Source organism: Peptococcaceae bacterium 1198_IL3148, from assembly GCA_036763105.1.
Lineage (GTDB): Bacteria > Bacillota > Desulfotomaculia > Desulfotomaculales > Desulfohalotomaculaceae > JBAIYS01.
In genome coordinates, this window is the sequence record JBAIYS010000007.1 from 57,672 (window position 1) to 115,342 (window position 57,671).

General features: G+C 43.1%; 57 protein-coding genes and 1 other annotated feature (2 of these 58 cut by a window edge). Of the genes, 52 read left to right on the forward strand and 5 right to left on the reverse strand.

The genetic code is table 11. The annotated features are described in order from the left end of the window. A protein-coding gene (gene larA / locus V6C27_08270) for a nickel-dependent lactate racemase (GenBank protein MEG6616409.1) crosses the window boundary here: on the forward strand, nucleotides 1–306 show its final stretch. 957 nt of this gene lie to the left of the window's left edge; only the last 306 of its 1,263 coding nucleotides appear in the window; the start codon falls outside the window, past its left edge; the stop codon is at nucleotides 304–306. Here the strand turns inward: larA and V6C27_08275 are convergent. After that, on the reverse strand, nucleotides 246–1,580 hold the full coding sequence (locus V6C27_08275) for a polysaccharide deacetylase family protein (GenBank protein MEG6616410.1): 1,335 nt from the start codon (nucleotides 1,578–1,580) through the stop codon (nucleotides 246–248). The two genes, larA and V6C27_08275, sit on opposite strands and share 61 nt — an antisense overlap. 12 nt (nucleotides 1,581–1,592) lie before the next feature. Beyond that, nucleotides 1,593–2,768 carry an MFS transporter gene (locus V6C27_08280; GenBank protein MEG6616411.1) on the reverse strand — a complete coding sequence of 392 codons (1,176 nt, stop codon included), beginning with the start codon at nucleotides 2,766–2,768 and terminating at the stop codon, nucleotides 1,593–1,595. Nucleotides 2,769–2,924: 156 nt separating this feature from the next. Here V6C27_08280 and V6C27_08285 point away from each other — a divergent pair, with 156 nt between their 5' ends. The 34 genes from V6C27_08285 to V6C27_08450 all read left to right on the forward strand — a co-directional run bounded on the left by V6C27_08285 (nucleotide 2,925) and on the right by V6C27_08450 (nucleotide 39,074). Continuing rightward, entirely contained in the window at nucleotides 2,925–4,211 is a 1,287-nt protein-coding gene (locus V6C27_08285; GenBank protein ID MEG6616412.1) for a glycosyl hydrolase family 18 protein, read from the forward strand. 165 nt (nucleotides 4,212–4,376) lie between these two features. Next, on the forward strand, nucleotides 4,377–6,284 hold the full coding sequence (feoB, locus tag V6C27_08290) for a ferrous iron transport protein B (GenBank protein ID MEG6616413.1): 1,908 nt from the start codon (nucleotides 4,377–4,379) through the stop codon (nucleotides 6,282–6,284). 27 nt (nucleotides 6,285–6,311) lie between these two features. After that, the gene (locus V6C27_08295; protein ID MEG6616414.1) at nucleotides 6,312–7,538 is read left to right on the forward strand and encodes a D-alanyl-D-alanine carboxypeptidase family protein; all 1,227 of its coding nucleotides are present in this window, start codon (nucleotides 6,312–6,314) and stop codon (nucleotides 7,536–7,538) included. A 60-nt stretch (nucleotides 7,539–7,598) separates the two neighbouring features. Continuing rightward, the gene (locus tag V6C27_08300) at nucleotides 7,599–8,036 is read left to right on the forward strand and encodes a Fur family transcriptional regulator (GenBank protein ID MEG6616415.1); all 438 of its coding nucleotides are present in this window, start codon (nucleotides 7,599–7,601) and stop codon (nucleotides 8,034–8,036) included. 93 nt (nucleotides 8,037–8,129) lie between these two features. Next, nucleotides 8,130–9,731: a sigma 54-interacting transcriptional regulator gene (locus V6C27_08305; GenBank protein MEG6616416.1), complete on the forward strand. Its 1,602-nt coding sequence runs from the start codon at nucleotides 8,130–8,132 to the stop codon at nucleotides 9,729–9,731. A 167-nt stretch (nucleotides 9,732–9,898) separates the two neighbouring features. Further along, entirely contained in the window at nucleotides 9,899–10,801 is a 903-nt protein-coding gene (locus V6C27_08310) for a patatin-like phospholipase family protein (GenBank protein ID MEG6616417.1), read from the forward strand. Nucleotides 10,802–10,863: 62 nt separating this feature from the next. Further along, entirely contained in the window at nucleotides 10,864–11,763 is a 900-nt protein-coding gene (locus V6C27_08315; GenBank protein MEG6616418.1) for a quinate 5-dehydrogenase, read from the forward strand. Between the two features lie 477 nt (nucleotides 11,764–12,240). Continuing rightward, the gene (locus tag V6C27_08320; GenBank protein MEG6616419.1) at nucleotides 12,241–13,044 is read left to right on the forward strand and encodes a histidinol-phosphatase HisJ family protein; all 804 of its coding nucleotides are present in this window, start codon (nucleotides 12,241–12,243) and stop codon (nucleotides 13,042–13,044) included. Nucleotides 13,045–13,193: 149 nt separating this feature from the next. Further along, the gene (gene mraZ, locus V6C27_08325; GenBank protein MEG6616420.1) at nucleotides 13,194–13,622 is read left to right on the forward strand and encodes a division/cell wall cluster transcriptional repressor MraZ; all 429 of its coding nucleotides are present in this window, start codon (nucleotides 13,194–13,196) and stop codon (nucleotides 13,620–13,622) included. Nucleotides 13,623–13,774: 152 nt separating this feature from the next. After that, nucleotides 13,775–14,713, forward strand: a complete 939-nt coding sequence (gene rsmH, locus V6C27_08330) for a 16S rRNA (cytosine(1402)-N(4))-methyltransferase RsmH (GenBank protein MEG6616421.1) — start codon at nucleotides 13,775–13,777, stop codon at nucleotides 14,711–14,713. Nucleotides 14,714–14,743: 30 nt separating this feature from the next. After that, nucleotides 14,744–15,271, forward strand: coding sequence for a septum formation initiator family protein (locus V6C27_08335; protein MEG6616422.1), 528 nt, complete (start codon nucleotides 14,744–14,746; stop codon nucleotides 15,269–15,271). 39 nt (nucleotides 15,272–15,310) lie between these two features. After that, the gene (locus V6C27_08340) at nucleotides 15,311–17,470 is read left to right on the forward strand and encodes a stage V sporulation protein D (protein MEG6616423.1); all 2,160 of its coding nucleotides are present in this window, start codon (nucleotides 15,311–15,313) and stop codon (nucleotides 17,468–17,470) included. Nucleotides 17,471–17,680: 210 nt separating this feature from the next. Further along, a complete protein-coding gene (locus V6C27_08345; GenBank protein ID MEG6616424.1) occupies nucleotides 17,681–19,141 on the forward strand; it encodes a UDP-N-acetylmuramoyl-L-alanyl-D-glutamate--2,6-diaminopimelate ligase in 1,461 nt (486 codons plus the stop codon). Nucleotides 19,142–19,155: 14 nt separating this feature from the next. After that, a complete protein-coding gene (gene murF / locus V6C27_08350; GenBank protein MEG6616425.1) occupies nucleotides 19,156–20,517 on the forward strand; it encodes a UDP-N-acetylmuramoyl-tripeptide--D-alanyl-D-alanine ligase in 1,362 nt (453 codons plus the stop codon). A 24-nt stretch (nucleotides 20,518–20,541) separates the two neighbouring features. Further along, the gene (gene mraY, locus V6C27_08355; protein MEG6616426.1) at nucleotides 20,542–21,555 is read left to right on the forward strand and encodes a phospho-N-acetylmuramoyl-pentapeptide-transferase; all 1,014 of its coding nucleotides are present in this window, start codon (nucleotides 20,542–20,544) and stop codon (nucleotides 21,553–21,555) included. 372 nt (nucleotides 21,556–21,927) lie between these two features. Next, nucleotides 21,928–23,289: a UDP-N-acetylmuramoyl-L-alanine--D-glutamate ligase gene (gene murD, locus V6C27_08360; GenBank protein MEG6616427.1), complete on the forward strand. Its 1,362-nt coding sequence runs from the start codon at nucleotides 21,928–21,930 to the stop codon at nucleotides 23,287–23,289. 5 nt (nucleotides 23,290–23,294) lie between these two features. After that, entirely contained in the window at nucleotides 23,295–24,398 is a 1,104-nt protein-coding gene (gene spoVE, locus V6C27_08365) for a stage V sporulation protein E (protein MEG6616428.1), read from the forward strand. Between the two features lie 85 nt (nucleotides 24,399–24,483). Further along, nucleotides 24,484–25,596, forward strand: a complete 1,113-nt coding sequence (murG, locus tag V6C27_08370) for an undecaprenyldiphospho-muramoylpentapeptide beta-N-acetylglucosaminyltransferase (protein ID MEG6616429.1) — start codon at nucleotides 24,484–24,486, stop codon at nucleotides 25,594–25,596. A 72-nt stretch (nucleotides 25,597–25,668) separates the two neighbouring features. Continuing rightward, a complete protein-coding gene (gene murC / locus V6C27_08375) occupies nucleotides 25,669–27,045 on the forward strand; it encodes a UDP-N-acetylmuramate--L-alanine ligase (GenBank protein ID MEG6616430.1) in 1,377 nt (458 codons plus the stop codon). Continuing rightward, nucleotides 27,045–27,950 (forward strand): UDP-N-acetylmuramate dehydrogenase, encoded by a 906-nt coding sequence (murB, locus tag V6C27_08380; protein MEG6616431.1) that lies wholly within the window; start codon nucleotides 27,045–27,047, stop codon nucleotides 27,948–27,950. The genes murC and murB overlap by 1 nt, the downstream gene beginning before the upstream one ends. A gap of 26 nt (nucleotides 27,951–27,976) precedes the next feature. Then, nucleotides 27,977–29,245: a UDP-N-acetylglucosamine 1-carboxyvinyltransferase gene (murA, locus tag V6C27_08385; protein ID MEG6616432.1), complete on the forward strand. Its 1,269-nt coding sequence runs from the start codon at nucleotides 27,977–27,979 to the stop codon at nucleotides 29,243–29,245. Between the two features lie 173 nt (nucleotides 29,246–29,418). Continuing rightward, on the forward strand, nucleotides 29,419–30,174 hold the full coding sequence (locus V6C27_08390) for an FtsQ-type POTRA domain-containing protein (GenBank protein ID MEG6616433.1): 756 nt from the start codon (nucleotides 29,419–29,421) through the stop codon (nucleotides 30,172–30,174). Further along, nucleotides 30,171–30,881, forward strand: a complete 711-nt coding sequence (locus V6C27_08395; GenBank protein MEG6616434.1) for a DUF881 domain-containing protein — start codon at nucleotides 30,171–30,173, stop codon at nucleotides 30,879–30,881. Before V6C27_08390 ends, V6C27_08395 begins: the two co-directional genes overlap by 4 nt. Next, complete coding sequence (locus V6C27_08400; GenBank protein MEG6616435.1) at nucleotides 30,878–31,576, forward strand: DUF881 domain-containing protein; 699 nt, start codon at nucleotides 30,878–30,880, stop codon at nucleotides 31,574–31,576. The genes V6C27_08395 and V6C27_08400 overlap by 4 nt, the downstream gene beginning before the upstream one ends. A gap of 2 nt (nucleotides 31,577–31,578) precedes the next feature. Then, the gene (locus V6C27_08405; GenBank protein ID MEG6616436.1) at nucleotides 31,579–31,920 is read left to right on the forward strand and encodes a small basic family protein; all 342 of its coding nucleotides are present in this window, start codon (nucleotides 31,579–31,581) and stop codon (nucleotides 31,918–31,920) included. A gap of 82 nt (nucleotides 31,921–32,002) precedes the next feature. Next, nucleotides 32,003–33,175 (forward strand): cell division protein FtsA, encoded by a 1,173-nt coding sequence (gene ftsA, locus V6C27_08410; GenBank protein ID MEG6616437.1) that lies wholly within the window; start codon nucleotides 32,003–32,005, stop codon nucleotides 33,173–33,175. Between the two features lie 44 nt (nucleotides 33,176–33,219). Next, nucleotides 33,220–34,272 carry a cell division protein FtsZ gene (gene ftsZ / locus V6C27_08415; protein MEG6616438.1) on the forward strand — a complete coding sequence of 351 codons (1,053 nt, stop codon included), beginning with the start codon at nucleotides 33,220–33,222 and terminating at the stop codon, nucleotides 34,270–34,272. 105 nt (nucleotides 34,273–34,377) lie between these two features. Then, nucleotides 34,378–35,046: a hypothetical protein gene (locus tag V6C27_08420; protein MEG6616439.1), complete on the forward strand. Its 669-nt coding sequence runs from the start codon at nucleotides 34,378–34,380 to the stop codon at nucleotides 35,044–35,046. Nucleotides 35,047–35,102: 56 nt separating this feature from the next. Further along, a complete protein-coding gene (locus V6C27_08425) occupies nucleotides 35,103–35,240 on the forward strand; it encodes a hypothetical protein (GenBank protein MEG6616440.1) in 138 nt (45 codons plus the stop codon). 479 nt (nucleotides 35,241–35,719) lie between these two features. Beyond that, nucleotides 35,720–36,637, forward strand: coding sequence for a sigma-E processing peptidase SpoIIGA (spoIIGA, locus tag V6C27_08430; protein MEG6616441.1), 918 nt, complete (start codon nucleotides 35,720–35,722; stop codon nucleotides 36,635–36,637). A gap of 53 nt (nucleotides 36,638–36,690) precedes the next feature. Then, nucleotides 36,691–37,416: an RNA polymerase sporulation sigma factor SigE gene (gene sigE / locus V6C27_08435; GenBank protein ID MEG6616442.1), complete on the forward strand. Its 726-nt coding sequence runs from the start codon at nucleotides 36,691–36,693 to the stop codon at nucleotides 37,414–37,416. Between the two features lie 80 nt (nucleotides 37,417–37,496). Next, nucleotides 37,497–38,270, forward strand: a complete 774-nt coding sequence (gene sigG, locus V6C27_08440; protein ID MEG6616443.1) for an RNA polymerase sporulation sigma factor SigG — start codon at nucleotides 37,497–37,499, stop codon at nucleotides 38,268–38,270. Between the two features lie 15 nt (nucleotides 38,271–38,285). Further along, complete coding sequence (locus V6C27_08445) at nucleotides 38,286–38,483, forward strand: hypothetical protein (protein MEG6616444.1); 198 nt, start codon at nucleotides 38,286–38,288, stop codon at nucleotides 38,481–38,483. Nucleotides 38,484–38,810: 327 nt separating this feature from the next. Continuing rightward, on the forward strand, nucleotides 38,811–39,074 hold the full coding sequence (locus tag V6C27_08450) for a YlmC/YmxH family sporulation protein (protein ID MEG6616445.1): 264 nt from the start codon (nucleotides 38,811–38,813) through the stop codon (nucleotides 39,072–39,074). Between the two features lie 6 nt (nucleotides 39,075–39,080). On the opposite strand, the gene splB is transcribed toward V6C27_08450, so the two are convergent. Beyond that, nucleotides 39,081–40,103 (reverse strand): spore photoproduct lyase, encoded by a 1,023-nt coding sequence (splB, locus tag V6C27_08455; GenBank protein ID MEG6616446.1) that lies wholly within the window; start codon nucleotides 40,101–40,103, stop codon nucleotides 39,081–39,083. 297 nt (nucleotides 40,104–40,400) lie between these two features. On the opposite strand from splB, the gene nrdR reads away from it, so the two are divergent. Genes nrdR through nrdG form a run of 3 tightly spaced genes read left to right on the forward strand, consistent with a single transcriptional unit; the run spans nucleotide 40,401 to nucleotide 43,416 of the window. Further along, a complete protein-coding gene (gene nrdR, locus V6C27_08460; protein MEG6616447.1) occupies nucleotides 40,401–40,853 on the forward strand; it encodes a transcriptional regulator NrdR in 453 nt (150 codons plus the stop codon). Between the two features lie 28 nt (nucleotides 40,854–40,881). After that, on the forward strand, nucleotides 40,882–42,900 hold the full coding sequence (gene nrdD / locus V6C27_08465) for an anaerobic ribonucleoside-triphosphate reductase (GenBank protein ID MEG6616448.1): 2,019 nt from the start codon (nucleotides 40,882–40,884) through the stop codon (nucleotides 42,898–42,900). Nucleotides 42,901–42,912: 12 nt separating this feature from the next. Further along, nucleotides 42,913–43,416: an anaerobic ribonucleoside-triphosphate reductase activating protein gene (gene nrdG, locus V6C27_08470; protein ID MEG6616449.1), complete on the forward strand. Its 504-nt coding sequence runs from the start codon at nucleotides 42,913–42,915 to the stop codon at nucleotides 43,414–43,416. An 83-nt stretch (nucleotides 43,417–43,499) separates the two neighbouring features. On the opposite strand, the gene V6C27_08475 is transcribed toward nrdG, so the two are convergent. Continuing rightward, nucleotides 43,500–43,721 (reverse strand): zinc ribbon domain-containing protein, encoded by a 222-nt coding sequence (locus tag V6C27_08475; GenBank protein MEG6616450.1) that lies wholly within the window; start codon nucleotides 43,719–43,721, stop codon nucleotides 43,500–43,502. Nucleotides 43,722–43,971: 250 nt separating this feature from the next. Between V6C27_08475 and V6C27_08480 the strand changes: the two genes are divergently transcribed. The 14 genes from V6C27_08480 (at nucleotide 43,972) to ileS (ending at nucleotide 57,361) form a co-directional block, all read left to right on the forward strand. Then, nucleotides 43,972–45,522, forward strand: coding sequence for an MBL fold metallo-hydrolase (locus V6C27_08480; protein ID MEG6616451.1), 1,551 nt, complete (start codon nucleotides 43,972–43,974; stop codon nucleotides 45,520–45,522). Nucleotides 45,523–45,583: 61 nt separating this feature from the next. After that, entirely contained in the window at nucleotides 45,584–46,420 is an 837-nt protein-coding gene (gene pgeF, locus V6C27_08485; protein ID MEG6616452.1) for a peptidoglycan editing factor PgeF, read from the forward strand. A gap of 11 nt (nucleotides 46,421–46,431) precedes the next feature. Next, entirely contained in the window at nucleotides 46,432–47,139 is a 708-nt protein-coding gene (locus V6C27_08490) for a response regulator transcription factor (protein ID MEG6616453.1), read from the forward strand. Nucleotides 47,140–47,143: 4 nt separating this feature from the next. Continuing rightward, nucleotides 47,144–48,505, forward strand: coding sequence for an ATP-binding protein (locus V6C27_08495; GenBank protein ID MEG6616454.1), 1,362 nt, complete (start codon nucleotides 47,144–47,146; stop codon nucleotides 48,503–48,505). Nucleotides 48,506–48,581: 76 nt separating this feature from the next. Further along, nucleotides 48,582–49,340 carry a phosphate ABC transporter ATP-binding protein PstB gene (gene pstB / locus V6C27_08500; GenBank protein MEG6616455.1) on the forward strand — a complete coding sequence of 253 codons (759 nt, stop codon included), beginning with the start codon at nucleotides 48,582–48,584 and terminating at the stop codon, nucleotides 49,338–49,340. A gap of 21 nt (nucleotides 49,341–49,361) precedes the next feature. Further along, complete coding sequence (gene phoU / locus V6C27_08505) at nucleotides 49,362–50,018, forward strand: phosphate signaling complex protein PhoU (GenBank protein ID MEG6616456.1); 657 nt, start codon at nucleotides 49,362–49,364, stop codon at nucleotides 50,016–50,018. 106 nt (nucleotides 50,019–50,124) lie between these two features. Beyond that, complete coding sequence (locus V6C27_08510) at nucleotides 50,125–51,090, forward strand: HlyD family efflux transporter periplasmic adaptor subunit (GenBank protein MEG6616457.1); 966 nt, start codon at nucleotides 50,125–50,127, stop codon at nucleotides 51,088–51,090. Nucleotides 51,091–51,112: 22 nt separating this feature from the next. Next, entirely contained in the window at nucleotides 51,113–51,790 is a 678-nt protein-coding gene (locus V6C27_08515; GenBank protein ID MEG6616458.1) for a YggS family pyridoxal phosphate-dependent enzyme, read from the forward strand. 17 nt (nucleotides 51,791–51,807) lie between these two features. Further along, nucleotides 51,808–52,233 (forward strand): cell division protein SepF, encoded by a 426-nt coding sequence (locus tag V6C27_08520; protein MEG6616459.1) that lies wholly within the window; start codon nucleotides 51,808–51,810, stop codon nucleotides 52,231–52,233. A gap of 37 nt (nucleotides 52,234–52,270) precedes the next feature. Beyond that, on the forward strand, nucleotides 52,271–52,537 hold the full coding sequence (locus V6C27_08525; protein MEG6616460.1) for a YggT family protein: 267 nt from the start codon (nucleotides 52,271–52,273) through the stop codon (nucleotides 52,535–52,537). Continuing rightward, nucleotides 52,538–53,332, forward strand: a complete 795-nt coding sequence (locus V6C27_08530) for a photosystem II S4 domain protein (GenBank protein ID MEG6616461.1) — start codon at nucleotides 52,538–52,540, stop codon at nucleotides 53,330–53,332. It abuts the gene before it with no gap. Between the two features lie 71 nt (nucleotides 53,333–53,403). Then, nucleotides 53,404–53,910, forward strand: coding sequence for a DivIVA domain-containing protein (locus V6C27_08535; GenBank protein MEG6616462.1), 507 nt, complete (start codon nucleotides 53,404–53,406; stop codon nucleotides 53,908–53,910). After that, nucleotides 53,911–54,201, forward strand: a complete 291-nt coding sequence (locus tag V6C27_08540; GenBank protein ID MEG6616463.1) for a DUF167 domain-containing protein — start codon at nucleotides 53,911–53,913, stop codon at nucleotides 54,199–54,201. A 68-nt stretch (nucleotides 54,202–54,269) separates the two neighbouring features. Further along, nucleotides 54,270–54,502: a binding site (T-box leader), on the forward strand. Between the two features lie 78 nt (nucleotides 54,503–54,580). Next, the gene (gene ileS / locus V6C27_08545; protein ID MEG6616464.1) at nucleotides 54,581–57,361 is read left to right on the forward strand and encodes an isoleucine--tRNA ligase; all 2,781 of its coding nucleotides are present in this window, start codon (nucleotides 54,581–54,583) and stop codon (nucleotides 57,359–57,361) included. Nucleotides 57,362–57,532: 171 nt separating this feature from the next. Here ileS and V6C27_08550 read toward each other — a convergent pair whose 3' ends face one another. Further along, nucleotides 57,533–57,671: the end of a cation-translocating P-type ATPase gene (locus tag V6C27_08550; protein MEG6616465.1), read on the reverse strand. Its footprint extends 1,760 nt past the window's final position; the window shows 139 of its 1,899 coding nt (coding positions 1,761–1,899); the start codon falls outside the window, past its right edge — the gene reads right to left on this strand; it ends in the stop codon at nucleotides 57,533–57,535.

Sequence of the window (57,671 nt, forward strand, 5' to 3'; positions counted from 1 at the left end):
TATGGAGATGAAGTATTTGCCCAATGGGTAACGGAAGCCCGCACCCCGGAGGACATTATTAAACGTTTTAAAGGGGGCTATGCTCTGGGAGGTCATAAAGCATATGTGTTGGCCAAGCTTTTAACCACCAATGAGGTTGTGTTGGTTTCAGATCTCAGCGCTCAGCATACCGAAAATCTTTTTATAAATTATCAGCCGGACATCGCAGCGGCCCTAACCTATGTTGAAAAAAAACACGGCCCGGATTACCGGGCCTGGGTGGTGCCATATGCGGGGTTAATACTACCTGATGTTAAAGCAGATTGATTTTGGTAGCGCCGCAACAACTCCGCTTTACTAATGGCAATCATTTTTGGTACCATTTTAGACCGATGCTTTAGTAAGTGAGAGACGCCCTGGGGGTGAAAAACCACCAACAACCAACGTTGATACCAGGTGGTGGCAAGGCGAAAAATTTTGGGATAGATATCATAGGTGCCAAAGCCAAAAAACCTAGCGCCCCGGTTAATCATGGTAATGCCGGCAACGGCTTTAATGTTGCGATAACGGGGATCGGTGGTCAAAGCCTCCGCCACCAATGGCAACGAATCTTTAACATGGCGCAGCAGTTTAATACCCACTTGCTCAAGGTGGGGTGATTGTGATGTCAGCTTCAGTAACAGGTTGTTGTCAAAGTGCAATTCACCCATTAGGTCACCGGGGTTTAGCATGGTGCCATCGGGTAACGTGATTGGTTGACCGTGGTGTTTACGCACCGCCAGTTTAAAGGTGGCATCCACCGCGCCGTTAATCGGCTTAACACCAGCCAGCCAGGCAAAACACCGTTCCCACAGCTCCCACCAAAAGATGGTGGTGCGTTTTCCGTAACCGAGGTGAGACCAGGCATGTAAAGTTTCTGCGGAGCCAATGCGATACCCTTGCTGTTTAATTTCCTCAATAATCATCGGCAATGCCTTTACCAATACCTGGGGTGCCCGGGCACTGGAACCCACCGGGCCAGCGCTGTCGTGCAACACTAAAATAGCGCCACTTTTTAACCGTCCACTGACCAGTTTAGTTATCCCCTCAGCGGTGCAGTTTTTTGTCCAATCCCAACCCATAAAAGTCCATAATACCGATCGGTGACCGGTTATTAAAAATGTAAAGAAATTGACAATATTAAATACCCCCCAGGGCGGTCGATAAAGCACCGGTGCCTGTGCCGTTACATTTTTCACCAGGGTGGTGGCAATGTCGATGTCCTTAATGGTGGCCCAAGGAGTCATTAGCCAAGCTAAACGATGTTGGCAGCTGTGAATACCAATTTTGTGTCCGGCGGCAATAATTTGTTTAATAACCTCTGGGTGCTGTTGGGCATTGTGGCCGGTGACAAAAAAGGTGGCGGTAATGCGATGGCGTTTCAACACTGCCAGCACTTGGGGGGTATGGATTGGGTCCGGCCCATCATCAAAGGTAAAGAAAATTTCTTTATGCCCCCTTGGCCCCCGTTGAACTGCCCCCAGACTAAAAAGGCGGGTTAGTATTGTGGGCAATAGCGTATAGATGAATAAAATTATTAGGCTAACCTTAATGACGAACAATGAATTTTCCTCCTAGCGAATCATTCTATCCACCGGGTAAAGTAGATAAAATATGGCCATAGCCACCAATATGCAGGCGCTTAAGTAGATGGTAGCCATTGTGCCAATGGCGTTGGTCACAATGCCGCCTAAACCTGGGCCAACGGCCACTCCTAAGCCCTCAATGGTGCCAAATATTCCCCACCCGGTGGCTTGCAGTTCTGGGGAAATTACCTTTGACAATAGCGTATTCCAGGCCGGCAGAATAATGGCATAAGATATGCCCACTAAAGTGGCCAACAAAAACACTGTGGTAATATTTTTAACCAAAGTGATGGTAAATAAAAAGGTGGCACTAAGACCAAAGCCCAGTGTAAGTAGCACCTTCAGCGGCAAGCGATCCACTAACTTACCCATTGGCACCAGAAAAAACAATGCCCCAGCACCGCCGCAAATCAGTAGAAACGCATACTGGTTGTGGTTTAATCCTAACACATTGTTGGCGTAGATGGGAAGCATTGGCAATAGTAAGCTGGCCGCCAGTGTTTGTAAAAACATCCCCGGCAGTAAAATGCGGGTAAAGGAAGATAGACCAGCCATGCGCTTTAACTCGTACCAAAAACCCAACCCTTTGGCACGATGGTTGGGTTTGGCGTTGGGAAAAGTAAAATAAGCTAATACAGTGGCAAATATAAACAATGACACCAGCAGAACCAGAGTGTATTGGTAACTGTGGGCCATGGCAAAATTGATTATCACTGGGCCACTGCCCATGCCAGTTAACCAAACAGCGAAGACTGCCCCCACGCGACCAGCCCGCCCGGGCAGGTTGACCGGAGCCACTAAAGCCATCACCGCTACCCAAACCGGCGACACTCCTAAGCCAAAAATTGCTGCAGCAATCATTAATTTCCAAGGTTCAGTTAAATAGACTAAGCCAACTAACCCCAACAGAGCCGTTAACATACCCAGCCTGACAATGGCACGGCCATGGCGGTCAAAAAATAAACCAGCGGCACCTTTAAAGATAGTTTCAAACAGGTAATGGGCGGACACAACAAAGCCAGCACTGACCACAGAGATACCCAAATGTTTCACTGCATACATGGGTAAGAAGGTAAGGAAAAAAGCTCCCCGGGTGAATTCTGTTAAAAAGACGACCAATAATAAACTGTAATCTCTAAAAGTAAAGTTCAAATTACTACGCACTGTTACCTCCCTAAAAAAAGACTAACAGCTTTATATTCGCTATTATAGAATAAATACCTGCGTTATCCAAAATTGGCAAAAATAAATATCTATTATGATAATTGGATAATTGTTAATATTATATTGCAACTGACTATTTAATTAGCGGAGGAAAAAATGAGAAAACTAAAATCACTAACCCTGGTGCTGTGTGTTTTACTGGCTTTGTTACTACCTGCCACCGTCTGGGCGGCACCGGGGGACAATTTGCAATTGGGTGACCATGGTGATGATGTGAAGTTTTTGCAACAAAAACTTCAGCAAGCTGGCTTTTATCCAGCGGGAGAATTGTCTGGCCATTTTGGTTTAAATACATTGCTGGCAGTGAATGAGTTTGAAGCAGAACACAAATTAAATGATGATGGCATAGTGACTAAGGAAGACTGGCTGGTGTTGGCCCCAGAAGTTTATAACACCGGTGGACAAGCTAAACACTCTGATAAAGTAGTACTTACATATGTGCAAGGAAATATCGGTATGCATTCTTTAGAGGAGAACAGTCAATCTATTGACTATTCGGCCCAATTTAACGCCTTTGTTGCTCCAGATGGCAGAGTAAAATTTGAATATGGTGTCTACCCCAAAGATGGAATGAAGATAGCAAAGGATAATAATATTAAGCCGCTGTTGGTGGTGCACAACATGGCCAATTACCCGGACAACGGTTATGTTTCGGTAACCAGTAAAGAGGTAATTCATCAAGTATTAAATTCTCCAGCAAAACGTCAAAGGGCCATTAAAGATACACTGCAGTTGGTTGAAAAATATGGTTTTGCCGGCGTAAATATCGACTTTGAGGCTATGCCGCCATCGGATCGCAATCAATTTACTTTGTTTTTAACGGAAATGCGGCAGACAATGGCGTCTAGGGGTTATTTAGTAACGGCGGCTTTACAAGCTAAAACAGAAGACAACCCCAGTGGTTATTTTGGGGCCTTTGATTATGCCAAAATTGGTTCGGTGTTGGATTATGCAGTGGTGATGACCTATGATTATAATGGTCCCTGGGGACAAGCCGGTCCGGTGGCAGCTTTGCCCTGGGTTAACGATGTGCTGAAGTATGCCACCAGTGTGATGCCCAGCCAAAAGATATTGATGGGTGTGCCGGCCTACGGTTATAGGTGGTCAATGGCCAATCAAAAAGTGGTGGATACCGGCGTAATACAGTGGCAAAAAGCTAAGGAGCTTACCAAGTATGGGCCAATAAAATGGGACAACCAATCCAGTTCCCCGTATATCAAATATAATAGTAGCAATCTCTATCATGAAGCTTGGTTTGAAAATAAGTACAGTTTGGAAATTAAACTTCAATTGATTAACCAATACAAATTGGGTGGCATTGCATTATGGAAACTGGGTTTTGAAGATGATAGCTTTTGGAAAACAGTAAATGACCACTTATAACTGATCACTTAGTTATTGCAATTGCATTGTATTCTGAATATAATGTAATTGAAATTGAAAATAATTCTCGAATGAGTGGCCATCTTCGCTGGTTGGCCATACCCTGGCGAGAAATATAGAAATTACTACAGTAGGCAATTTAATGGTTAGAGGGTGTAGTTAAAGGTGGTTAAGACAACAGACCATATTAATGATGTAAAAAATATAGTTATAACCGGCAATCCCAATGTAGGAAAGTCGGTTATTTTTAATTATCTCACCGGTGTGTATACCGATGTATCTAATTTTCCCGGCACCACTATGGACATAGTTTGTAGTCGCCGGGGAAATTATGTGTTTATTGATACGCCGGGTATTTATGGTCTGTCCGGGTTTAATAACGAAGAACGGTTAGCTCGGGATATTATACTGAGAGCTGACGTGGTGATTAATGTTGTTGACGCAGTCCACTTGGAACGGGATTTGTTTTTAACCCAGCAATTGATAGATGCCCACATTCCAATTATATTGGTGCTAAATATGATGGATGAGGCTAAAGCCCAGGGGCTTTATATTAAAACAGATGTATTGGCAAAGGAACTGGGGGTTCCGATAATATCTGCGATAGCCGTTAATAATAGTGGTTTGGATGAAATTAAAGACCAATTGCCAATGGTTGAACCGGGACATGCTCTGCCACAATTACAGTCCTTTGTAAAGGGTTTTGATGAAGGGGTACCTTGGCGAGAAGCGCTGTTAACGGCCGAAGAGCACCAGCAGGTTCGGGATGAGATCTACCGTCAGCGTCGGCAGCGGGTTAATGCCATTGTGGCCCAAGTGGTGCGGCAAATTAAAGTACAGGATTCCTTGAGCAAAAAGATTAGTAGACTAATGCTACGGCCGGTTACTGGTGTGCCAATACTGCTGGTAACTCTTTATCTGGTTTATAAGCTAATCGGCGTGTTGGTGGCTCAAACACTGGTTGAATTCACCGAGGGAGTGGTGATGGGGCAGTACTACGAACCCTTTATCCGCCATCTGTTAAGTGTGGTCACTGATGAAAATGGTGCGCTGTGGGCTGTATTGGCAGGAAAGTATGGGCTTTTAACCATGGCGGTGACCTACCTCTTTGGCTTACTATTACCGCTAATTGCTGGTTTTCAATTGGTAATGTCGATGCTAGAGGACAGTGGCTACCTACCAAGAATTGCCACCATGCTGGATCGCTTGTTAATTGGCATGGGGATGAACGGGCAGGCAGTAATACCACTGGTATTGGGATTTGGTTGTGTTACCATGGCCACGATGAGCACCCGAATGTTGGGTTCAGATCGGGAGCGGTTTATTGCCATATTTTTACTGGCCTTTACCATACCATGCTCGGCACAGATGGCCATTATTACCAGCATGCTTGCCGGTTTGGGCTTTTTTTATGCCCTGGCCTATGGTTTAATCCTATTTACTGCGCTGGTGGCCGCCGGTACACTGTTGTCAAAATTTATGCCCGGCAATTCCACTGCTTTGTGGATTGATTTACCACCGTTGCGTTTGCCGCGGCTAACCAATGTGCTTAAAAAGACCTGGTATAAGTCTAGCGAATTTATTACAGAAGCCATTCCTCTATTTGCTGGCAGTGCGTTGGTGCTAAGTATATTGGACATTACCGGTGGTTTGACAGCGATAGAAAACATGCTGGTGCCACTGACCGTTCAGTGGTTAGGGCTGCCAAAGGAGGTGGCCGGTGGCTTTATCATGGGATTCATTCGTCGAGAATTTGGTACAGCCGGATTGTTTATGGTGGAAATGGATGCTTTACAAAAATTCATTGCTTTAACAACAATTACTTTTTTTGTGCCGTGTATCGCCACCGCTATGATAATATTTAAAGAGCGCGGTTGGAAACAGGGAGCAGCCATTTGGTTATCTATCTTTGTGTTGGCCTTTGTAGTTGGAGGTGTAGTGGCTAAGTTAATTGCTATTTTAAAACTGATGCCTGGGGTTGCTGTTATGCCAATGTTGGCTGGGATTACCCTGTTGTTTTTAGTTGCAGTATTGTGGATAAGCTGGAGGAATGAAGAAAAATTATCTCTATAAACCATTGAAAGGTGTTTTCAGGTCAATATGAATCTATCAAAACAAATTATAGCAATTATATTACTGCTGTTTTTGGTAGCTTTTACCGGAGTGGCCTTTGCTGAGGAACCACAGGTGGTAGGGGAAGCGGCAGTTTTGATGGATGCCCGCACCGGGCAGGTGTTATATCAAAAAAATGCCTATAAGCAAATGTATCCAGCCAGTACCACAAAAATGCTGACGGCAATAGTGGCGTTAGAACGTGGTGAGTTGGACGATGTGATTACAGTGAGCGAAAAGGCTAGCTTAGTGGAGGGTTCCGCCATCTGGCTAAAAAAAGATGAGCAGATGGTGTTGGAGGATCTGTTGTATGCGTTGATGTTAAACTCAGCCAATGACGCAGCCATCGCCATTGCCCAACATATAGCTGGTACTGTCGAGCAGTTTAATTTTATACTCAATGAGACCGCGGCCGGATTGGGGGCTAAAAATACCCATTTTACCAATCCCAATGGCCTACCCGATGAAGATCATTATACCACTGCCTATGATTTGGCCGTTATTGCCAAAAACGCCTTAAAAAATGAAAAGTTTATGGAGATTGTTGGTACTAAAACCAAGACTATAGAACGTCAGGATCCAGAGGATTTTAAATACTTAATTAACCATAATCGGTTACTGTGGTTATATGAAGACGCCACAGGCATAAAAACCGGTTACACCACCGCAGCCCAGCAATGTATTGTGGCATCTGCCCACCGGGATGGTCGAGAACTGATTGCGGTGGTGCTAAAAACCGAAGGGGTAAATATTTGGCACGATTCAATGGCACTGTTTGACTATGGCTTTGATAACTTTCAACTGCAGCAGTTGATAACCAAAGGGCAGATTGTTGATAAAACCAAAGTCAAATATAGCCAAGATGAAGTACCTTTAGTTACTACGGCAGATGCCTATTATAATTTTTCAGTGGATCATCAGCTGGATATTAAACAAAAAGTTAAGTTGAATCAAGGTTTAAGTGCACCAATTGAAAAGGGTGACATTTTAGGTGAGTTAATTATCTATGATGGGGAAAAACAAATTAAGACTATCAAGTTACAGGCCGGAGCGACAATAGAACGCCCACTGAAGACCTTTTGGTGGTTTTGGCCATTGGCAATCATTGGTGGGCTGTTGGTGTTACTGGCGATACTAATTTTAATATTTATATTAACCTATTATATTCGACTAAGGGCAAAGAGAATAGTAATTAAACGCAGGCGTAGGAAATAAGGTTATTGACAATCGCACCATTTTGAACATATACTAAATTAAATAAATGGGGGTGGTCGTTTGAAAAAAGTTATAAATGAGATTGAAGAGGTTCTTAAGGCCAAAGAATATAAGCTTACCCCCCAAAGGGAAAAAATTCTCCAAGTGATGCTAGAGAACCAAGAACAACATTTAAGTGCCGAGGATGTTTACAATCTAGTAAAAAAGAAGTCACCTGATGTAGGATTGGCCACTGTATATCGGACAATGGAGTTGTTTCTGGAAAATGATATCATCCATAGCGTGGATTTTGGTGATGGTCGCAAACGTTATGAATATGGCAATAAAGAAGAAAAACATCATCATCATCACGCCATTTGTGCGCAGTGTGGTAAAATAATTGAAATTAATGACGACCTATTGGAGGAACTGGAAAATCAGGTGAGCAAAGAACACGGGTTTAAAGTAACCAATCACGAATTAAAAATTTTGGGTTATTGTAAAGAATGTGCTAAATAAAGCATGTTCTTTTTTTTTTGAAATTCCTCCTTTCACTTTGAACCTTGAAACATGCAGGAAAAGACATCCTGCAGGCAGAATCTATAATCAACAATGCTGAAAGGACTGGGCTGCATGAAAACAGTTCGTTATCGAATTCAGTTTAAGGACAGGGTAGGGATGGTACATGACGTATCCAACATGTTGTCGCTAAAAAATATTAACATTGCCTCACTGCAAGTGTTGCCAAACAATATGTATCTTGAGATTGAAGCAGTTAGCAGTGCCGAATGTGAACAACTGAAAAAAGAGCTGTCCCAAATAGCAGCGGTGGAAATGGTGGAGTATATTAACCTAATGCCGCACGAAGAACGAGAACGTAAAGTGAAGGCCGTTTTAGATTCAGTAAGTGAGGGCATTATCGCCATAGATAAGAATGGTTATATAAATATATTCAACCCCGCCTGCGAAAAAATTTTAAAATACAAAGCTCACGAAGTGATGGGCCGCCCCGTTAGTGAGGTGCTATCAAAAGATTTGCCGATGTTGCAGTCGTTAATCAGTGGTAGATCCTATGATAACAAAGAAATGATTATTGAGACACCCAAGGGGCGTAATCATTACCTCACCACCGGTAGGCCGATTTTAGATCAAGAAAATCGTATTTTGGGGGTGGTGGCTACCCTCAAAGATATGTCACAGGTCAGAGATTTAGTGTACTCCATTACCCAACCATCAATGATAACCTTTGATGATATTATCTATGGCAGCCAAGAAATGTCCCAAATAATTAAATTGGCTCGCAAAGTAGCCCAAAGCGATACCACGGTAATGATTAGGGGGGAAAGTGGTACCGGTAAGGAATTGTTTGCCCGGGCTATCCATATGGCCAGCCCTAGGTATAAAAAACCCTTTGTGCCATTAAACTGTGCTGCCCTGCCCGAGTCGTTATTGGAGAGTGAGCTTTTTGGTTATACAGATGGAGCCTTTACCGGAGCTAAAAAAGGTGGCAAACAGGGTTTATTTGAATATGCCAATGATGGCACGTTGTTTTTAGATGAAATTGGTGAGCTGCCGCCTCACCTACAGGCTAAGTTACTGCGGGTGTTACAGGATGGGAAAGTTAGACGTATTGGTGACAGAAAAGAAATCAGCATCAACGTCCGCATAATTACTGCCACCAACCGAAATATTGAAGCAATGATGGAACAGGGAGATTTTCGGGAAGATTTGTATTATCGATTAAACGTGTTTCCAATATCTATTCCGCCCTTAAAGGAACGACCCAGTGACATTCCACTGATAACTCATTTTTTGATGAAAAAATATAGTCACCGGCTCAACAAGAATATTACTGGCATCACCGATACGGCAATGGAAAAGTTAATAAACAACCGTTGGGCAGGGAATGTGCGTGAGCTGGAAAATGTAATTGAAAGGGCCATTAACTTGGTGGAAAATGGTATTATTAAGCCGGAACATATTATTTTAGACCATGATTCCAGATATATGCTTTCGGAAATCAAACGTTCTGCTGGTGGCGAAATAGAACCGATCAAAAATCAGATGCCAACCTTAAAGGAAGTAATATCTGATGCAGAAATGAAAGCCATTAAAGCAGCATTAGAGCAATGTAAGAGTATAAGAAAAGCAGCCAAACAACTGGGAGTATCCCACACAACAGTACTGAATAAAATGAAAAAACTAGGCCTATAAGGCAATTCTGAATTCTGAATTATCAATTTATTGCTAGTTTTGTATATTTCACGCCATTCATTCTTTCTAAATTTTAATTTAACATTTCTAATTTATAATTGTTTCGTTGTTACATTTGTGTGTCAACGGCAACTATCTCATCATATTATGGTATGAGGTGGTCTGGCGTGCAACGGAAGAAAAAAGTTGGTTTGGCCCTTGGTGGTGGCTTTTTAAGGGGAACCGCCCATGTTGGGGTGCTAAAGGTGCTGGAGCGGGAAGGTTTTAAACCAGATATAGTCGCTGGTACCAGTGCCGGAAGCATTGTGGCAGCCCTCTATGCTGCAGGCTGTCCGATTAGAGAGATTGAAAAAATGGCGGTGAACATCAAACCGGAACACGTATATGATGGTTGGTCTACATTGGCTAACCTGTTCTTAATTATGGGTGATTACCTAAGCGATTTTTTACATCTTAAATGCCCCCTTAGGGCCCCCTTGGGTGTTATGAAGGGAAAGAATTTAGAAAAGTTTTTAAAACAACTACTAAGTGATATCAACTTTAGCGATTTAAAAATGGCACTGGCCATTACTGCTGTGGATATAAATGTTGGCTCCAGGGTAATATTTGTGCAAAAACCAATGTTAAGACAAATCTTTTCACCGGACGTAGTATATGTGCGCAACGCACCGGTGGCAGATGCTGTCAGGGCCAGTACAGCGGTGCCCGGTTTGTTTGAACCCAAGAGAATTGGAAAGTACTTATTAGTTGATGGCGGTTTGCGAGAACAGGTGCCAGCCCAGGTGCTAAAGGCATTGGGGGCTGATGTAGTGCTGGCGGTCGACGTGGGTTACGACGGTGAGCCCAGTAGTGAAGTTGGCAGTATTGCCCATTTATTGTTGCAAACCCTTGATATTATCCGCAACGATGCTATTCAATTAGAGCTAAGTCATTATGCAGATATGGTGCTTTTGCCAGTGCTAAAAGATATCAGTGCGGTGGAGTTTGACCGCATTCCCTATGCCATTGCCCAAGGCGAAGCGGCGGCAGAAAAATGTCTACCCCAGATCAGAAAATTATTTAATAAGTAACAATCCGATAGGGGGGCTTAAATTGAGCCCCTGTATTTATTGGTGCTATAACAGGAGTGTTTATGGTGAAACATGTGGTTAGTGTTAGCCTAGGATCTGCCCAAAGAAATCATCGGGTGAAACAACGGCTGTTGGGGCAACAAATGCTAATTGAAAGAATTGGTACCGATGGCTCACTGGCCAAGGCGCAAAAAATCCTTAAAGATTTGGATGGCAAAGTTGATGCTTTAGCTTTGGGCGGTATCAATTTAACTTATCGAGTGGGCCGTTGTCATTACCCTTTGCGGGAGGGTAAAATAGTTTCTCGGGTGGTTCAACACACACCGTTAGTTGATGGTTCCAGTTTTAAAGATGTAGTAGAACCCCAAATGATTTACTACCTCAGCACTAATTATGGCTGGCCTGGGCCGGGTCAAAAGGTGCTGCTGGTTTCAGCACTGGATCGGTGGGGTATGGCCCAGGCGTTAGAACAGAGTGGGTGTCAATTAATAATTGGTGATGCACTGTTTGGTTTAAAACTGCCCCTTCCTTTTTATTCACTAAAAATGTTTCAACGAGCGGCTAAGTTGACATTACCACTACTTAGCCAGTTGCCCATTAAAATGCTGTACCCCTTAGGTGAAAAACAAGAACATTCCCAACCCAAATGGCAACATATTTTTAACAGTGCCAACATCATAGCCGGTGACTTTCACTTCATGCGCCGCTATATGCCCCCAGCATTGCCTGGGCGCAAAATCATCACCAGCACAGTGACTGCCAGCGATAGAGTTTTTTTAAAACAAAGGGGCATCAGTCACTTAGTAACCTACAGCCCTACCTTTGCCGGCCGTTCCTTCGGCGCCAACGTGCTGGAAGCAATTTGTGTAGCCCTATTGGACAAACCCCAACCAGAACCAGAAATGTATTTAGAAGTACTAAAGCAGTTGGGCTGGAAGCCAAATGTGGAACGGTTGAACTAAGGCAATTATGAATTATGAATGAATGAATTAAACTTTTGGCTTTAAAACTAGTAAAGAAACACAGGTGGCTTTGCCAATGGTTCCCGAACAAAAGTTTAGTATAAAAAACCTGGCACCTGCTGCAGTAAGCGAACGACATATAGGAGAGCAGCGAACCGAACTTAGCGAAGGAGGCCGGCGGAGGCAGGGTGGCGCACAGGACGTGTGCCACCGGCAACTGAGCCATGGACGGCGAATTTGCCGGGTACCCTGCCGGAGCCGGTCGGATGAGCTTAGTTCCGGTCTGCGAAACTATCCTAAAAGTGAGCGGTGCAGCAGGTGACAGGTTTTCCGTAACCTAAATCTCAACAACAAAGTAAATTTCAAACCACAGCAAAAGCCACCGGTATGTGAACGAGCAAAAGTTACTTAGGCGGAGCCAGACACCAGCCTGTGCATGAATTATGAATATAAAGAGACATAAGGAGGAAAAACGAAATGTTAGTGGATTATCACTGGCACACCGCCCGTTGTGGTCATGCCAGCGGCACTATGCAGCAATACATCGACGCCGCCCGGCAAATGGGCTTAATCGAAGTGGGGTTTGCGGACCATATCCCATTATATTGGTTGCCCGAAGCAGAAAGGGACCCAGAGTATGCCATGGGGATAACTGAACTTCCCCAATATATTAAAGATGTACAAGCCCGGCAGCAAAGCAATCCCGATATCAGCATCAAACTGGGGCTGGAAGTGGATTTTATCCCCGGCTATCAAGAGAAAGCAAGGGAAATAATCACTAACCTTCCATTGGACTATGTACTGGGGTCAGTTCATTACCTGGAGGGGTGGAGCTTTGACCACCCTGATTATATAGAGCGCTACCAAGAGTGGGATTTAATGGAATTGTACCACAGTTATTTTGAACAAGTATGTAACGCTGCCACCTCTGGCTTGTTTGATATCATTGCCCACACCGATCTAATTAAAAAATTTGGTTATCGCCCCCAAGGCCCATTAACGGGCCTTTATCAAAATACTGCCCGGGTGTTTGCCCAAAGTGGGGTATGTGTGGAGCTGAACACTGCAGGGTTAAGGGCACCCGCTAAAGAAATCTACCCGGCAATTGACTTATTAAGGCTGTTGTATCAATATAAAGTTCCCGTCACCATGGGGACCGATGCCCACAATCCCACTCAAGTGGGCCAGGGACTAGATGAAGCATGGCAACTTTTGAAGGCGGTGGGCTACGATAAAATAACAGTTTTTAAGCAAAGAAAGCGAGAATACAGATCCCTTTAAGGACTAAGCCTATATGAAATAGGGCATTAGTCCTTTTTTTTTCTTTTTCCTTCCAGTTGTGGGAGGATTTTTTATTTCGAATGTGGAATACAAGTGGAGTGAAGTGGTGGAAAGTGGTGTGTCTGATCCTTGCAGTGGGGTGACTGGGCATGTTTATGGGAGAATATTCGCATACGATTGATACCAAAGGAAGGTTAATTATTCCTGCCCGCTTCCGCGAAGGCCTGGGAGACAGGTTTATTGTGACCAAGGGCTTAGATAACTGTCTCTTTGTATATCCACAGGATGAATGGGCTGCTTTGGAACAAAAACTGAAGTCGCTGCCCTTTACAAAGGCAGATGCTCGGGCCTTCGTTAGATTTTTCTTCTCTGGTGCCGGTGAATGTGAGTTGGATAAGCAAGGAAGAATATTAATTCCGGCTAATCTACGTGCATATGCCCAGTTATCCAAGGATGTAATGGTGTTGGGGGTATCATCCCGGGTGGAAATATGGTCCAAAGATCTTTGGGATGAATACAACAATACCGCTGCCGAAAATTTTGCCGAAATTGCAGAAAAACTTGTTGACTTACTGTAAAAGGGTAATCCCTGTTCGAAATGGGAGTAAAATACTTGTCATTCATAATTCATAATTTCACCGTTATAAGCGAGTATCAAGTTTCCACTTTTGATACAAAATGTAATTATGAATATTATTACTAAAATTAGTTTTTATAGGTGGTATTGATATTGGACTTCTATCATATTTCCGTTTTGCTGGAAGAGGCTATGACAGGGCTGAACCTAAAGTCCGGCGGGATCTATGTTGATTGCACATTGGGCGGGGCAGGACACAGTGGTGAAATCCTTAGACGCACCGCTCCCAACGGCAGATTAATTGGGTTAGACCAAGATCCAATGGCCCTTAAAGCAGCCAGAGAACGGCTAGCTGAATTTGGTGATCGAGTGACCACAGTACAGTCAAATTTTACTGGTTTGGCTAACGTGTTGCAAAGTTTAAATATAGAGCAAGTGGACGGTGTGCTGTATGACTTGGGGGTTTCATCCCCCCAATTGGATAATCCGGAAAGGGGCTTTTCCTATATGCATAATGCCCCTTTAGACATGCGGATGAGTCCAGAAAACCCAATGACGGCCAAGGATTTGGTAAATACGCTGACTGCAGAGGAATTGGCCAAAATCATCCAAGAATTTGGGGAAGAAAGATGGGCCAAACGGATTGCCCAATTTATTGTCAATGAACGTACTCAAAAAGAGATAATTACCACTTACCAGTTGGTGGAAGTGATAAAAAAAGCGGTTCCTGCTGGGGCCAGACGTTCGGGGCCACATCCAGCCAAAAGAACCTTTCAGGCGCTGAGAATAGCGGTAAATGACGAACTGGGCATTTTACAGCGTGCCTTTACCGAGGCGGTACGCTGTTTAAAGCCAGGTGGGCGAATATGTGTAATCACCTTCCACTCATTGGAAGATCGCATTACCAAAGATGTATTTAAACATTTGGCAGCGGGTTGTATATGTCCACCCAGCCTGCCGGTGTGTAATTGCAATAAGAAAAAGGAAATCAAAATCATTACAAGAAAGCCAATTCTGCCATCTAAAGAGGAATTGGAACAGAACCCTAGGGCACGCAGCGCCAAATTGCGTGTGGCTGAAAAAATAGCTTAAGTTCTAAACTGCTGGAAGGGTGAATAGATTTTGATACTAGCTAAGGAAAAATTAGACTATCAACCCCAACAACAACCAGAATCACAATTGCAACCAGTTAAAGAGAAAAAGCTTTCCCGTGGTCAAAGGGTACAGCAAAAGTTGCTATTGACATTTATGGTGTTATGTTGCTTTGTGATGGGTACTCTGGTGGCCTACTATTATGCTCAGGTTGCTTATGTGGGTGTCCAAATTGATGCTCTGCAAAAAAAGGTGGCAGAATTGCGCCTAGAGGGATATGGGTTAGAGCAAGAGATTACCCAAATTGTTGCTTTGGAGCAAATTGAAAAAATAGCAACCACTGAGTTGGGGATGATTAAGCCCGTTGATGAAAATGTTGTGCTAGTATCTAACAGCAATGCTGTTGCTAATTCAGATATCAAAACAGAAAACCCAGTGACAGAACCAGACAAGCAAGTAGAAACTATTACCCTGCCGGAGTCAGATAAAGTTGATGTTCAACCTAAAAATAGGTTGATTCAAGCATTTGCTGACATGATGGAACGTTGGAACTCTTAATGGATTGTTGTACAAGGGCAGGGCGGCAATAGGAGGTAATTGATGAGAACCAACATCGTCATTCGGAAGAGAATTGCCGTGCTCTTTATTATTTGTGTAGCTTTACTATCATTGTTAATTGGTAGATTGGCTTGGATTCAATTTGTTCGTGGTGATGAGTTGCGGCAAGATGCTGCCAATTACCGCATGAGAGAAGTTCCGGTAGAAGCTAAAAGAGGGACAATTTATGACCGTAATCTAAATGAACTGGTTACCAGTGTCAGTGCAGATTCTGTATATGCCATTCCTTCCCATGTTGAAAATAAAGAAGCCGTTGCCAAACAGCTGGCAGAAATTCTCAACATGGATGAGCAAGAGGTGCTTAAAAAGCTTAATAGAAAAAGTTCTTTTGAATGGATTAAGCGTAAAATAGATTGGGACTCTGCCAAAAAAATTAAAGATCTAAAAATAGCGGGAATCGGTTTTACTGAAGAAAGTAAACGGTTTTACAAACAGGAGACATTGGCCCCCCATTTGCTTGGCTTTACCGGCTTAGATAACCAAGGCTTAATTGGCATAGAAAAGGTATATGATGAAGAACTTAGGGGTATCCCTGGTCAAAGTGTGTTGGAATATGATGCAGCGGGAAGAGAAATTCCCCATGCGTTGCATGAGTACAAACCAGCCCAACAGGGCAATAATCTGGTTTTGACCATTGACCAGACTATTCAGTATTTTGTAGAGCGGGAGCTGGACAAAATTATGGCCCAGCATAACCCCACCAGTGCATCCATTATTGTTATGGATCCGCATAATGGAGAAATATTGGCCATGGGCAACCGCCCCACCTTTAACCCTAATAATTGGCAGGATTTTGAAACAACCATTTGGGATCGCAACTACTCCATTTGGTATAACTATGAACCGGGGTCGACCTTCAAAATTATCACTGCAGCAACTGCGTTGGAAGAAAAAACCGTCGGTTTAAATGACAGTTTTTATTGTCCTGGTTATATCAAAGTTGCTGACCGAAGAATCCGCTGTCATAAGGGTGATGGTCACGGTAGCCAAACCTTTGTGGAGGTGGCCCAGAATTCCTGTAACCCAGGATTCATTGAAGTGGGACTGGATATTGGCAAAGAAACCTTTTATAAATATATTAAAGCCTTTGGCTTTAATCAGTTAACTAACGTTGGCATTCCCGGCGAATCTAAGGGAATTATAATTCCGGAAAAGGATGCTACCAACTTAAACTTGGCCACCATGTCCATGGGCCAATCCATTGCGGTAACGCCAATTCAGTTGATTACCGCAGTTTCAGCAGCAATTAATGGTGGCCACTTAATGCAGCCGCAAATCATCAAGGAAATCAGGGATAATGATAATAAAGTTATTGAAACTACCAAACCCAAGGAAGTACGTCAGGTGATTTCTGAAGAAACATCTAAGGAATTAAGGGGAATATTAGAAAATGTAGTGTTAAAGGGTTCCGGTAGAAACGCCTATGTTGAAGGTTATCCCGCCGGTGGTAAAACCGGTACCGCCCAAGTGGTAGGGGAATATGGTGGTTATGAAAGCGGCAAGTATGTAGCCTCCTTTGCGGGCTTTGCACCGGTTGATAATCCCAAAATTGCAGTGTTGGTGATGGTTAATGAACCTAAAGGAGGCGTCTATTATGGCAGTCAGGTTGCAGCTCCGGTATTTGCTCCGCTAACCAGAGATATATTGCGCTACATGGGTGTGCCCGAAAAAAGGGATATGGAAAAACCCAAATCATTACCATACCAAGTTGAGGAAGAAAGTATTATAATAGAAGTTCCTAATGTGGTTAATTTATCCCTTGCCGAAGCTCAGAAAGAGTTGCGGGCTGCTGGATTAGCATTTCAAACCAAGGGCGAAGGGCAGATTGTCTACCAACAAGTTCCGGGAGCTGGTGCCTATGTTGAGAATGGCACCACCGTGGTTTTGGATCTCAGCCCACCAGAAGATGATGTACCCAGTGGCAAAGTAACGATGCCTAACTTGTCGGGCTGTACCATTAAAGAGGCCAGCAATATTTTAGAAAGCATGGGCTTGCAATTGGAAGCCACCGGCACTGGTTTAGCAGACAGCCAAAGTGTAAAACCAGGCACAAAAGTGAATAAAGGAACCACAATTAAAGTTACGTTTAAACCTCCGGGAACAGAAGAAAAAGCTGAAGAAACTCAGGTAAGGCCATGATTTAATGGCCACCTGAGTTTTTTAGAGATATGAAAGTTGCTTTAATTGGTAAAAATAACTAGTAAGACAATTTTGAATTAAGAATTATCAGTTTAAGTGCTTGGTGCCAATCGCGAAACAATGTTACCGTACAAAATGCAGTTGCTCAGGTTGGTACCTGGCAGTGTCAAGTAATAGTTGTTAACCTAAAATTAGTTGGGAGGAAATAAATTGTTATTGAAGGATGTTGTGGCGGAATTAGATGTTTGCCATTTAGAAGGAAGTTTAGACTTTGACATTCAAGGTATTGCCTATGATTCTCGCAAAGTGCAGCCCGGTTTTCTATTTGTGGCCATTAAAGGATTTGTAACTGATGGTCATGATTATATCAACCAAGCGATTCAAAACGGGGCCAGTGCGGTGATTGTAGAAAGGCCGATGACAGCGGCGGTGCCCACGATTCAAGTGGCAGACAGCCGCATTGCTTTAGCACTAACGGCAGCCAAGTTTTACCATTATCCATCTAACAAATTGACTATTACCGGTGTTACCGGTACCAATGGTAAAACCACCACCACCTATTTAATAGCGGCTATTTATAAAGCGGCTGGCAGCAAAGTGGGGTTGGTGGGCACAATTCAGAACCTAGTTGGCGGTAAAGAAACTCCTGCCACCAATACCACCCCAGAATCCTTAGATTTACAGCAGCTATTTGACAACATGGTTAATGCCGGGGTTACCCATGCCACCATGGAAGTTTCCTCCCATGCTTTGGCTTTAAATCGTACTTACGGCGTTGAGTTTGATGCTGCGGTATTCACCAACATTACCCAGGATCACTTGGATTTTCACCAAAATATGGAGGACTACGCAGCGGCTAAGGCAAAACTTTTTACAATGGCCCCACTGGCCATTATCAATGCTGATGATGGCAGAGCCCAAGACGTGATTGCCGCCAGTAAAGGGACGGTGGTTACATATGGTATTCGTCGAGCGGCTGATGTGGGGGTCAAGGATGTGCAATTGACCGCCCAGGGGGTATCATTTATTACCACCGGCAAATACGGAGAGCACAAATTAAATCTCAAATTAACTGGTGAATTTAACGTCTATAATGCACTGGCAGCCTTTACATTAGGCGTGGCCCAGGGTTATGATGTTGAAGTGGTGATAAAAGCCTTAGCGGGTGTGACCGGAGTGGCTGGCCGCTTTGAATTGGTTGATCGCGGGCAACCCTTTGCAGTGGTGGTGGATTACGCCCACACCCCTGATGGCTTAGAAAATGTTTTAAAGGCTGCAAAAGCCATCACCACCAACCGGTTAATTGCGGTATTTGGTTGTGGCGGTGATCGAGATCGCACCAAAAGACCGATTATGGGGGAAATTGGCACCAAGTACAGCGATTTAGCAGTAATTACGTCGGATAACCCCCGAACTGAAGAACCAGATCAAATCATCGCGGAAGTGCTGGAAGGGGTACAAAGGGCGGTGGATCTAGACCACAGCTATAAGGTATTGGCTGATCGCCGTGAGGCCATTAATTATGCCATTAAAGAGGCTAAACCCGGTGATGTGGTGGTAATTGCTGGCAAGGGTCACGAAACCTATCAAATTATTGGTAAAACTAAGTATGATTTTGACGATCGCCTAGTGGCGGCCCAGGCGTTAGAAAGCCTTGGTTATAAGGGCTAACGGGGAGAAAATAAATGAAGAAGTTGACTGTAAAAGAAATTATTACCGCCATTAATGGACGGCTGTTACAGGGAAATACCGAACTGGAAATAAATAATGTTTGTACCGATAGCCGTAAACTTAATCCGGGGGATTTGTTTTTTGCCCTAAAGGGGGAAAATTTTGATGGACACCATTATGTGCAACAGGCTGTTAACAGTGGAGCGGCGGCACTGGTGGTGGATAGAGAGCTGCCTGACTTGCCTAAACCGGTCACTGCCATTTTAGTGACCGACACTTTAAAGGCTTTGCAGCAGTTGGCCGGCTACCATCGTCGGCGTTTTGATATCCCGGTGGTGGGTGTTACCGGCAGTAACGGCAAAACCACCACCAAGGACTTAATAGCAGCTGTGCTGGGTCAAAGGTACAGGGTTTTAAAAAACCAAGGCAACTTTAACAATGAAATTGGGCTACCACTGACACTGCTGGCGCTGGATGACCATAATGCTGCGGTGGTGGAAATGGGTATGCGCGGTGGCGGCCAGATAGATGCGTTGTGTAACATTGCCGACATTAGTGCCGCGGTGATTACCAACATTGGTGAAACCCATTTAGAGTTATTGGGGTCTGTGGAAAACATTGCCGCCGCCAAAGGTGAAATTCTTGACCATGTACCATTGGAAGGATTTGCACTGATACCGGCAGCAAGCAGCTTAGCGTTGGCACAGGCCAAGCGCTGCCGTGGCAAAGTTTATACCTTTGGCGTAGAATGTTCAGGAGATTACGTTGCCGCCGATGTGGTGGTCACCGAAAAGGGCAGTAGCTTTAATGCTGTGACCCCCCAAGGGACGGTGCCGGTGGAGCTGCCCATTCCAGGAAGACATAACGTTAGTAATGCCATGGCAGCATTGGCGCTGGGACTTAACTTAGGGCTAACACTGACTGAGGTGGCGGCAGGACTAAAAAACACCACCATTTCTGCCATGAGGCTGGAAATATTACAGTTTGGTGAGATTACAGTAATTAATGATGCTTACAATGCTAACCCAGATTCCACCAAGGCAGGTCTAAAGACGTTGGCCGATTTAGCCGGTGGTCGCCGTCAGGTGGCTGTGTTGGGAAGTATGTTTGAACTGGGTGCCCGAGAAGTTCGAGGACATTATGAAACCGGTGCGGCAGCGGTTGGGGTAGATTTACTGGTGACAGTGGGCCAATTGGCCAAAAATATTGCCACCGGTGCTAAGGAATCTGGTATGGCGGCAGAAAAGGTGCAGTGGTTTGCTGATAATCAGTCGGCCACTTCGTTCCTAAAGAGTAGCTTGCAACCGGGAGATATTGTTTTAATAAAGGGCTCCCGGGGCATGCACATGGAAGAAATAGTTGCCGCTTTGCAATAGCTGTTTAGTTTGGAGGAATAGGTATTGAATGATCTATATAAATATCTGGCTGTGTCCTTTGGCATAGCATTTATTGTTACAGCTATCCTCGGACCACTTTTAATTCCGCTGTTAAGAAGGCTAAAATTTGGTCAAAACATTCGTGAAGAAGGTCCGGCCAGCCATTTACAAAAGTCCGGAACACCAACCATGGGTGGAATAATGTTTTTAATCGGTATTACCATTGCCAGCTTTAGTTTGTTGAGATGGAACATTCCCATGTCTGGAGCTAAGGAAGGCTTGATTGTGCTGGCAATGACCATTGGCTATGGTTTAGTGGGCTTTTTAGATGACTTTATTAAAATCGGTATGAAAAGATCATTGGGTTTAAAGGCCAGAGAAAAATTATTGGGTCAAATTATTTTAGCCCTAGGGTTAGCACTAATTGCTGTAACAGTGTTGGGTAGGGGCACAGATATTGTGATCCCCTTTTCCGGATTCTTAGTTGATAACGGCTTGCGGTTTGATTTAGGGTTTGCGGGGTACTTGATTTTTTGCACTTTAGTGGTGGTGGGCACCAGTAATGCAGTCAATTTAACCGATGGCTTGGATGGTTTGGCTGCCGGTACAACAATGATTGCTACCCTTCCCTTTATTACAATTGCTTTAGTCAGTGATCAGGCCGGGGTGGCATTGGTGTTGGCGGCGGTGGCCGGCGGTTGTTTAGCATTCTTAATATATAACCGCTACCCAGCCAAAGTGTTTATGGGGGATACCGGTTCCTTGGCCTTGGGTGGAGCCATAGGGGCAGCAGCGGTTTTGACCAGAAGTGAGATATTTTTAGTGATTATTGGCGGCATTTTTGTTGTGGAAGCTTTGTCAGTGATTTTACAAGTTATTTCCTTTAAAACCACCGGCAAACGGATTTTCAGGATGAGTCCCTTACATCACCACTTTGAACTGTCAGGTTGGTCGGAAAACAAAGTGGTCTTTACCTTTTGGTTTGTTGGCGTACTATTTGGGATAGTTGGTGTGTTGGGCATTTATAACCTGGTATAATTAAGCTACTTCACGTAGGGGAATTTGGAGTTTTGAATGAACAATTGCTGTAAAGTTAACTTTGTTAGAACACAAACGCAGGTGGCTTTTTGCCCTTGCTTCATGTAAAAGAGTTACTTAAAAACCCGACACCTGCTGCAGTAAGCGAACGACATATAGTTGAGCAGCGAACCGAACTTAGCGAAGTAGGCTGTCGGAGGCAGGGTGGCGCATAGGACGTGCGCCACCGGTATCTCAACGTGCAATTGTCATTCAAAATTCAAAATTCTTAATTCATAATCGTTTCGGTGTCTGGTACACAAATAAAAGTTTTAACTGGAATATGCCTGATTGAATAGTAATCTTTAAATAAGGTTTAAAGGAGAAACTACTATGCATCTAGATGATAAAAAAGTGTTGGTGGTGGGGGCTGCTAAAAGTGGTTTGGCAGCGGTGGAGTTTTTGGTTGATAAAGGGGCAACGGTAACCCTCACTGATGCTAAATCCATGGCGGATTTGGGTGAAGTTGTTCAGCAACTGGCTGAAAAAGGGGTGCAATTGGCGCTGTCTGGGGAGTACCCAGACCCTCTAAAGGAAGGCTATCATTTTTTAGTGGTCAGCCCTGGGGTGCCTCTAACTGTGCCGCCCATAGCCCAGGCCTATGCCGCTGAAATTCCGGTGATTGGGGAATTGGAATTGGCCTATCGTTTTGCCGAGGCGCCGATAATTGCCATTACCGGCACCAATGGTAAAACCACCACCACAGCGCTGGTGGGAGAAATTTGTCAAGCTGCCGGATGGAATACTTTGGTGGGTGGTAACATTGGTTTACCACTAATAAGTCAGGTGAAAAACTATCGGCAAGATGATGTGATTGTGGCTGAAGTTTCCAGCTTTCAGTTAGAGACCATTCAGACATTTCGACCCCGGGTGGCTGCAATATTGAATATTACTCCTGATCATTTGGACAGGCATGGTTCGGTGGCTAATTATGTTAATGCTAAAGCGAAGGTGTTTTCTAATCAAGTGCCCACGGACTTTACCGTTTTAAACTACGACAACCCAGATACAGCGGCCCTGGCACAACTATCCTTAGGACGGGTTATATTTTTCAGCCGTCAGCATACCTTAGAAACAGGAGTTTATATCCAAAATGGGAACATAGTGGTGGCTATGGATGGAGTTACCACTGAAATAATTCCTGTATCTCAATTGAACATACCCGGCGGGCATAACTTAGAAAATGCTTTAGCTGCGGTGGCCTGTACCTTTGTGCTGGGGATTGGTGTGGAAGCCATCAAAAACACATTAAATTCCTTTAAAGGCGTTGCCCATCGTTTGGAAGCAGTGGCCGAAATAAATGGGGTCAAATATGTCAACGATTCCAAAGGCACAAACCCCGATGCTTCCATTAAGGCACTGGAGGCCTATCAACAGCCCATTGTTTTAATTGCTGGTGGATTAGGGAAAGGCAATGATTTCACCGAGATGGCTAAGGTAATTAAAGAGCGGGTGCGGCTGTTAATTTTGTTGGGGAAAGATGCTGCCCAAATTGAACGGGCAGTGCAGCAACAGGGCTTTACCAACATTATTAGTGTTAAAGAATTTTCGCAGGCGGTAACGGTGGCCAGTGGAGAGGCACAACCAGGAGAGGTGGTGCTACTTTCACCGGCCTGTGCCAGTTGGGATATGTTCAAAAGTTATGAAGAGCGCGGAGATCTCTTCCGAGAGTTGGTGCTCAAACTGAGGGGGTAACGGTTGTGCGGTTAAAGAAAAGATCACCGGACTTTATCCTGTTTCTAACGGTCATAATGCTTTTGAGCATTGGTGTTGTAATGGTATTTAGTGCCAGCCAGTATGTAACGATAATTCGTTACGATGATTCTTTCTACTTTTTTAAACGGCAGATGTTGTGGGCAACGCTGGGCGTCGGGGCAATGATATTTATGATGAACTTTGACTACTTCAGAGTGAAACGGTGGATTGGCCCAATTGTAATTTTCGCCTTTATATTGCTGATTTTAGTGTTGGTACCGGGAATCGGTAAAGAAGTCAATGGTTCCAGACGATGGATCAATTTTGGCATTATTTCCTTTGCACCGGCGGAATTGGTTAAACTATGCTTAATCACCTTTGTGGCCTTTGGGCTAACCCGAAAGCAAGCGCTGATACACAGTTTTAAGCAGGGATTACTACCTTATTTGATGGTGATGGGCTTGGCCGCTGGTTTAATTCTGTTGCAACCGGACTTGGGGACTGCCGTGGTGTTGTGCGGAACCATTATGATTATGTTTTTGGCTGCTGGGGCTAAAATGTTGCATTTATTTGGTTTAGGTGGTATAGGCGCCTGTTTAGTGGCATTAGCTATTTATTTTGAGCCCTACCGCATGCGTCGGTTTTTGGCCTTTATGGACCCAGAGGCTGACCCCCAGGGGACTGGCTATCACATACTACAATCACTATATGCCATTGGTTCAGGTGGATTGTTCGGTATGGGTCTAGGTCAAAGCAAACAAAAGTTTCTTTATCTGCCGGAAAACCATACCGACTTTATATTTGCCATTATTGGTGAGGAACTAGGTTTTATAGGGGCCTCTTTGGTAATTTTATTATTTATCCTATTTGCCTGGCGGGGCCTAAAAATTGCGCTGACATCGCCAGATCCCTTTGCCAGCCTGTTGGCTACTGGCATAACTTGTGGTATTGTATTACAGGCAATAATAAATATGGGCGTGGTAACTGGTTCGATGCCTGTTACCGGTGTACCGTTACCTTTTATCAGTTTTGGTGGTACATCGATGTTGTTTACCATGGCTGGCGTGGGTATTTTGCTCAATATATCTAAATATTCTACGCCACGTTAGATGTAATTTTGAATGGCTATCTTAGAATGTCCTGCGGGCAGGCATAGAAACCTGCCCCTACCTTTATTAAAGAGGGGTGAATTTTTTGCGGGCTATTGTTACTGGTGGTGGCACCGGTGGTCATATCTACCCAGCTTTGGCCATCGCCGAGGGAATAAAGACTAGGTACCAAGGGGCGGATATACTTTATGTTGGTACTGATAGAGGCCTAGAAGCAGACATCGTTCCCAAGGCTGGTTATCCGTTTAAAAAGATCAGTGTATCCTCTGGGTTTCAGCGCAAACTGTCTTTAAAAAATATTAAGGTGCTTTGGCAAGCTGGCCAAGGGATATTTGAAGCCAGACAGATAGTCAGGGATTTCAAACCGGATATTGTTATTGGCACTGGAGGTTACGTTTGTGGTCCGGTGGTGATGGCAGCGGTGATGCAAAAAATCCCCACTTTGATTCATGAACAAAATGCTATGCCTGGTGTGACCAACAAAATATTGTCCCGCTATGTTACCCAGCTGGCGGTTACCTTTGAGGACTCCATTGCCCGTTTTCCCAATCAGACCCGTGTAAAATTGACGGGTCTGCCTGTGCGTCCGGAGATTTTTTCGGTGGATCAACAAGCTGCTTATCAAAGGCTGAAATTAAACCCTGATCAGCCGGTGCTTTTAGTTTTTGGCGGTAGTCGGGGTGCCAGAAATATTAATATGTCAATGATTGAGGTGGTAAAGGAGTTACAAAATACCGACATTCAAATATTACATGCCACTGGTAAAATTGGCTACCAAGAATACATAGATGCATTACAAAATGCAGGTATATCGTTGGATAATATTGGGAACATTACCACTATACCATATTTGTATAATATGCGGGATGCCCTTGGGGTGGCAGATTTAGTGGTCTGCCGGGCAGGTGCTGCCACGTTGGCGGAATTGACTGCTTTGGGTTTGCCCAGTGTTTTAATACCGTACCCCTATGCTGCTGAAAATCACCAGCAGTATAATGCTCAGGCTTTGGTGGAGCGGGGAGCAGCGAGAATGATATTGGACAAAGAATTAACGGGAGAATTGCTATTGGCACAGATAAATGAATTATTGGCCACCCCAAATAAATTGAGTACCATGGCTGAAAACAGTTTGCAAATGGGTCGGCCTGGCGCACTGGATGACATTCTGAGCCTTATTGACAAGTCATGTAACATATAAAGTTGTATATGCATACTATAATCCCATAATAACACTTATGTGGGGTGCTAGTGTGGGAAGGAGTTGAAAGAAGTGATTGATATCCCCAATAATATTCACTTTATAGGAATAGGTGGCGCTGGCATGAGCGGTATCGCTAGAATCCTTGTTGGATTGGGCTATAAAGTCACCGGTTCGGACATAAAAGAATCAGCAGTAACTGAAAAACTAACAGACATAGGGATAAAATGCTTTATTGGACATAGAAAAGAAAACGTAGCAAATGCTCAAATGGTGGTTGTTTCTACCGCAATTCCCCCACAAAACCCGGAGTTGGTGCAAGCTAAACAGCAGAACATACCAATTGTGCACCGTGGTGAGATGTTGGCGAAACTGATGGCCAGACAAAAGGGAATTGCTGTGGCTGGTTCCCATGGTAAAACCACCACAACTTCGATGATGTCACTGGTGTTGGAAAAGGCAGGCTATGACCCCACTATCGTCATTGGGGGTGAACTGAACGATATTGGTGGTAATGCCAAATTAGGTCATGGTGATTATTTGGTAGCGGAAGCAGATGAAAGCGACGGCTCATTTTTGCTTTTGGAGCCTAACATGGTGGTGCTGACAAATATTGAAGATGATCACCTGGATCATTACGGGTCAGTGGACAAAATTTTTGAAGCTTTTAAAAGCTTTGTTAACAAAATAAATTCTGGTGGATTGGCGGTATTGTGCTACGATGATCCCAATATCCGCAAACTACTGCCAGAGATTACTGCGCCAACGGTTACCTATGGCACCGCTGTAGAAGCTGATTACACCATTAGAAACATGGCGTTAAACGGCAAAGCAAACAGTGCCGATGTTTACAAAGGTGATCAATACATTGGCAGGTTGGAATTGGCAGTGCCTGGTAGACATAACTTGTTAAATGCGCTGGCAGTGGTGGCGATGTCGCTACACATTGGGTTAGACTTCCCTGCTGTGGCAGAAATTTTGTGGCACTTTAGAGGTGTACACCGTCGTTATCAGTTATTGGGTGAAGTTAATGACATCAAAGTGGTGGATGATTATGCTCATCACCCCACCGAAATTAAAGCCACCCTGCAAGGTGCTCGTCAGACCAACCCAGCTAGGATTATTAGTATTTTTCAGCCCCATCGGTATACCAGAACTAAACAACTGCATGAACAATTTGGGGCAGCATTGACCGGTGCTGATATTGTAATTATTAATGATATCTACAGCGCCGGGGAATCACCCATTGATGGTGTTACTGCCCAATTAATTGTCAATGCTGCCCGCAGGAATAATATTGCTCAGGTGGTCTATATAGAGGATTTAAAAAATGTTGCTCCCTATGTGGCAGGTATTGCCCAACGTGGCGATTTAATACTTACCATGGGCGCTGGGAATGTTTGGACTGCCGGGGTAGAATTGGTCAAAGAACTTAAGGAGCGCTTTTAATGGTAACGGGTGCGACGTTAGATAAACTGCGCTTTGCTTTTGGTACAAGATTATTAATTAATGAACCAATGGCAAACCACACCAGTTGGCGGATTGGTGGACCAGCACAATACCTAATTGAGCCTAATAACGTGGAAGAATTAAGATCAGCGATAGTATTGGCCAAAGAGTTGGGTTTAGAATTAACTATTATCGGCAATGGTACCAATTTATTAGTAAAGGACAGCGGCTTACCAGGGCTGGTGATTAAGCTAGGTCATGGCCTAAACCAAATAGCTGTCGCTGGCAACATCATAACCGCTGGCGCCGGAGCAATGTTGCCGGTGGTGGCCAGAACGGCAATGCAAAATGGTTTAGCTGGCTTGGCTTGGTCAGCAGGCATACCCGGTAGCGTTGGTGGAGCGTTGGTGATGAATGCCGGTGCCAATGGGTCCAGTATTAGTAAAATCACCAAAACCGTTAAAGTGATGGATGGCAGTGGTGGCGTAGTTGAACTGACCAAAGAACAACTGAGTTTTGGTTATCGTACCAGTGCGCTGCAACATAGTGATTTCATTGTACTAGAAGCCACCTTTGTATGCCAACATGGCAGCAAAGAACAGATAAAAAAAGAGATGGATGAGTACATTGCCAAAAGAAAAGCAGTTCAACCCCAGGGTTACCCCAATGCCGGCAGTGTATTTAAAAACCCCCAAGGGGCTGCGGCTGGCAAACTAATCGAAGAAGCGGGTTGCAAAGGCATGAAAAGAGGTAATGCACTGGTTTCGCCCATTCATGCCAACTGGATTGTTAATTTGGGTGGTGCATCCGCCGAGGATGTTTTATATTTAATAGATGCTATAAGAGAAAAGGTTAAAGAGAAATTTAACGTTTCCCTCCAGCTTGAGGTACGTGTGCTGGGCTAGCATACGCTTGCTTGGAGGTGTAACACGTGGATAAAAATACACAAAAGTTTTTAATCGTGGGTGGCAACCGTTTAAAAGGGACGGTGAAAGTAAATGGTAGTAAAAACGCCTCACTACCAATATTAGCTGCCACACTTTTGTGTACTGAGACTGCCAGATTAAAGGATATACCTAATTTGCAGGATATCAAGAACATGAAGGATGTTTTGGGATATCTGGGGGCAAAGGTGACATCTAATGGGCATGATGTAGTCATAGACAGCGGTAATGTGCAATCAGTGGAAATAGCGGAAGACTTAATGCGCTTAATGCGGGCATCAAACTTGGTGCTAGGACCGTTATTAGCAAGGTTTAGATTTGTCAAAATCAGTTATCCCGGTGGTTGCAATATTGGCAGCAGACCAATGGATCTACATTTAAAGGGTTTAAAGAAAATGGGGGCCCATATCAGTGAAAAATTCGGTTATATCACTGCTGAAGCACCAAATGGTTTGCAAGGAGCTGAGATTCACCTTGATTTACCCAGTGTCGGTGCCACTGAAAACCTAATGATGGCAGCCACCATGGCCAATGGTCAAACCATTATTAGAAATGCGGCCAAAGAACCGGAAATTACTGATTTGCAGGACTTTCTTAATGCCATGGGAGCAAAGGTTACCGGTGCTGGCACTGACACCATCAGGATTGAGGGAGTGGAGAGCCTTCACGCCACTGAGTACAAAGTGATACCAGATCGGATTGAAGCTGGCACTTATATAGTGGCAGCGGCTATTACTGGCAGTGAGATTGTCATTAAGAATGTTATTTCTGAACATCTGGAACCAGTAATTGCCAAGTTAACGGAAGCTGGGGTGCAGATGACTGTTAAAGAAGATTCTATCCGCGTCCACAGTTGTGAACGCCCCAAAGCAGTGGATATTAAGACGATGCCTTATCCGGGATTTCCCACTGATATGCAACCCCAAATGATGGCACTATTGTCAGTGGCCGAAGGAACTAGTATCATCAAAGAAACCATTTTTGAGAATAGATTTAAGCATGTGGCTGAACTAAGGCGTATGGGTGCCGATATCACCCTGGAGGGCAATACCGCCATTATCCGGGGAGTGCCAAGTTTGTCGGGGGCTTATGTTGAGGCTTCTGATTTAAGGGCAGGTGCTGCATTAGTGTTAGCAGCAATGGCTGCCGAAGATGGAACGGTATTAAATGCCATTGAACATATCGACCGTGGTTACGAAAGAATTGAAAAAAAATATAATAGCTTGGGTGCTAGAATCATCAGAGTAAACAGCTAATAATCAGGGGACGGAACCCATGTCTCAGTGAAGACATGGGACCCGTCCCTATGTCTTACCTATGTCTTACCTATGTCATTTTAAAGTAAGTCCTAGCGATCTAATGGGTTTTACTTGGACAAGCATATATATTAGGTTATAATTAAATTGTTATGGAATTGTAGGTGAAGGAATTGGCAAAAATTAGACCTGTGGCAAAGGGACAAAGACATAATTATATGCAGGCAGTTTTTTTTGTGCTTTTAATCTGCTTTTCAACTTACGTTTTGCTACAGTCACCGCTTTTTAATGTTAGAAACATTCAAGTGGTGGGCAGAAGTGAAATATCTCAACAAGAATTGGTTAAACTATCCGGTATTGTGTTGGGTACCAATATTTTTAAATTGGACTTAAAAACAGGACAAGAAAAAATTAGCCTGCTCCCAGCGGTTAAGGAAGTTGAACTGACTCGTAAATTTCCTTCCACAATTATAATTTCAATAACTGAAAGACAACCAGTGGCTTTTTTACCACTGAATAAGTCCTTTATAGAAATAGATAATGAAGGAATATATTTAAGGCAGGGAGAAATAAATAAGAAAGACATACCAATTATAACAGGTTTTACCATTGATGAAGTTAAACCAGGTCAGAAGGTTTCTGATGAAAAAGTAGACATTGCGCTGATGGTTATTGATCAACTGCCGGAGAAGTTGGTGAGTCAGTTGTCCGAAATTCATATAGATCAGCATAATAAAATTATTATTTATACCATTAATGGCATTCAGGGTCGACTTGGCTTGCCTACAGAGATCGCACAAAAGGGTGATATGTTTGTTCAAGTACTAAACCAGCTTGATAACGGTCACATGATAGATTATATTGATATTACTTCGTTTAAAACACCGGTGGTCAAGTATTATTCCACTTCGGAGGGGATAGCATCATGAAATCAAAGAACTACTACTGGCCCATTGTTATAGTGGCGATTGTTTTTGGTATTATGCTTGCTTTTCAGTTTAAGACCCAAGAACACATAAATGACCCGACAATTGAGCGGACCACCCAACTTAATGCTGAAATAGAACAGAAAAAAAAGAAAGTAGCTGAATTGAAAGAACAGGTGGACGAAATGAGGTTAACTTTAGAAAAAGCTGCTTCTCAGCCAGAATTAAGCATTATGCAGAGCAAACTAAAAACTGTTGGCATAATGGCTGGCACTACGCCGGTAAAGGGCCCCGGTATCGAGGTAACTTTAAATGACAGTAATATAGCTCTGTCACCGGACCAGAATCCCAATCTTTATGTGTTACATGACGAAGATGTTTTAAAGGTTTTAAATGAACTGAAAGCTGCTGGGGCCGAAGCCTTAGCGCTCAACGATCAGCGGTTGATTGCCACCAGCGAAATACGTTGTGTTGGACCTACAATATTAACAAACGGCAATAAACGGCTGGCGGTCCCCTTTGTAATCACAGCCATTGGTAATCCTGACACTTTATATAACTCACTGTTTATGAAGGGTGGAGTGGCGGAACACTTAAAGTACTGGGGAATACAAATATCTGCGAAAAGAGTGGCAGAAGTGGTAATTCCCAGCTATAACGGCTCCATTACCTATGAATTTATTCAGGAAGGGGAAGGAACAGGAGCATGAAGAAGTCAATGTATGTCTCGCTCTTTATTACCACCCTATTGTTGGGTTTGATGATTGCCTTCCAATTTCGTAGTAATACAGGTGGCGTGCCCACTGACCGCCCCCGGGAACTAACGCAGGAATTAGCTCAATTGGATGAAGAATATAAAGAATTGCAAGCAGAGGCGGCTGATTTACAAAAGAGTTTAAATCAAATGCAAACCGGCGGCAAATACGAAACCATGCAAAAGGAACTTTATAAAGTACGAATGGCCGCTGGGATGGAACCGATCACTGCACCGGGGATCGAAATATTATTAGATAATCAACCTCCAGATGACCGGACTGGTTTTGATCCGGAGTTATTTTCCATCAGCTACGAAGATATTTTAAGGGTGGTTAATGAACTCCGGGCAGCAGGTGCTAAGGCAATAGCGATAAATGATCAACGGTTGGTGGCCACCAGTGAAATTCGTAGCGCGGGTCGGTTTATTGATGTGAATCTAACCAGATTAAATTCACCTTATACAATCAAAGCTATTGGTGACCCAGAAAAGTTGGAAAGCAGTTTGATAATTAAAAATGGTATGGTGGATACACTTAAAGAATGGGGAATTGCTGTTACCATAACAAAAAAAGAAGAACTAACGGTGCCGGCATATTTAAACTCACTGGAATTTAGCTATGCAAAACCTTTAGAAGAAGGTGAAAAATAATAATGTGGCTGGGGATTATTCTAGCAGGTCTAGGGTTATTTTTAGGCTTAACCATCGGCTTAAAGGTGCCGATAATTTTACCAGAAGTATATAGCCCGTACTTAGGTTTAGCGGTATTGGCAGCTTTGGACTCAGTTTTTGGTGGCATTAGAGCAGGCATGGAAGATCACTTTGACAATACGGTGTTTTTATCTGGTTTTTTTAGCAATGCACTGTTGGCAGCGGGGCTTGCTTATATCGGTGAGAAATTGGGAGTTGCGTTATCTACAGCTGCGGTAGTTGCCTTTGGGGTACGTTTATTCCAAAATTTAGCCATAATAAGACGCCATTTGATAAAAAAATAGTATTTTTTATTGCCTACTTAAAAGGGAATTTCGCTTTAATGTTGAATTTACAGATAAAGTAAGTTTAGGGGGATGGCTGGTTGTGGACGGCAATATAAAAGCTGCCCTGGACATAGGTACATATAACATTAATGTGGTGATAGCAAACGATGCAGCTAGCAAAAATATAATTGGCTATGGTGAATCCCCCTCCATAGGGTTTAAAAAGGGCATGGTATCCGATATTGAAGCTTGCGCTAAATCCATCAGAGCAGCGGTAGAACAGGCAGAAAAAATGGCTGGGGTTCGAATATCGTCTGCATATGTTGGTTTTTCTGGTAGTGAAATAATCAGTACCAATATTATTTCAACATTGGAGTTAAATCAACCTAATAAGGAGATTAGCAGTTCGGATATCCAGTTGATAAAGGATTCTTGTGGTACAAAGGTACATACCGAAGAGTTTTTAATAATCCATCTAATACCGAGGGATTACGCCGTCAATGGCTGTTGGGGTATAGACGATCCAACTGGGATGGTGGGCAGCAACATGGAATTGGAAGCACATTTGGTTCGGGCTCGGGTTGCCGCCATCCGAAACCTGTACAAAGCATTGCAAAGGGCAGAAATTAAGCCAATGGAGCTACTATTTACACCTTTGGTTATAGCAGAACAGCTTTTGGAACAGGCAGAGAAAGAAATAGGTACCATGGTGGTTGATATAGGCGGTTCCACCACTGGACTATGTTGGTATCACCGAGGTAAACCATGGCTGACAACGTCTTTGCCAATTGGCAGTGAACATATTACCAGTGATATGGCTATCGGTTTAAGGGCGCCAATGTCTGTGGTAGCTGAAATTAAATCAAATTTTGATTTGGCAGAGATTGCCGCCAGCGCCGAAGAAATAGAAATTACTGGTCTTTCGGACCATCAGTTAAAGCGCGTTAGTGGTCAATTAGTTAAAAAAATAATTGAAGCTCGGTTATCTGAAATTATTGACCTCATTCAAACCTCCATTATTAACTACGGACAAGGGGTAACACCAACGGAGTTGGTGCTTGTGGGAGGCGGTTCTAAATTAAAGGGTTTGCCGGAGTTTTTTTCTCAAACCATTGACATACCAGTTCGAGTGGCTGATATCAATGGGACTGCCGCTCAGTTGTTAATCAATTATGGCGTACAGAAACATGCAAAGAAGTATCAAAAGGATGAAAAACTTCTGAAAAAATTTAAAAGTACGTTCAGAAGCGTAATAAATAGATTTAAAAACTAAAACAATCATTTATTTTTGTACTATCAGTGAGGAGGATTTCTTAAATGCTGGATTTCGAGCTGGACTATAAGCAATTTGCAAATATCAAAGTCATTGGTGTCGGTGGTGGTGGTAATAATGCTGTTAACCGCATGATAGAGGCAGGGCTAAAAGGGGTAGAGTTTATATCAATAAATACAGATGCCCAATCATTGCATTTATCACAATGTACAACCAAAATTCAAATAGGTGCTAAACTAACTAAGGGCTTGGGTGCTGGGGCCAATCCAGAAATTGGTAAAAAGGCTGCAGAGGAAAGTAAAGAAGAAATTCTTGATTCTTTAAAGGGTGCCGATATGGTATTTGTCACCGCAGGTATGGGTGGCGGAACCGGTACCGGTGCAGCACCGGTGGTGGCTGAAATTGCCAAAGAAATTGGTGCCTTAACGGTTGGAGTTGTAACTAAGCCCTTTACCTTTGAAGGTCGAAAAAGATTAACCCAAGCAGATGGTGGTATTAACGAACTAAAGAGTAAAGTAGATACTTTAATTACCATTCCCAATGACAGACTGCTGCAAGTAATAGACAAAAATACCTCTATAATTGAAGCTTTCCGCATTGCCGATGATGTATTACGTCAAGGTGTTCAAGGTATTTCTGACTTAATAGCTGTTCCTGGCCTAATCAACCTAGACTTTGCTGATGTGAAGACAATTATGAAAGATACCGGCTCGGCGCTGATGGGAATTGGTAGTTGTGCCGGCGAAAATCGTGCTGTGGAATCCGCTAAGGCCGCAATTTCCAGTCCGCTGTTAGAAACCTCCATCGAGGGTGCCCGGGGCGTGTTATTAAATATTACTGGGGGTTCATCACTGGGGCTGTTTGAAGTGAATGAAGCGGCAGAAATTATTGCTCAAGCTGCCGACCCAGAAGCAAACATTATTTTTGGTGCGGTTATTGATGAATCAATGGGTGAGGAAGTACGGGTGACGGTAATTGCCACTGGTTTTGATCACCGGCCAAGTAAGAAGGAACGCCCCAAAACAGATATGGATATTAAACCCTTTGCCAATCATGATGATTTAGATATTCCTGCTTTCTTGCGTCGTCGGGGATAATATTAATGCATATAATGTTAGTTTAAGTAGTATAATTTCATAAATTTGATTTAATCATTAGGGCTTGATCTATTCAAGCCCTAAATTTTTACATGGGAGGATTGCATGGAGACAGCCAATAAAAAGTTTGCTATCGGTGATTATTTAAAGTTTGCATTTTTAGGCGAGATCACATTTTTATTGATTGTAATTATGCTGGCATATTTTAGCACAGCTTTGTTTAACATGTTTCCACAACTGTTGGATATTATTAAGGTTATTATGAATGGTTTGGCGCAAAAAGTGGGCGATGATACCCAGTCTGGTATGACAGTGAAAATATTTGTCAACAATTTTTTAATAACTGTCACGCCGATATTAATCTTTTCAATTCAGTTGTTACCCTTTAGACTTATAAAAGCATTGGCTGTATCGTTGTCATTGTATATTGGATTATTTTTGTATTTATTTAATGCAGTGGTAATTGGTTTAACCTTTGGTGCTATGGATATGATGATGAATGTAAGCTTTACCAGTTTGCTGTTGATTAGTTTAGTTCACGGCTCTTTAGAATTATTTGCCATGTCTGCCGGCACATTGTTTGCTTTTTATTACCGTTATGCTGCGGACCAACCTTTAATAATTGGCAGTGAGCTTTTTTATAACAACCTTTTTAGAGGACAAAAACTTGCCATTGTAATTTTACCACTACTTTTTGCCATTTTGGCTACGGCAGCTTTGTTAGAAGTATATGTTTCTGCCCCCTTGGCAGCAATAATAGTGGGCGGTGCATGATAAACCCCGGTGTCAGAAATACTAGTGATAAAAAAGCTCACAGGGGGGATCACTTAATGAGAAAGCCAAGAAAAGAAATGGTAGAGGCAATTCAGGCCACCCGCAAAGAGGGAGTAAATCGTCAACGGGGCACCCAATTGGTATACCACCCTGAAAGGGGGCCACAGAAAAGGGGTTCCAGCAGAGAAAGATAATTTTCTGCCAGATCCGATTTAATATGTGAAAAAAATCGTCACTTAGCAACCAGATATTGACAAATATAACAAACCCTGGCGTGTATAATGGAGTCAGGGTTTTTTTGCGTGGTTTTTTAAAAACAAGTGATAGGTCAATATATTAAATAACATTATATGCATGGTTAAAACGTAGCTGGCTTTTGCCCTTGCTTTGCGAATAAAAGGTTAATTAAAAAAACCGGCGTCTGCTGCAGGTAGGGAACGGTCTTTGACCGTTCCGTTTTCCGCAACATTAATTGGAACAACAACGGAATGGTCACAGACCATTCCCTACGGCGAAGTAGGCTGTCGGAGGTAGGGTGGCGCATAGGACGTGCGCCACCGGTAGATTAAATCGAACATAGGTATTTCAATTAACCTAGCGTTAATTGGTTATATGACATAAAAGTACATAACAAGCCATATACTGGTAGTGAGTACAGTTGGAGGCTCCTGTGATGACTAAAGTGGTTTACCTCGATATTGTCTTGGTAGGTAACCTAGTAATGAATTTTTTGATATTGTGGTCCACTGCTAAGTTTGCCAAACTACACCCCGGCCGCTGGCGATTATTGTTAGGCGCAGTGGTGGGGTCAATTTATACATTGACTGTTTTTATTCCAGAGTTATACGCTTTGTTGCACTGGATTTGCAAATTGACAATATCGATTTTAATGGTGTTAATTACCTTTGGCATGTTACCGGGTCGCCAATTACTGGCAACGTTATTTTACTTTTACCTATCATCCTTTGGGCTTGGCGGTTTAGTATTTGGTTCAATGTATTTTATGCAATCAGTTGGTTATAATGACCAAATTTTTACTTTCAGTCAACTGATAAAAAATTATTTTTGGCATGGTATTTTGCTGGCAATCATTATTATTTTGATCATTGGCCAATGGGGCTCACTGGTACACCGAAAAAGAGTGTGGCAACAGCAATTTAAAAGGGATGTAACCATTAAAATTTCAGACCAACAAGTGCAACTTCAGGGTCTTTTGGACACAGGCAATGGGTTAACAGATCCATTAACCGGCTTGCCTGTGATGGTGGTTGAATACCAAGCTGTAAAACCAATATTGCCCATGGAGATTAAACAACTTTATGAGTCTAAACAACATGCCGATTATATTCAGGTGCAGCAGGCGGTGACAGCTTCAGCTTGGGCAACCCAAGTCTGTTTTATTCCCTTTCAATCCCTTGGTAAAAAAAATGGATTATTGCTGGGTGTCAGGCCTGATGAAGTGAGGATTAAAGTTGGTAACCAGGTTGTTTCTACAACCAAAGTAATAGTTGCTATTCATCAGGGTGAGTTATCCACTGATAATGGGTATCAGGCATTACTACACCCCGAGCTAATGAAAGTGGCTTGTTGATAAAAGCAAAATCAAAATATACTTTGCAAGTATCTCAGGAAGGAGTTGTGCAATTGGGGAACCTAAATCAAATTAGATTGGTGATGAGACTAACTATAACGCGGTTCCTGCGTTGGTTGGGGCAAGATCCTGAGGTGCATTATGTTGGCAGCAGTGAAGCACTGCCACCGCCTCTCACTTCAGATGAGGAAACCAACTTAATACAGCAGTTGGAACTGGGTGATGGATCAGTTAGAAGCATATTGATAGAGCGCAATTTAAGATTGGTGGTCTACATAGCCCGTAAATTTGAGAATACTGGTGTGGGCATTGAGGACTTAGTTTCCATTGGTACCATTGGCTTAATTAAAGCAGTAAATACCTTTGATCCCCAAAAAAAAATAAAACTGGCCACTTACGCTTCCCGTTGTATTGAGAACGAAATATTAATGCATTTAAGACGTAACAATAAAACCAAGTCAGAGGTATCCTTTGATGAACCGCTGAATATCGACTGGGATGGCAATGAACTGTTGTTGTCGGATGTTTTAGGAACAGAAAATGATGTTATTTACAAATATATTGAAGAGGAAGTGGATAAAAAGCTATTGCATTTAGCGCTCCAAAAATTAAATGGTCGAGAGAGAAAAATTATGGAATTGCGTTTTGGATTAAATAATTGTGAAGAAAAAACCCAGAAGGAAGTGGCTGATTTACTGGGTATTTCGCAGTCCTATATCTCCAGATTAGAGAAGAGAATTATCAGAAGACTGCAGAAGGAAATCCACCGGATGGAATAGATGTATGTATATTTAAAAACTGCCAAGGTAATAATTGAATTAAGCAAGTGAATAAAGCAGAAAGAGGTGGGGGACCAAAAATGCTGGTCAACAAAGTAGAAATCTGCGGTGTTAACACTTCAAAACTCCCTGTACTTACAAGCAGTCAGATGCGCGCTTTGTTTGAGGCCATGCATAACGGCGATGCCGATGCACGTAACCGGCTTATCAATGGTAACCTCAGGTTGGTTCTAAGCGTTATTCAACGCTTTACCAATCGTGGTGAATGTGTGGACGACTTGTTTCAGGTAGGTTGTATCGGTTTGATGAAAGCAATCGATAATTTTGATTTAGGTCAAAATGTTAAGTTCTCCACCTATGCAGTACCAATGATTATAGGTGAAATTAGGCGGTATTTAAGGGACAACAATCCAATTAGGGTAAGTAGGTCATTAAGAGATGTGGCATATAAGGCACTACAGGTGAGGGATTCCTTGGTAAACAAACATTCCCGGGAACCTTCCATTAATGAAATCGCCAGTGCGTTGAATATCCCCCGGGAGGATATTGTCTTTGCGCTGGATGCTATTCAAGAGCCAATTTCCCTTTTTGAGCCCATTTATCACGATGGTGGCGATCCCATTTTTGTAATGGATCAAATCAGTGATGATAAAAATTTAGATCTAAGTTGGCTAGAGGGAATTTCCATTAGAGATGCGCTCAGCAGGCTTAATGACCGGGAAAAGCACATTTTAACTTTGCGGTTCTTTGAGGGGAAAACCCAAATGGAAGTGGCTGAAGAGATTGGTATATCCCAAGCCCAGGTTTCCAGATTGGAAAAGGCGGCCTTAGGTCATATGCGAAAACATGTTTAACTGGGGGTTAACGAGATGCGCCCGCTAATGCTAGCAACAATTGTGGTGGCCACTGCCGTTACCAGCAACGGACTGTTGTTAAACGCCCCTGTGATTGAGGCGTATAACCCAAATAACCTATACCGTAACCTAGATCATTTAACGATACCTGCATGTGAGAACAACCTGAATGAAACAAGCAAATTTAACCAAAGTTTTGACTGGGCGATTTAATCGCCCTTTTTAGTTTTATTGATATAGATATCGGTGGCTTTCGTGTGGTTCGACATTTGTCTTGTTGTTGGGATGTAAGTTACTTCTAAAACCCGTATCCTGCTGCACCGCTCACTTAAGGATAGTTTTGCAGACTGAGCGCTAAGTTTTGTCCTGCGAAGGAATCGGAGCGAACGGTGCAAAATCACCTGCTTTTTAAACAAACATAGGATAAAACCAACAAACATGCATAATCACCCCAAAACAAAAAAGCAATAGTTGAATCAATTCATAATTCTAACTAGGCACATCTCGCTCATATACATATTATGGGGAGGTGCAAAATAGATGGTTAAAATTTCAGAATTAAGAACCCGGGAAATTATCAACGTGGTGGACGGGCGTAGACTGGGTGTAATTAAAGATATAGACATCAATATGGAGGATGGAAAAATCAGTGCCCTGATACTGCCAGGCACTGGTCGCTTTATGGGACTATGGGGTAAGGATGATGAATTCGTGGTACCTTGGGAAAAAATTGTTAAAGTGGGCATGGACGTAATTCTAGTGGAGGTTAATGTTATGTCCGATAGGCATGAGTACCTAAGATAACTTAGTCTAAACAAAGTACTCCACTCTGGAATGGGGAAATAAATTGGCAATGGTGGTGGTAAAAAATTCCTTAACCTCTTGCATCGTCTCTTTGGGGTAGACATATTTGACATAACCAAATTGACCGTACTTAACAGTTCTTTTTTCTTCGTCCATATCCAAGCTGGAACTGGGGAATACTTCATTAATTATACCCTTGGCCCGTTTGGTAAAGCGATGGGTGATTAATTCAAAGGTGATATCTGCCTTTAAAAAGGCAGGTATTTGATCATTTAAAGCAGTTAGTAGTTCGGTATAGTCATGTTGCCAATTGTCTTCTAATATAATCGGGGCGATGATAAATCCCAGTGGGTAACCGGCGTGGGCTACTTTGCCAGCCGCTTCCACCCTTTGGGGCATGTCAGGGGTGCCGTGCTCATACTTTTTGATTACCGGTGCACTGTTAAGGCTGAAGCGAAACCGGGTGTGGTTATTGTGGTTAACATCCAGCAGTGAATCCACATCGGTAAACTTAGTGACAAATCTAAATCTCCCTAACTGCTGTTGACCAAAAAATTCAATGGTCCTTTTGAGTGCACCGGTATAGCGTTCAACAGCAATGGGGTCAGAGGTGGCTGCTCCCTCAAATATAGTTATTTCTGGACTGCGTTTCTCAATGTACTTTTTAGCCCGGTTCAATATGTCTTCAATATTGACATAAACCCTAACATAAGGCTTTTTACCCATGTTGGTAGCTAAATAACAATATTCGCATTTCCCTGGGCAACTGGTGACCAGCGGTAGCTGAAAATGGGCTGAAGGTTTACAAGTTTGAAAATCCATGCTGCGTCGCACACCTACAACCAACGTACGTTTGCCTTCTGCATAGGCCTCTTGTGGTGTTTTCCCCGGAATAGCAGTGACTCGGTTATGGGAAGGGGTTTGGTTCACCTCAGCGCCAATATCGGTAAAATATTGATACAGTTCCTTGCCCAATGGATATTGCAATGCGTCGGGTTCAAAATATACCCGTTTTGGAATAAAGGACAACGTTTTCACCCCGTATAATTAGTTCTTCTATTTATATTGTCCGTTAACGTTACTAATCAATCCTTTCAGTAAGGTGGTAAATCCTGTATAATAGCTCTGGTGATTTGAAATGGTGATAAGAATCAGCATTCAAAATTAAGGACCTATGTCCCATAACACATTTCTGGAAATAGTAACAATATCTTATTGACTAACTATATATTGTGTATTAAAATAAACTTACCCACTAGGTGTTGGGGAATTCGCCCACCCTAGTTATTTTATGCCATTGACGGTTTTGTAAGTGAGGTGTGAGTTTTGCGTTGTCCTTTTTGCTCGTATCCTGACAGTCGAGTATTGGATTCTCGTCCTGCCGATGACGGACAGGCCATCCGTCGCCGCCGAGAATGTATCCAATGCAACAGACGTTTTACCACCTACGAAAGGGTGGATGAAATACCACTGGTGGTGGTAAAGAGGGATGGTCGTAGGGAAGTTTATGATCATAGCAAGTTGCTGCGCGGATTAATTAAAGCTTGCGAAAAGAGACCGTTAGCAGTTAGTCAGTTGGAAAAATTAGTTTCTGACATTGAAAAAGAAATTCGCAACCAAATGGTCACAGAGGTGAGCAGCACCAAGTTGGGAGAAATGGTGCTGAATTGGTTACGACATGAAGATGAGGTGGCCTACGTTCGGTTTGCTTCGGTTTATCGGGACTTTCAGGGCGTAGAGAGCTTTATGCAAGAATTGGAACGATTGAACAAAGAATAATAGATTGGATTCCAGGGAGGATATATGTATGACGTTTAAAATGATCAGGAAAAGAGACGGCCGGGAAGTTCCCTTTGATGAAGCCAAAATTACCGATGCTATTTTTAAATCGGCCCGTGCCGTTGGTGGTGAAGATCGCACCTTGGCAATGGAATTAACCATTGAGGTGCTTAAATATCTGAAAAAGAAATATAACGGCAATATTTTCGGGGTAGAAGATGTTCAAGATGCAGTGGAAAAGGTGTTGATTGAAGAGGGCCACGCCCGTACTGCCAAAGCTTACATTTTGTATCGAGCAAAACGTACTAACATCCGGGAATCCCGCAGTGACTTGATGGATGCGGTGGAAGAAATTCTGGAAGAAACCAGTAAAGAAAATGCCAATGTTAGCAACTCACCCTCGGCAAAAATGTTACAAATCGCCAGTGCGGCCAGCAAACAATATTACTTAACCCGCTTAATTCCAGAGGATATGGCCTTGGCCCACAAACGTGGAGATATACATATTCACGATCTGGATTTTTATGGCAAAACCTTGACCTGCATACAAATTCCTTTGGCTAGACTACTCAAGGAAGGATTCAACACCGGTCACGGCTATATTAGACCACCAAAACGTCCCACATCAGCAACAGCATTGGCAGCAATTATTCTACAGAGTTCACAAAATGATATGCACGGTGGCCAGTCCTTTGCTTTCTTTGATCGGGATATGGCGGAGTTTGTTAAGGATGCTGACGATTTTGAAACTTACCAAGCGATGGAAGCGTTAATATATAATCTAAACTCAATGCACAGTCGGGCCGGCGCCCAAGTACCTTTTTCATCCCTCAACGTAGGTACCGAAACATCCGAAGATGCCCGCAAAGTTACCCGCAACCTACTATTGGCATACGAGGCTGGTTTGGGACGGGGTGAAAACCCAATCTTCCCCAATATCATCTTCCGCCTGAAAGAGGGAGTGAACTTAAACCCAGGGGACCCCAACTACGATTTATTCAAATTGGCCTTAAGGGTAGCAGCTAAGCGCCTTAACCCAAGCTTTAGTTTTATGGATAGCTCCTTTAACAGTGAGTTTGGCGATCAAGTCAGTTATATGGGTTGCCGTACCAGAGTAATGGCTAACCGCAGAGGGCCAGCGGTGACCGATGGTCGGGGTAACCTGTCCTTTACCACCATTAATTTGCCTCGGATAGCTATTAAAGCAGAAAGGGACATTAAAAAATTCTACCGCTTGCTGAACGATACCATTGATTTGACCAAACGTCAACTTTACCATCGCTATCAGGTACAGGCGGCACTAAAGGTCAAAGACATGCCCTTTGTTATGGGTCAGGGTTTGTATATTGATTCAAAGAGTTTAAGACCAAATGATACCATTGAAGAGGCCATTAAACATGGCACATTGTCCGTTGGCTTTATTGGTTTGGCAGAAACCCTAACTGCTTTAATTGGTGTTCACCATGGTCAAAGTGAAGAGGCCCAGGCCCTTGGTCAAGATATTGTGTCCTTTATGCGTAAAAAAATAGATGAAGCCTGTGAAGAATACGATTTGAACTTTACTCTGTTGGCGACACCGGCAGAGGGTTTATCTGGACGGTTTATCAAGATTGACCGCAAAGAGTTTGGCGTCATCCCTGGTGTAACCAACAAAGATTATTACACCAACTCATTCCATGTACCGGTTCATTTCTCTATTAATGCCTTTGACAAAATTGCATTAGAGGGACCGTACCACAAGTACTGTAATGCAGGCCATATCAGTTATGTAGAATTACCCAGCCCACCAACCCATAATACCGAGGCCATGGAAGCCATCGTGCGGTTTATGAAGGAATCTGACATGGGTTATGCGGCCATTAACTTCCCAGTGGATTTTTGCACCGGTTGTAATTTGACCGGAGTAATTGACGAAGATAATTGTCCCCGCTGTGGTTCACCATCTATTCGTCGGGTAAGAAGGATCACCGGTTACCTCAGTACTGTCGATCGGTTTAATGACAGTAAATTGGCAGAACTGAAAGACCGAGTGGAGCACAACCTGTAAATGGGAGGAATTATGAAAAAAGTACGAGTGGCAGGCATTACCAAAAGTAGTGTGGTGGATGGACTGGGAATTCGTACGGTGGTGTTCTTTCAGGGCTGTCCCCGGCATTGCCCGGGGTGTCACAACGAGGATACCATCCCCTTTGCAGGGGGGCAGGAAATGACAGTTTCCCAATTGGCAGCAGAAATAAATAATTCAATCAGTCCAATGACTAAGGGCATTACCTTTTCTGGTGGTGATCCACTGGCCCAGCCTGAAGCTTTGGTTGAGGTGATTGAAATCTTAAGACAACAACAACCAAACTTAGATATCTGGGTGTATACCGGTTATACCTTTGAGGAAGTGCAGGATAATCCGGTTATGAAAGTGATTGATGTGCTGGTGGATGGCCCCTTCATTCAAGCCCAGCGGGACATTTCCCTAGCCTTTCGGGGCTCCACCAATCAAAGATTGATTGATATGCCCAAGACGTTAGCTGCCGGTAAATTGGTGCTGTTGCAACTGGACACAGAATAAACTAAAAATTGACGATAAAAAAACGGGAACCTCCAATATTTGATGAGGTTCCCGTTATTAATGCTATCGGTAAGTATAAAAAATTAATGGCAAGCAGAACAATTCTTTGATGTGCAGGCGGTGCAACTGTCACCTCTGCTGCCCCGCAGCGAATCGGCACTGTCGGCGCAAAAACCAGACATTACTCTTTTAGGATGTTCTGCATTACAACTGGGACACTTTAAGTTTTCTCCATTCTCACCCATTGGGCACAACCGCTCAAATTTATGGTTACATGAACTACAACGAAATTCATAAATTGGCATTTTACCAACCTCCTGTAAAATCAGTAGATATTTAAATCCCTTTACCCTAACTATATTATACATACATATTATAACATACAATTTGTTTTAACTAAAACACATTCATATAGAGCTGAATTAACATAAATGTTTCAATAGTGGAACTGGGGATTTGCTAAATTGTAGCGGGAAAATTAGCAGGGGATTGTCAGTTAGTTATTGAATTATAACGAAACTAGTCAAAGAATGAAATGAAAATGGGGTGAATTTTTTGCGAGTTAAATTTCTAGGTGCGGCACAAATGGTAACAGGTTCTTGTTTTTTGTTAGAGGTGGGCAGTAGCAAAATACTGATAGACTGTGGTTTGTTTCAGGGCCCTAAAGAAATTAAAGAACGAAATTACAGAAACTTTCCCATACCTCCCAGCAGCATTGATTTTATTTTACTTACCCATGCCCATATCGATCATAGTGGTTTAATACCTAAGTTAATAAAACATGGTTTTAGCGGTAGAATTATTGCCACTTCGGCCACTGTGGATCTATGTGAAGTAATGCTGCCCGACTGTGGCCATATACAGGAAATGGAATGTGAGCGAAAAAACCGTAAAAATCGACGGTCTGGTCGCAGGTTAATCGAACCCATTTATACCGCTGAAGATGGCGCCAGGGCACTCAGATACTTTGAACGGGTTAAATATGGCGACATTATTCCCATCACGCCGGAAGTGACGGTAAGATTTATCGATGCCGGTCATATTTTTGGCTCTTCTATGATCGAAATTTGGGTAAAGGAAGGCCAAGAAGAAACCAAATTATTATTTTCCGGGGATATAGGCAATTATGATCAGCCCTTTATTAATAACCCATCACTGGTGTTTAATGCTGATTACGTATTTATGGAGTCTACTTACGGCAACAGACGGCATAAAAATAGCCATAATAAGGCTGAAATGTTGGCACAGGCCATTAGGGATACCTATAAAAAGGGCGGTAACTTAGTTATTCCGGCCTTTGCTGTGGGTAGAACCCAGGATATAGTTTATGAAATTGCTGAACTGCAGCGCAACGGAGAGATACCAATACTACCAATTTATATTGATAGTCCAATGGCCATTAGAACCACGCAAATATTTGATCGCCATCCCAACATATATGATACTGAAACCACTCAATTAATTAGTGAAGGTAACCACCCCTTGAGGTTAAAAAATTTAAGTTTTACCATTACAGCAGATGAATCCCGAGAATTAAATATGAAATCTGATTGTAACATAATTATATCTGCCAGTGGCATGTGTGATGCCGGTCGCATAAAACACCACCTGCGTCATAACTTATGGCGACCTGAATCCACCATTCTGATAGTTGGCTATCAAGCCATCGGTACGTTGGGGCGACGTTTGGTTGAGGGTGAAAAACATGTCCGTATTCATGGCGAAGAAGTGGTGGTGCGGGCGGAGATCAGAAATATTGATGGTTATTCGGCCCATGCGGATCAAAACGGTTTGCTGGCATGGCTAAAACACTTTAAAAAGCAACCGCGCAAGGTGTTCTTGGTGCATGGTGAAACTGAAGCGGCAGAGAATCTGGCTGGGTTAATAAAACAACAGCTCAATATTCCGGTGCTGATACCAGAGTATCTGCAGGAAGTGGAACTGACCACCACCGAAATGCTCAATGCAGCCATGCTACAGCAAACCTATCAAACCGTTGCCAACAAACTGGAAAAATACCTGCAGACTGGTGGGCAGCCAGAAAACAACGAAGTATTGTTTAGTCATTTAAAACAGCTGGAACGCTGGTTGGATTCGGCGGTTTAAGTAACAGGCAGAGATAATCGGACATAATATCATTATGCGGTAGAAAACAGGAGTGATTATAATGCAGCAGGTGGGAGAGGGTTTTGTGCTGGAAAAACATGGCCCCTTGACTTTTTATACTATACCATCCTTTACCATCAGTAACCTAGTGGTACATGGTTTTACCACTAGGTTTGGTGGCAGCAGTGATGGCAATTATGGCGCATTAAATTTAGGGTTACATGTGGGCGATGACCCAGCAAAGGTAATAGAAAATCGGCAACGGGTTTGTCAAGCACTGGGCATAGATTTTAATAACTTAGTGGCTGGCAACCAGGTTCATGGCAATGAGGTGCTGGTGGTGACCGAGGAACATTTAGGTAGGGGGCGTGATTCCATCGAGCAGGCGTTACCGAATGTTGATGCCTTAATCACCAATCAAGTTGGGATACCGCTATCCAGTTACTACGCTGATTGTGTACCGCTTTTTTTTCTTGATCCGATCAATAAAGTGATTGGATTAGCCCATGCTGGGTGGCAGGGGACGGTAACCGCCATCGGTGCCAAAACTGTGGCTAAAATGAATAGTGTATATGGCAGTAAGCCAGAGGATATTTTAGCCGGCATTGGGCCAGCTATTGGTTGCTGTTGTTATGTGGTGGATCAGCACGTCATCCACAGGTTGAAATCCACCTTTGATTACTGGGAAAAGGTAGTTAAACCCTGTGGTGATGATCATTGGATGCTGGATTTATGGGAAACCAACCGCAGAATTTTGTTAGATGCCGGTTTGAAAGCCGAAAATATTACATTGGCCGGCGTTTGTACATCCTGCAATAGTGATTTTTTGTTTTCACATCGTGCTTCTGGGGGTTGTACCGGAAGAATGGCTTCGTTGATTATGCTTAAACAAGGGTAAGGAGGAAAGTAATGTCCAAGAAAATACTGGTTGTGGATGATGAAGAAAATATCTTAGAATTATTAAAGTTTAATCTGGAACGGGAAGGTTATCAGGTGATCACTGCAAAGGATGGCAACAGAGCGTTGGAATTAGTGCGTAGTGAAAAACCAGACTTGATGCTACTGGATGTAATGTTGCCAGAGATTGATGGCTTAACCCTTTGCCGCACTATCAATAGCGATGCAGAAACCAAAGAAATACCCATAATTATGTTAAGTGCCCGGGGGGAAGAACTGGATAAAGTGCTGGGGCTAGAGATGGGTGCTGACGATTATATTACTAAACCCTTTTCACCACGGGAGCTGGTGGCTCGGGTAAAGGCTCGCCTGCGTCGTCATAACGTTGATGCGGCCAGTAAAGATGTTGTTTACTCAAATAAGTTATCCATTGGCGGCTTAGTAATTGATGAAGATCGCTTTGCTGTGACCATCAATGGATATAAACAAGACTTGACACCGAAAGAATTTGAACTATTGCGCTTTTTAGCCCGCCATCCAGGCAAAGTATTTTCTAGGGATTATTTGTTGGAAAAAATTTGGGGTTATGACTACACCGGAGATTCCAGGACGGTAGATGTGCACATCCGCCACATTCGCCAGAAGTTTGAAGAAGCGCCGGAGTCACCGCAATTAATTGAAACGGTACGGGGTGTTGGTTACAGATTCAAGGAGGTTTAACATATTGAGTTTGGGCATTAAAGGGCGTACTATTGGCAGTTATGCTTTACTGCTGTTGATATTTATTGCGCTGATACTGTTACATGACGAAGGGCTTGTCTCTGCCAAACTGGCAATTTTTTTAGCCTTTATTGGTATAGAATTTGTTAGCTACTTTGTTTTGGTACGCTTAATAAGCCCGTTACAGGAATTAATCACTGCCACCTATGACCTGGCAGGGGGTATTTTAGAAAAAGAAATCATGATTAACGCCAACAACGAGATTGACGAATTGGCCGCCAGTATCAATGTCATTGCTCAACAATTGCGCTATCGCCTCAATAAAATGAATGATGAGCGCAGTCGGGTTAATGCCATACTGGACAGTATGGGTGAAGGAGTGATTGCCCTTGATGCCGATGGCCGGATCATCATGGTCAACCCCATGTTGATTAAGTATTTTAAAATTAGTGAAGATGATTTTGTTGGCAAGCGGACAATTGAAGTGATTCGCAGTTATGAGTTGGATCAACTGTTGCGGCAAGTTTTAATAACTAGACAACCGTTGAGCGCTGAAACAAAAATTTTAATTACCAGTCCTAAAATATACCGAGTTTTTGCCACCCCATTAATCAGTGCCACCGGCAAACAACAGGGGGTGGTGGCGCTGATAGCCGATGTAACGGAGCGCCGTCAATTGGAAAAAATGCGCACTGACTTTGTGGCTAACGTCTCCCACGAATTAAAAACGCCGCTGACATCCATTAAAGGTTTTCTGGAAACTTTATTGGACGGAGCCCTTGAAGACCCAAAAACAGCGGAACACTTTCTTAAAATAGCGAAAACAGAAACCGATCGCATGACCAGGTTAGTGGAAGATTTATTAAAATTGTCCAAGTTAGAAAATAGAAAAACAGTATTGGATCAGCAACAACTGAACATGGCCGAAGTGGTGTCCCAGGTAATGCAAATATTTAGTTCCCGGGCTGATGAAAAAAATATTGAATTGACTGCAAAAATTCAACGGGATTTACCACCGGTTCTAGGTGAAAAGGATTTACTGATTCAAGTGTTGATAAACCTGGTGGACAATGCCATTAAGTACATACCCGTTGGCGAAACAGTAAACATTACATTGGAGCTGGATAAAAGCAAGCAAAAAATGTTGGTTACTGTGGCTGACAGCGGACCGGGCATACCGGCAGAAAGTTTACCCAGGCTGTTTGAGCGCTTTTATCGAGTGGATAAGGCCCGTTCCCGGGATGCCGGTGGCACCGGCTTAGGTTTATCCATTGCTAAGCATGTGGTGGAGTTACACGGTGGCGAAATTTGGGTGGACAGCTCATCCCAAGGAACGATATTCACCTTTACGCTGCCTTTAACATAAAGTTAACGGTAATTAAATCTCGGCATAAAGACTAGTTGATACAATAAGGTACAAAGCATAAAGAGGGGGATTAGTCTTGAGTGACACCAAAATTACCGTGCAAAATCTTAACCTTTTTTATAAAGACTTTCAAGCGCTGAAAGATATAAATATTAATGTTAATGCAAACCATGTGACTGCCCTGATTGGACCTTCCGGTTGTGGAAAATCAACCTTTTTACGCACCTTAAACCGAATGAACGATTTGTATGAAGGGGTACGGGTTGAGGGTACCGTGCTATTGGATGGGGAGGATATTTACCAACCCAATGTTGACGTGGTTAATTTGCGCAAGCGAATTGGCATGGTTTTTCAAAAGCCTAACCCTTTTCCGATGTCTGTTTACGACAATATTGCCTACGGTCCGCGAATCCATGGCATCAAAAATAAACAGCAACTTGATCACATCGTGGAAAAAAGTTTGCGTGGGGCAGCCCTTTGGGATGAAGTGGAAGAACGGTTGTATAAATCGGCGCTGGGCCTGTCCGGTGGTCAGCAACAGCGCTTGTGTATCGCTAGGTTATTGGCGGTGGAACCAGAGGTTTTGTTAATGGATGAACCAACTTCGGCCCTGGATCCAGTATCAACCCTAAAAATTGAAGAACTAATTCGGAATTTGCGCAATCAATATACAATTATTATTGTCACCCACAACATGCAGCAGGCAGCCAGAGTTTCTGATACCACTGCTTTCTTTTTAAATGGTGATTTGATTGAATCAGGGGATACCGACACAATGTTTACCATGCCACGGGATAAACGGACGGAGGATTACATTACCGGTAGATTTGGCTAGCAAAAACTGGAGGGAAAAGAGATGTCAGTGAGGGCAGGTTTTGATAAATCGTTGCATGAACTGCAACAAGAGATTTTGCGTATGGCCAGTTTGGTGGAAGAATCTATATATAAATCTATTCAGTCTTTAAGTAATCAAGATGTGGTATTAGCCAGTCAGGTTATTGAAGGTGACGATGTTATTGATGCTTTAAGGGACCAAATTGAGAATAAAATTATTACTTTAATTGCCACCCAACAGCCGATGGCCAAGGATCTGCGGGTGATGGTCACCGGTATTAAAATTTTGATGAGTTTGGAACGGATGGCCGATCATTCGGTGGATATAGCCAGAGTGACCTTGTGTTTAGCGGAGAAAAAACTAATTAAACCATTGATTAATCTGCAGAAAATGGCTGCCATAGCCCAAGAAATGACCAAAGAGGGCTTGGACGCCTATGTAAATGGCGATGCCGTGAAAGCCAGAATGATGTGTGATCGAGATGATGATGTGGATGATCTGTACCATGAAGTACTGAGAGAACTGTTGGCATACATGGAAAGGGACCCCAATGTCATCGGTCAAGCGGTCTATTTAATACTAGTTAACCGATTTTTAGAGCGAATTGCAGACCATGCCACCAACATCGGTGAGCTGGTGATCTACTTAATCACTGGCGAAAAGGAAGAACTAAACTGATTCTTTGGGAAAAGTGCCTACTTAGGCGCTTTTTTTATAGTTATCAACAGGATTTATTTTACAATCGTCGAATAAGTAATCTATCTTAACAACTGGGAGTAATATTTTGCGTAAGGTCAAAGGGTTAAAAATAAAAAGGCTGACATTTAGTGCGGTGATGATATTTTCGCTACTGATGTTAATAGCTTATGAGACAGCAGGATTAGTACGACCATTAATATTTCATTGGTTAATAAATGTAGAAACAATGGAAACTGAAACAGCCACCGAAACGGTGCCGGTTGATGGGCTGCTGATTAAAGAAGAGTATCTATTCCGAGCACCCATTAAAGGTAACATAGTATTTAGCGTTAAAGATGGCCAACGGGTGGCCAAGGCCACTAAGATAGCAGAGATAAAAGCATTGAGCTTGGATGCTCCGTCGGGAGCAGCTATTCAATCAATAATGGCTCCCAAAGCTGGTAGCTTATGTACCCACATAGATGGATTGGAGGAGGTTTTGTCCCCGGCAACCGTTGATGTATTGGATTTATCACAAATTGGTACCATAAGGAAAGAAATATCAGCAATTGACGGTGCAAAAAATCAGGTGGAAAGTGGACAGGTTGTGGCCAAATTGGTTGACAATTTGCAACCAATATTGATTTGTATGGAAATGAATGCCGATGCGGTGAAGGCAGAATACTTAACTGAGGGTAACAATATCAGGGTTAAACATAAGGATGACCTATTCACTGCGAAGGTTATTAAAAGAGAAACATTACAGCAAAAGCAATCGGTGTTACTGTCGGCTAACAGTTATCCAGAGGAAATTATCCATCTGCGCAGTACTGAATTTGAACTAATTAAAGATCAATTAAGTGGTATCCTGGTGCCAGAGAGTGCGTTGGTTTATCGTGATGATCAGCCTGGTATATACATCATTTATGAAAAAAGTGTAGCCTGGGTAGCAATAGAAATTGCAGGGGAGTTGCAAAATAAAATTTTGGTAAACGGTGACCGATTAAAAACAGGTACTCGTTACATCACTACCCCAGAGGTTATGTTGGAAGGAGACCACGTATCTAACTAAAGGAGCGAGCACATTGATTGATGTGGTATCTAATTACAAAATAGTACAGCAAAAAATTAGAGAGGCCGCCCTAAGAAGTGGCAGAGATCCGGAGAGGATTAAGCTGATAGCAGTGACTAAAACTGTGCCGGTTGAGGAAATAACCAAGGTGATTAAAGCCGGAGCAAGTAACCTGGGGGAAAACCGGGTGCAAGAATTAGTTAATAAGCAAGTATTATTGTCAGATGTCCATTGGCATTTAATTGGTCATTTGCAGACCAACAAAGTTAACAAAATTATTGGTAAAACGGTATTAATTCATTCCCTTGATCGCTGGTCGTTGGCAGAGACATTGCAGCAAGCGGCAGAAAAAAGGGATATCACTGTTAATGTTTTGGTGCAGGTGAATGTTTCCGGTGAGCAATCAAAATATGGCTTGGCACCACAGCAAGTGGAGGATTTCATTGGCGATGTTTCTGAGTTGTCCCGTTTAAACATCATGGGTTTAATGACCATGGCGCCCTTTGTCAGCAATCCTGAAGAAACGCGACCGGTATTTAGAGAATTATATAATATGCAACAAAAACTTCAGATTAAGTGGCCAAATTTAAAGCATTTGTCCATGGGTATGACCAATGACTATCAAATAGCAGTGGAAGAAGGAGCTGATATAGTAAGGGTTGGTTCGGCTATTTTTAAGCATCAATTATTGGAGGGGTAAAAGTGGGAAAAAAATTAATGGATAAAATGATGGGTTTTATGGGATTGGATGAAGAAGGATATGAAGACGAAAAATTAGAGCAGGATACAGCTTTAGAGGAGCCAAAAGAATTAGGAAGGCGCAAAGGTGGAACAGTGGTCAGCTTGCATACCCAAAGGCAAGTTCAGGTTGTACTGGCAGAACCATCTTCCTATGATGAGGTACAAAATATTGCCGATAACTTAAAAAATCGTCGTTCGGTGATTGTTAACCTAGAAAAAACTGATCCAGAACTTTCAAGACGGGTGATTGACTTTATGAGTGGTACCACTTACGCTCTAAATGGCAACATGCAAAAGGTTGGCCAAGGTATATTCTTGTTTGCACCAAATAATGTAGATATAACTAATGAATTAAAGGAGCAAGCAAAGGAAAAGAGTATCTTTTCAATTTTTAATTCATAGGTTATTACAATAACTAACTTTTTATAGAGGTGAATAAATGGGTATTGTTTATAATGCGGTGGAGGTAGCCTTTGAAGTTTACAAATTTATTTTAATTGCTAGAATCATCCTTTCTTTTGTTAGGCACAATCCCTACAGCCCAGTCATTAAGTTTATATATGAGTTATCAGAGCCATACTTAGGGTTTTTCCGCCGTTTTATTCCACCAGTGGGCATGATCGACTTTTCACCCATTGCAGCATTCTTTGTCTTAAGTATCATTGAATACTGGGTGGTATTGCCGATAGTGAGGTTAATATTCTAAATGACCATCATTGACCGACAGCAAATATTAAGTCGTTATTGCAGTATTGAGGAAAAGACCATTATTGCCAGAGCCATTGACTTGGCCGAAAGCGTATTAAAAAATCATCAAGTGGCGGTTAGCGATTTTTATGACCCGTATCATACGGGTCTAGTGTTTTCTCTAGTTAAAGGAATTCATGATTTATCGGTAGTGGCAGACGGTGGTTACCCCAATGCTGAGCGATCAAGGGTGGTGATTTATCCCGATTATTTATTGCCGGAACAGGTTGATGCCAACCTCGCTTTTTTATCCATTGAGGGTAACTTTAAAATGGTTGCCGTTAATCATCGAGATTACTTAGGCTCATTGATGGGCCTTGGTCTAAAAAGAGATAAGCTGGGAGACATCATTGTTCATGAATCCGGTGCCGATTTAATTGTGGATGCAGATGTGGCACCCTATGTGCGGGCTAATCTGACTAAAATAGGCCGTGTGAAGGTAGAAATTGTTGAAATTTCCAGGGAACAATTGCGGTTGCCGGAAGCCAATATTAAAATAATTAATGCTACCGTGGCGGCTCTACGGTTGGATGCTGTGGCCGCAGCGGGCTATGGCGCTTCCCGCAGTAAAATAGTTAAGGAAATTACTGCTGAAAGGCTAAACTTAAATTGGTGTCCCTGTAGCAATCCGGCTACGTTGGTTAAAGCAGGGGATATGTTGTCGCTGCGTGGCCGTGGACGAGTTAAGGTGGCTGAGGTTGGGGGCAACACCAAAAAAGGACGGGTGGCGGTGGTGCTGCACAAATATCTTTAACTTTATAAAATCAATTTATAAAAGTAATATAGGTCAAAAAGATAAGCTAACGGTTATGCGGAGGTGTGCAAATGCTTAGCCCTTTGGATATTAGGCAAAAGGAATTTCGCAAGGGGTTCCGGGGTTATGACGAACGGCAGGTGGACAACTTTATGGAGGAAGTTGCCACAACGATAGAAGATTTGTTAAAAGAAAATGATCAATTGAGAAGAAAAATAGTTGAATCCGAGGAACGGCAACAGAAATATCAAGAACTGGAAGTGGCCCTAAAGGACACCATGGTGCTGGCCCAAAAGAACGCCCAAGACCTAAAGGAAAATGCTGATAAAGAAATTAAATTATTAATGCAGGACGCCCATCAGCGGGCCGAATTGCTGCTACAGCAGGCGGAAGAACAGGCCAAAAAAAAGGTAGAGCAGGCGGAAGAACAGGTCAAGGAAATTATGGAGGCTTACCGTCAATTACAAAAACAAGCCAATGTATTTAAAACGCAATTCCGCACTTTTTTGGAAACCCAATTAGAATTATTAACTGCTGAACCCCAAGTAAATGAACCAGAAGAGGAGCAAGCAGTATAATTGGCACTGCATATCAAAGAAGAAAACGGTGCGGTGATCTTTAAAGTGCGGGTTCAACCTCGGGCTGCCAAAAACCAGATTTCTGGCTTGCTTGATGATGCTGTAAAAATAAGGCTAACTGCACCGCCGGTGGACGGTGAGGCCAATCGAGCACTGCAGGAATTTGTGGCTAAGTTATTTAAAGTTCCCAAGAGTAAGGTGGAAGTGGTATCTGGACATACCGGACGGAACAAAATCATTCGGGTGGAAAACGTGAATTTGACCGAGGCCCGCAAAATTTTACCTAAATAAACACCGATTACAAAAAGTTGACCGATGCTACAACTTTATGTATAATAAATAAACGTAAAATTATATTTATAATGCCTATGAACGGAACAGTAAATTGAAATGTGTTGTCACAGAGAACCCGGGTATGGTGGGAGCCGGGTACAGCCTTCAGTTGAAAATCATCCCGGAGGTGCACAAACAAAAATTCTTTTTAGAATGAGTAGGTTGTGTCGGTGACACCGACGTTAACGGTGCTTGAGTGATCGGGTATAGCATTTACCTGTTCACAAGGGTGGTACCGCGGAAATAATCCGTCCCTTGGGGGGGGGCGGGTTTTTTTATGCTTATTTATCAAAGTATATATAATTACAAAATTCTTATAAGAGGTGACTATTTACAAATGGATTACGGTAAAACACTAAACCTGCCCAAAACAGAGTTCCCCATGCGGGGCAATTTACCCCAGCGGGAACCGGAAACATTAAACTGGTGGGAAGAAGTTGACATCTATAGGCAAGTACAGGAGAAGAACAAAGGCAAGGAAAAATTTATTTTACACGATGGACCGCCCTATGCCAACGGTCACATCCATTTAGGCCATGTTTTAAACAAGGTATTAAAGGATATTATTGTCAAGTATCATTCCATGGCCGGCTATGATGCTCCATATGTACCTGGTTGGGATACCCACGGGTTGCCAATTGAACAGCAGGCCATTAAAAATTTAAAAATTAACCGTCACCAAGTGGATCCGGTTGATTTTAGAAAACAGTGCCAAGATTATGCGATGAAGTTTGTGGACATCCAAAGGGAAGAATTTAAGCGTTTAGGGGTGCGCGGGGATTGGGAACGTCCTTATTTAACGCTGATACCTAAATACGAAGCTAAACAAATTCGTGTATTTGGTGAAATGGCCAAAAAGGGTTACATTTATAAAGGTCTGAAACCGGTGTACTGGTGTGCCAGTTGCGAAACCGCTTTGGCAGAGGCAGAGGTTGAATACCATGACAAGTCATCACCATCTATTTATGTCAAGTTCCCGGTGGTGGATGGTAAAGGCTTGCTGCCCGAAGATAACAACACCTATGTGGTTATTTGGACCACCACCCCTTGGACATTACCTGCCAACGTAGCTATATCTATTCATCCGGAATTGGATTATGTACTGGTGCAGGTTGGTGCAGAAAAACACCTAATTGCCAAAGCACTGATGGAAAGCTATGCTAAAGTTGTTGGCCAAGAGCAGCTGACAGTGGTTAAAGAAATTAAAGGTGAGCAGTTAGAATATGTTCATTGTCGCCATCCCTTTGTAGAGCGGGATTCGGTGTTGATTCTCGGTGATCATGTCACCACCGACAGTGGTACCGGATGTGTACACACCGCCCCTGGTCATGGTGAAGAAGACTTCTTTGTGGGTAAAAAGTACAACTTGCAAGTAATATCTCCGGTGGACAACCGCGGTCGATTTACCCAAGAGGGTGGCAAGTTTGCGGGACAAAAAATTTGGGATGCTAACAAAGAAGTGCTGGAGGAACTGGAAGCCCGGGATAGATTGGTACATCAACACAACATCGACCACTCCTACCCCCACTGCTGGCGTTGTAAACAACCAATTTTTTACCGGGCCACCGAGCAGTGGTTTGCGTCAGTGGATGGTTTTAGACAACAGGCGCTGGACGCAATCCGCAACAAGGTGCGGTTTATTCCAACTTGGGGTGAAGATCGCATCTATAACATGATCGAGGGGCGCGGTGATTGGTGTATTTCCCGTCAGCGCACTTGGGGTGTACCAATTCCCATCTTCTATTGTAAAGATTGTGGTAAGGAGCTAATCACTGAAGAAACCATTGCCCATTTGGAAAAAATCATTGCCGAACACGGTTCTGACGCTTGGTTCGCCAGAGAAGCCAAGGACCTAATGCCTGAGAACACCAAGTGTGACTGTGGCTGCACTGAATTTACCAAAGAAACAGATATTATGGACGTGTGGTTCGACTCCGGTTCCAGCCACAAAGGTGTACTGGATCAACCGGATTTGTGGCCAGAACTGCGCTGGCCCGCTGATTTATATTTGGAAGGTAGTGACCAACATCGCGGTTGGTTTAACTCCTCACTATCCACAGCCATTGCAGTGGATGGAGAACCTCCCTATAAAGCGGTGTTGACCCATGGCTTTTTGGTAGATGAAAAGGGACGCAAAATGTCTAAATCACTGGGCAATGTGGTGGACCCCTTAAAGGTTATCAAGCAAATGGGTGCTGATATTTTAAGATTGTGGGTAGCCTCTGCGGAATATCGCAGTGATTTAGCTGTGTCCGATAATATCCTTAAGCAAACCACCGAGGCTTACCGCAAGATTAGAAATACCATCCGTTTTCTGTTGGGCAACTTAAATGGGTTTGATCCAGCGCAAAATAGTATAACATATAATGAAATGTTAGAACTAGACCGTTGGGCATTGCTGAGATTGCACCGATTAAACGAAAAAGTACTGAAGGCATACCATGATTATGAATTCCACGTGGTTTACCATGCTGTGCACAATTTCTGTGTTACTGACATGAGTGCCCGTTATTTAGATATCATCAAAGACCGTTTGTACACCGCTCCGGCTGAATCTAAGGAACGTCGGTCAGCCCAAACGGTGCTATATCAAGTGCTTGATTCACTGGTAAGGCTGTTGACACCGATATTGGCCTTCACCAGTGAAGAAGTATATCGACATATGCCAAAACCGACAGATAGCCCCGTTAGCGTACAGTTATTGGATATGCCCGAGGTTAATGAGGCATATTTGGATATCGAACTGGAACAAAAATGGGATCGCATCATGCAAGTTAGATCTGAGGTGTTAAAACACCTAGAGAATGCTCGCAAAGAAAAATTCATTGGTAACTCCCTAGAAGCTGCAGTTCATATATACGCTGAGGGTGAATTGTATGACTTTTTAAAGCCAATGGAAAATGAATTTGCTACTTTGTTTATCACTTCCCAGGCTTACTTGCATAACGGTAATGCTGAAGGCTTAGCAATCAGTGATAATGTCAGTGGTCTGGCTGTAAAAGTCGAAAAGGCTACCGGTGAAAAGTGCGAACGCTGTTGGATGTATCATAAAGAAGTGGGTCAACACCAAGAACACCCAACCCTATGCCCCCGCTGTGCCGGTGTATTGACCAAGTAAAAAAATAAGAGAAGGGGCTGTTGCAAAACTTTGCCACAGCCCCTTTATTAACGAAACCCAGGTGTCTTTTGCCTTCGCTTTTAGATAAAAGGTTAATTGAAAAACCCAGCACCTGCTGCAGGTAGCGAACGGCATATAGTGACGCAGCGAACCGAAGTTAGCGAAGGAGGTTTAATTGGTTTCTCTATATTTAAGCAGTCGCATGGCGTTTAGGATCACCAACAGCACACTGGCTTCGTGAACCAGCATACCCGATGCCAACACCACAACATTGCCCATTACTCCCATCAATAACACCAGCACCACCAGC

Coding starts and splice junctions, on each gene's coding strand:
- V6C27_08420 (MEG6616439.1), top strand. CDS start 34,378: ATGGAGACAGCCAATAAAAAGTTTGCTATCGGTGATTATTTAAAGTTT.
- V6C27_08525 (MEG6616460.1), top strand. CDS start 52,271: ATGGGTATTGTTTATAATGCGGTGGAGGTAGCCTTTGAAGTTTACAAA.
- pgeF (MEG6616452.1), top strand. CDS start 45,584: ATGCAGCAGGTGGGAGAGGGTTTTGTGCTGGAAAAACATGGCCCCTTG.
- V6C27_08395 (MEG6616434.1), top strand. CDS start 30,171: ATGAAATCAAAGAACTACTACTGGCCCATTGTTATAGTGGCGATTGTT.
- V6C27_08315 (MEG6616418.1), top strand. CDS start 10,864: ATGGTGAAACATGTGGTTAGTGTTAGCCTAGGATCTGCCCAAAGAAAT.
- spoIIGA (MEG6616441.1), top strand. CDS start 35,720: ATGACTAAAGTGGTTTACCTCGATATTGTCTTGGTAGGTAACCTAGTA.
- V6C27_08305 (MEG6616416.1), top strand. CDS start 8,130: ATGCTGAAAGGACTGGGCTGCATGAAAACAGTTCGTTATCGAATTCAG.
- V6C27_08405 (MEG6616436.1), top strand. CDS start 31,579: ATGTGGCTGGGGATTATTCTAGCAGGTCTAGGGTTATTTTTAGGCTTA.
- murD (MEG6616427.1), top strand. CDS start 21,928: ATGCATCTAGATGATAAAAAAGTGTTGGTGGTGGGGGCTGCTAAAAGT.
- ileS (MEG6616464.1), top strand. CDS start 54,581: ATGGATTACGGTAAAACACTAAACCTGCCCAAAACAGAGTTCCCCATG.
- V6C27_08320 (MEG6616419.1), top strand. CDS start 12,241: ATGTTAGTGGATTATCACTGGCACACCGCCCGTTGTGGTCATGCCAGC.
- V6C27_08295 (MEG6616414.1), top strand. CDS start 6,312: ATGAATCTATCAAAACAAATTATAGCAATTATATTACTGCTGTTTTTG.
- V6C27_08520 (MEG6616459.1), top strand. CDS start 51,808: ATGGATAAAATGATGGGTTTTATGGGATTGGATGAAGAAGGATATGAA.
- V6C27_08475 (MEG6616450.1), bottom strand. CDS start 43,721: ATGCCAATTTATGAATTTCGTTGTAGTTCATGTAACCATAAATTTGAG.
- nrdD (MEG6616448.1), top strand. CDS start 40,882: ATGACGTTTAAAATGATCAGGAAAAGAGACGGCCGGGAAGTTCCCTTT.
- V6C27_08285 (MEG6616412.1), top strand. CDS start 2,925: ATGAGAAAACTAAAATCACTAACCCTGGTGCTGTGTGTTTTACTGGCT.
- V6C27_08425 (MEG6616440.1), top strand. CDS start 35,103: ATGAGAAAGCCAAGAAAAGAAATGGTAGAGGCAATTCAGGCCACCCGC.
- V6C27_08530 (MEG6616461.1), top strand. CDS start 52,538: ATGACCATCATTGACCGACAGCAAATATTAAGTCGTTATTGCAGTATT.
- V6C27_08450 (MEG6616445.1), top strand. CDS start 38,811: ATGGTTAAAATTTCAGAATTAAGAACCCGGGAAATTATCAACGTGGTG.
- sigG (MEG6616443.1), top strand. CDS start 37,497: ATGCTGGTCAACAAAGTAGAAATCTGCGGTGTTAACACTTCAAAACTC.
- murF (MEG6616425.1), top strand. CDS start 19,156: ATGAAGAAGTTGACTGTAAAAGAAATTATTACCGCCATTAATGGACGG.
- ftsZ (MEG6616438.1), top strand. CDS start 33,220: ATGCTGGATTTCGAGCTGGACTATAAGCAATTTGCAAATATCAAAGTC.
- mraZ (MEG6616420.1), top strand. CDS start 13,194: ATGTTTATGGGAGAATATTCGCATACGATTGATACCAAAGGAAGGTTA.
- murB (MEG6616431.1), top strand. CDS start 27,045: ATGGTAACGGGTGCGACGTTAGATAAACTGCGCTTTGCTTTTGGTACA.
- V6C27_08535 (MEG6616462.1), top strand. CDS start 53,404: ATGCTTAGCCCTTTGGATATTAGGCAAAAGGAATTTCGCAAGGGGTTC.
- V6C27_08445 (MEG6616444.1), top strand. CDS start 38,286: ATGCGCCCGCTAATGCTAGCAACAATTGTGGTGGCCACTGCCGTTACC.
- nrdG (MEG6616449.1), top strand. CDS start 42,913: ATGAAAAAAGTACGAGTGGCAGGCATTACCAAAAGTAGTGTGGTGGAT.
- phoU (MEG6616456.1), top strand. CDS start 49,362: ATGTCAGTGAGGGCAGGTTTTGATAAATCGTTGCATGAACTGCAACAA.
- V6C27_08490 (MEG6616453.1), top strand. CDS start 46,432: ATGTCCAAGAAAATACTGGTTGTGGATGATGAAGAAAATATCTTAGAA.
- V6C27_08400 (MEG6616435.1), top strand. CDS start 30,878: ATGAAGAAGTCAATGTATGTCTCGCTCTTTATTACCACCCTATTGTTG.